At 41.6% G+C, this 57,671-nt stretch carries 49 protein-coding genes and 1 tRNA gene (1 of these 50 running past the window's edge); 26 read left to right on the top strand and 24 right to left on the bottom strand.

Going from position 1 to position 57,671, the window contains the following annotated elements; genetic code table 11:
• From ACTB00_RS14295 to ACTB00_RS14270, 6 genes are all read right to left on the bottom strand, one after another.
• Window positions 1–1,148, bottom strand: the 5' portion of a protein-coding gene (locus tag ACTB00_RS14295) for a hypothetical protein (protein ID WP_463300597.1). 97 nt of this gene lie to the left of the window's left edge; the window shows 1,148 of its 1,245 coding nt (coding positions 1–1,148); it begins with the start codon at window positions 1,146–1,148; its stop codon lies off the left edge, out of view.
• A 19-nt stretch (window positions 1,149–1,167) separates the two neighbouring features.
• Complete coding sequence (gene dnaB / locus ACTB00_RS14290) at window positions 1,168–2,721, bottom strand: replicative DNA helicase (protein WP_463300596.1); 1,554 nt, start codon at window positions 2,719–2,721, stop codon at window positions 1,168–1,170.
• A 127-nt stretch (window positions 2,722–2,848) separates the two neighbouring features.
• Window positions 2,849–3,826, bottom strand: coding sequence for a D-alanine--D-alanine ligase (locus ACTB00_RS14285; RefSeq protein WP_463300595.1), 978 nt, complete (start codon window positions 3,824–3,826; stop codon window positions 2,849–2,851).
• A 97-nt stretch (window positions 3,827–3,923) separates the two neighbouring features.
• A complete protein-coding gene (locus ACTB00_RS14280) occupies window positions 3,924–4,982 on the bottom strand; it encodes an RluA family pseudouridine synthase (protein WP_463300594.1) in 1,059 nt (352 codons plus the stop codon).
• Window positions 4,983–4,984: 2 nt separating this feature from the next.
• Window positions 4,985–5,791, bottom strand: coding sequence for a PASTA domain-containing protein (locus tag ACTB00_RS14275; RefSeq protein WP_463300593.1), 807 nt, complete (start codon window positions 5,789–5,791; stop codon window positions 4,985–4,987).
• Between the two features lie 273 nt (window positions 5,792–6,064).
• The gene (locus ACTB00_RS14270; protein ID WP_463300592.1) at window positions 6,065–6,823 is read right to left on the bottom strand and encodes a 30S ribosomal protein S16; all 759 of its coding nucleotides are present in this window, start codon (window positions 6,821–6,823) and stop codon (window positions 6,065–6,067) included.
• Window positions 6,824–7,009: 186 nt separating this feature from the next.
• Here ACTB00_RS14270 and ACTB00_RS14265 point away from each other — a divergent pair, with 186 nt between their 5' ends.
• The 4 genes from ACTB00_RS14265 to ppk1 all read left to right on the top strand — a co-directional run bounded on the left by ACTB00_RS14265 (window position 7,010) and on the right by ppk1 (window position 11,987).
• Window positions 7,010–7,726 (top strand): hypothetical protein, encoded by a 717-nt coding sequence (locus tag ACTB00_RS14265; RefSeq protein WP_463300591.1) that lies wholly within the window; start codon window positions 7,010–7,012, stop codon window positions 7,724–7,726.
• Between the two features lie 112 nt (window positions 7,727–7,838).
• Window positions 7,839–8,931 (top strand): peptide chain release factor 2 gene (gene prfB, locus ACTB00_RS14260; RefSeq protein WP_463300590.1). Its coding sequence is split into 2 segments (ribosomal slippage): window positions 7,839–7,901 and window positions 7,903–8,931, totalling 1,092 coding nucleotides; the frame shifts between segments, so codons are not numbered across the junction.
• Entirely contained in the window at window positions 8,918–9,529 is a 612-nt protein-coding gene (locus ACTB00_RS14255; RefSeq protein ID WP_463300589.1) for an N-acetyltransferase family protein, read from the top strand. The genes prfB and ACTB00_RS14255 overlap by 14 nt, the downstream gene beginning before the upstream one ends.
• Window positions 9,530–9,590: 61 nt before the next feature.
• Window positions 9,591–11,987 (top strand): polyphosphate kinase 1, encoded by a 2,397-nt coding sequence (ppk1, locus tag ACTB00_RS14250; RefSeq protein ID WP_463300588.1) that lies wholly within the window; start codon window positions 9,591–9,593, stop codon window positions 11,985–11,987.
• Between the two features lie 4 nt (window positions 11,988–11,991).
• Here the strand turns inward: ppk1 and ACTB00_RS14245 are convergent, their stop codons facing one another.
• Window positions 11,992–12,774, bottom strand: a complete 783-nt coding sequence (locus ACTB00_RS14245) for a hypothetical protein (RefSeq protein ID WP_463300587.1) — start codon at window positions 12,772–12,774, stop codon at window positions 11,992–11,994.
• A 71-nt stretch (window positions 12,775–12,845) separates the two neighbouring features.
• Here ACTB00_RS14245 and ACTB00_RS14240 point away from each other — a divergent pair, with 71 nt between their 5' ends.
• The 15 genes from ACTB00_RS14240 to ACTB00_RS14170 all read left to right on the top strand — a co-directional run bounded on the left by ACTB00_RS14240 (window position 12,846) and on the right by ACTB00_RS14170 (window position 26,362).
• Window positions 12,846–13,364, top strand: coding sequence for a TrmH family RNA methyltransferase (locus tag ACTB00_RS14240; protein WP_463300586.1), 519 nt, complete (start codon window positions 12,846–12,848; stop codon window positions 13,362–13,364).
• Window positions 13,365–13,411: 47 nt separating this feature from the next.
• A complete protein-coding gene (locus tag ACTB00_RS14235; protein ID WP_463300585.1) occupies window positions 13,412–14,353 on the top strand; it encodes a hydrogen peroxide-inducible genes activator in 942 nt (313 codons plus the stop codon).
• A 178-nt stretch (window positions 14,354–14,531) separates the two neighbouring features.
• Window positions 14,532–14,603, top strand: a tRNA-Glu gene (locus tag ACTB00_RS14230).
• 28 nt (window positions 14,604–14,631) lie between these two features.
• On the top strand, window positions 14,632–14,883 hold the full coding sequence (gene rpsT / locus ACTB00_RS14225; RefSeq protein ID WP_159517549.1) for a 30S ribosomal protein S20: 252 nt from the start codon (window positions 14,632–14,634) through the stop codon (window positions 14,881–14,883).
• Between the two features lie 135 nt (window positions 14,884–15,018).
• Complete coding sequence (gene radC / locus ACTB00_RS14220; protein ID WP_159517548.1) at window positions 15,019–15,708, top strand: RadC family protein; 690 nt, start codon at window positions 15,019–15,021, stop codon at window positions 15,706–15,708.
• 9 nt (window positions 15,709–15,717) lie between these two features.
• Window positions 15,718–17,046: a polysaccharide deacetylase family protein gene (locus ACTB00_RS14215; RefSeq protein ID WP_463300584.1), complete on the top strand. Its 1,329-nt coding sequence runs from the start codon at window positions 15,718–15,720 to the stop codon at window positions 17,044–17,046.
• On the top strand, window positions 17,027–17,938 hold the full coding sequence (locus ACTB00_RS14210) for a hypothetical protein (protein WP_463300583.1): 912 nt from the start codon (window positions 17,027–17,029) through the stop codon (window positions 17,936–17,938). The genes ACTB00_RS14215 and ACTB00_RS14210 overlap by 20 nt, the downstream gene beginning before the upstream one ends.
• Window positions 17,935–18,873, top strand: a complete 939-nt coding sequence (locus ACTB00_RS14205) for a polysaccharide deacetylase family protein (RefSeq protein ID WP_463300582.1) — start codon at window positions 17,935–17,937, stop codon at window positions 18,871–18,873. The genes ACTB00_RS14210 and ACTB00_RS14205 overlap by 4 nt, the downstream gene beginning before the upstream one ends.
• Before the next feature lie 3 nt (window positions 18,874–18,876).
• Complete coding sequence (locus ACTB00_RS14200) at window positions 18,877–19,944, top strand: GNAT family N-acetyltransferase (RefSeq protein ID WP_463300581.1); 1,068 nt, start codon at window positions 18,877–18,879, stop codon at window positions 19,942–19,944.
• Between the two features lie 47 nt (window positions 19,945–19,991).
• Window positions 19,992–20,654 carry a uracil phosphoribosyltransferase gene (upp, locus tag ACTB00_RS14195; protein WP_463300580.1) on the top strand — a complete coding sequence of 221 codons (663 nt, stop codon included), beginning with the start codon at window positions 19,992–19,994 and terminating at the stop codon, window positions 20,652–20,654.
• 570 nt (window positions 20,655–21,224) lie between these two features.
• Window positions 21,225–21,917: a Crp/Fnr family transcriptional regulator gene (locus tag ACTB00_RS14190; protein WP_463300579.1), complete on the top strand. Its 693-nt coding sequence runs from the start codon at window positions 21,225–21,227 to the stop codon at window positions 21,915–21,917.
• Window positions 21,918–22,086: 169 nt separating this feature from the next.
• Window positions 22,087–22,380: a hypothetical protein gene (locus ACTB00_RS14185; RefSeq protein WP_463300578.1), complete on the top strand. Its 294-nt coding sequence runs from the start codon at window positions 22,087–22,089 to the stop codon at window positions 22,378–22,380.
• A gap of 117 nt (window positions 22,381–22,497) precedes the next feature.
• Window positions 22,498–24,882: a TonB-dependent receptor gene (locus ACTB00_RS14180; protein WP_463300577.1), complete on the top strand. Its 2,385-nt coding sequence runs from the start codon at window positions 22,498–22,500 to the stop codon at window positions 24,880–24,882.
• Between the two features lie 369 nt (window positions 24,883–25,251).
• Window positions 25,252–25,746 carry a DUF4625 domain-containing protein gene (locus ACTB00_RS14175; protein WP_463300576.1) on the top strand — a complete coding sequence of 165 codons (495 nt, stop codon included), beginning with the start codon at window positions 25,252–25,254 and terminating at the stop codon, window positions 25,744–25,746.
• Between the two features lie 160 nt (window positions 25,747–25,906).
• Window positions 25,907–26,362 carry an acyl-CoA thioesterase gene (locus tag ACTB00_RS14170; protein ID WP_463300574.1) on the top strand — a complete coding sequence of 152 codons (456 nt, stop codon included), beginning with the start codon at window positions 25,907–25,909 and terminating at the stop codon, window positions 26,360–26,362.
• Between the two features lie 109 nt (window positions 26,363–26,471).
• Here ACTB00_RS14170 and ACTB00_RS14165 read toward each other — a convergent pair whose 3' ends face one another.
• The 10 genes from ACTB00_RS14165 to ACTB00_RS14120 all read right to left on the bottom strand — a co-directional run bounded on the left by ACTB00_RS14165 (window position 26,472) and on the right by ACTB00_RS14120 (window position 38,788).
• On the bottom strand, window positions 26,472–28,769 hold the full coding sequence (locus ACTB00_RS14165; RefSeq protein WP_463300573.1) for a multiheme c-type cytochrome: 2,298 nt from the start codon (window positions 28,767–28,769) through the stop codon (window positions 26,472–26,474).
• Between the two features lie 79 nt (window positions 28,770–28,848).
• A complete protein-coding gene (locus ACTB00_RS14160; RefSeq protein WP_463300572.1) occupies window positions 28,849–29,310 on the bottom strand; it encodes a QcrA and Rieske domain-containing protein in 462 nt (153 codons plus the stop codon).
• Between the two features lie 9 nt (window positions 29,311–29,319).
• Entirely contained in the window at window positions 29,320–30,606 is a 1,287-nt protein-coding gene (locus tag ACTB00_RS14155; RefSeq protein ID WP_463300571.1) for a cytochrome b N-terminal domain-containing protein, read from the bottom strand.
• Window positions 30,607–30,922: 316 nt separating this feature from the next.
• Window positions 30,923–31,912, bottom strand: coding sequence for a beta galactosidase jelly roll domain-containing protein (locus ACTB00_RS14150; RefSeq protein ID WP_463300570.1), 990 nt, complete (start codon window positions 31,910–31,912; stop codon window positions 30,923–30,925).
• Window positions 31,913–31,914: 2 nt separating this feature from the next.
• Window positions 31,915–32,979: a beta galactosidase jelly roll domain-containing protein gene (locus tag ACTB00_RS14145; protein WP_463300569.1), complete on the bottom strand. Its 1,065-nt coding sequence runs from the start codon at window positions 32,977–32,979 to the stop codon at window positions 31,915–31,917.
• 68 nt (window positions 32,980–33,047) lie between these two features.
• Window positions 33,048–33,425, bottom strand: a complete 378-nt coding sequence (locus ACTB00_RS14140; RefSeq protein WP_463300568.1) for a hypothetical protein — start codon at window positions 33,423–33,425, stop codon at window positions 33,048–33,050.
• A gap of 243 nt (window positions 33,426–33,668) precedes the next feature.
• On the bottom strand, window positions 33,669–34,349 hold the full coding sequence (locus ACTB00_RS14135) for a response regulator transcription factor (protein ID WP_463300567.1): 681 nt from the start codon (window positions 34,347–34,349) through the stop codon (window positions 33,669–33,671).
• Between the two features lie 4 nt (window positions 34,350–34,353).
• Window positions 34,354–35,880: a sensor histidine kinase gene (locus tag ACTB00_RS14130; protein WP_463300566.1), complete on the bottom strand. Its 1,527-nt coding sequence runs from the start codon at window positions 35,878–35,880 to the stop codon at window positions 34,354–34,356.
• Window positions 35,881–36,030: 150 nt separating this feature from the next.
• Complete coding sequence (hcp, locus tag ACTB00_RS14125) at window positions 36,031–37,689, bottom strand: hydroxylamine reductase (protein ID WP_463300565.1); 1,659 nt, start codon at window positions 37,687–37,689, stop codon at window positions 36,031–36,033.
• Between the two features lie 208 nt (window positions 37,690–37,897).
• Window positions 37,898–38,788: an ATP-binding protein gene (locus tag ACTB00_RS14120; protein WP_463300564.1), complete on the bottom strand. Its 891-nt coding sequence runs from the start codon at window positions 38,786–38,788 to the stop codon at window positions 37,898–37,900.
• Window positions 38,789–38,869: 81 nt separating this feature from the next.
• Here ACTB00_RS14120 and ACTB00_RS14115 point away from each other — a divergent pair, with 81 nt between their 5' ends.
• The 3 genes from ACTB00_RS14115 (at window position 38,870) to ACTB00_RS14105 (ending at window position 41,399) form a co-directional block, all read left to right on the top strand.
• Window positions 38,870–39,544 (top strand): Crp/Fnr family transcriptional regulator, encoded by a 675-nt coding sequence (locus ACTB00_RS14115; protein WP_463300563.1) that lies wholly within the window; start codon window positions 38,870–38,872, stop codon window positions 39,542–39,544.
• Between the two features lie 166 nt (window positions 39,545–39,710).
• Window positions 39,711–40,478, top strand: a complete 768-nt coding sequence (gene pgeF / locus ACTB00_RS14110; protein ID WP_463300562.1) for a peptidoglycan editing factor PgeF — start codon at window positions 39,711–39,713, stop codon at window positions 40,476–40,478.
• A 216-nt stretch (window positions 40,479–40,694) separates the two neighbouring features.
• Window positions 40,695–41,399: a queuosine precursor transporter gene (locus ACTB00_RS14105; RefSeq protein WP_463300561.1), complete on the top strand. Its 705-nt coding sequence runs from the start codon at window positions 40,695–40,697 to the stop codon at window positions 41,397–41,399.
• A gap of 1 nt (window position 41,400) precedes the next feature.
• Here ACTB00_RS14105 and ACTB00_RS14100 read toward each other — a convergent pair whose 3' ends face one another.
• Window positions 41,401–42,870, bottom strand: coding sequence for a TrkH family potassium uptake protein (locus tag ACTB00_RS14100; RefSeq protein ID WP_463300560.1), 1,470 nt, complete (start codon window positions 42,868–42,870; stop codon window positions 41,401–41,403).
• 18 nt (window positions 42,871–42,888) lie between these two features.
• Between ACTB00_RS14100 and ACTB00_RS14095 the strand changes: the two genes are divergently transcribed.
• From ACTB00_RS14095 to ACTB00_RS14085, 3 genes are all read left to right on the top strand, one after another.
• Window positions 42,889–43,047 (top strand): hypothetical protein, encoded by a 159-nt coding sequence (locus tag ACTB00_RS14095; RefSeq protein WP_463300559.1) that lies wholly within the window; start codon window positions 42,889–42,891, stop codon window positions 43,045–43,047.
• A gap of 666 nt (window positions 43,048–43,713) precedes the next feature.
• The gene (locus ACTB00_RS14090; protein WP_463300558.1) at window positions 43,714–44,961 is read left to right on the top strand and encodes an aspartate kinase; all 1,248 of its coding nucleotides are present in this window, start codon (window positions 43,714–43,716) and stop codon (window positions 44,959–44,961) included.
• Between the two features lie 138 nt (window positions 44,962–45,099).
• Window positions 45,100–46,380, top strand: coding sequence for an efflux RND transporter periplasmic adaptor subunit (locus ACTB00_RS14085; RefSeq protein ID WP_463300557.1), 1,281 nt, complete (start codon window positions 45,100–45,102; stop codon window positions 46,378–46,380).
• Between the two features lie 258 nt (window positions 46,381–46,638).
• On the opposite strand, the gene ACTB00_RS14080 is transcribed toward ACTB00_RS14085, so the two are convergent.
• From ACTB00_RS14080 to ACTB00_RS14065, 4 genes are all read right to left on the bottom strand, one after another.
• Entirely contained in the window at window positions 46,639–49,200 is a 2,562-nt protein-coding gene (locus ACTB00_RS14080; RefSeq protein ID WP_463300556.1) for an adenosylcobalamin-dependent ribonucleoside-diphosphate reductase, read from the bottom strand.
• 318 nt (window positions 49,201–49,518) lie between these two features.
• The gene (locus ACTB00_RS14075) at window positions 49,519–50,757 is read right to left on the bottom strand and encodes a 3-deoxy-D-manno-octulosonic acid transferase (protein WP_463300555.1); all 1,239 of its coding nucleotides are present in this window, start codon (window positions 50,755–50,757) and stop codon (window positions 49,519–49,521) included.
• Between the two features lie 57 nt (window positions 50,758–50,814).
• Window positions 50,815–51,285: a ribonuclease HI gene (gene rnhA, locus ACTB00_RS14070; RefSeq protein ID WP_463300554.1), complete on the bottom strand. Its 471-nt coding sequence runs from the start codon at window positions 51,283–51,285 to the stop codon at window positions 50,815–50,817.
• Window positions 51,286–51,370: 85 nt separating this feature from the next.
• Window positions 51,371–53,521 (bottom strand): S46 family peptidase, encoded by a 2,151-nt coding sequence (locus tag ACTB00_RS14065; protein WP_463300553.1) that lies wholly within the window; start codon window positions 53,519–53,521, stop codon window positions 51,371–51,373.
• Between the two features lie 340 nt (window positions 53,522–53,861).
• Between ACTB00_RS14065 and gltX the strand changes: the two genes are divergently transcribed.
• Entirely contained in the window at window positions 53,862–55,385 is a 1,524-nt protein-coding gene (gene gltX / locus ACTB00_RS14060) for a glutamate--tRNA ligase (protein ID WP_463300552.1), read from the top strand.
• A 75-nt stretch (window positions 55,386–55,460) separates the two neighbouring features.
• Here gltX and ACTB00_RS14055 read toward each other — a convergent pair whose 3' ends face one another.
• Complete coding sequence (locus ACTB00_RS14055; RefSeq protein ID WP_463300551.1) at window positions 55,461–55,670, bottom strand: CCE_0567 family metalloprotein; 210 nt, start codon at window positions 55,668–55,670, stop codon at window positions 55,461–55,463.
• Window positions 55,671–55,681: 11 nt separating this feature from the next.
• Window positions 55,682–55,933 carry a hypothetical protein gene (locus ACTB00_RS14050; RefSeq protein ID WP_159517513.1) on the bottom strand — a complete coding sequence of 84 codons (252 nt, stop codon included), beginning with the start codon at window positions 55,931–55,933 and terminating at the stop codon, window positions 55,682–55,684.
• Window positions 55,934–57,671: the final 1,738 nt, after the last annotated feature.

The following is a 57,671-nucleotide window of genomic DNA, read 5'->3' as shown; positions in this document are numbered from 1 at the left end:
GGCGGATCGCCAACCAGGTGGCGGTAATCTTCGGGGTCGTGCCCACCATAAAAGGTCCAGAAACCTTTGCCTAATTCGCCATGAACGTAGCGAGCCTCTCCGGCTGCTTTGTTTTCCCCCATCACCAGCACGTTGGGCTTAATCAGCGATTGTCTAAAAGCAGTTGTTTGCCCCATAAAACCTTTAATAATTCGCTGATGATTTTGGGTTAGCATGGTTGGTACCGGATCCCATTTGGCCGAAAAATCAAACAAGGTAAAATAATCCTGACTTGGTGTTACCCGCCTGGTTGTTGACACGTCAATGTCAGAAAACTCGTATTGAAAGGGATCTTTTACAACTTCAAAATCACGAAAAGCCAGCGTGTGCGAAAAATCCAGCTTCTCATTCATGTGCGGGTCGGCGGGGTCGCCATCGAACATCGACTCGCAAATATCCACTCCATCGGCAGCCATGGCAATATCGTAAGTATCGGTCGCTGCACACATCGCAAACAAGAATCCACCCCGCGCAATGTAGCCCTGGATTTCCGTGGTAACCGCCCGCTTCATTTCCGACACCTTGGAAAATCCCATCCGCCCGGCCAGTGCTTTGTTGGTTTCAACTTCCTGCTGATACCAGGGCATATGCTGATACGAACGGAAAAACTTCCCAAACTGACCGGTAAAATCTTCGTGGTGTAAATGCAGCCAATCGTAGTCTTTTAGCTGATCGGTTAAAATTTCTTCGTCGTAAATTACATCATACGGAATTTCGGCGTAGGTTAACACCATTGTTACCGCATCGTCCCAGGGCTGTTTATTGGGTGGTGAGTACACTGCAATTTTGGGTGCTTTTTGCATGGCAATGGCATCCTGGTTGACCTCGGGGCGGGCGATCTCAGCCAGAATTGCACTGGACTGCACATCGGCCATTTTCTCAACACTTACCCCGCGCACTAAACATTCATCTTCGATTTCCTGGTAATACGGAATAAGGAAACTTCCGCCGCGGTAGTTCAGCAACCACTTCACCTCAATGCCTTGCTCAAGAGTCCAGTAGGCCATTCCATAGGCTTTCAGGTGATTTTTTTGCTGATCATCCATCGGAATCATCAGGTAAATCGCCCAACTACTTTGCACGGCAAGAAAAAAAAGTGCCAGTAGCAAAAAAATTCTTTTTAAAAGATTAAAACGGAACATCATCTGACTTTGGTGTTTCATAAGAACCATTCCCTTCCGATTCGAAGCCACTGTTTACCGGCATTCCAAGGCTTCCCCGGTCATCATTCATTTTCGATCCAAATGTCTGCCCCACAACGCCGCCGCCGATTTCCTCCGGAATAACAGTTTCCAGATCGCAGAATTTAACCTGCTGTTTCTTGAAGGCTAGTGGCACATCACCCACTGAACCATTCCGGTGCTTGGCGATAATAATCTCGGCAACACCAATCAACGAATTTCCGTTTTCATCCTCGGTGATACCATAATATTCGGGCCGATGAATAAACATGACCATATCGGCATCCTGCTCAATGGCACCCGATTCACGAAGGTCGGAAAGCTGTGGTCGTTTGCCTTCGCGCGACTCAACCGAACGGTTCAGCTGCGAAAGGGCTAGAATTGGTATGTTCAACTCCTTGGCAATCGCTTTCAGCGAACGGGAAATCATACTCACCTCCTGCTCACGACTACCGCGTCCGGCATCACCGGCAGTCATCAGCTGCAAGTAATCGACAATCACCACACCAATGTCGTGCTGCATTTTCAGTCGCCGGCATTTGGCTCGGAATTCAAAAATAGAAAGTGCAGGCGTATCGTCGACGAATAAGGGGGCATCTTCCAACACGTTCAGTTTTCGGTTAAAATGTTCCCACTCCCAATCTGCCAAATGCCCATTCTTAATTTTTTCTGATCCCAGTTCGGTTTCAGCTGCCAGCAAACGATTGACCAGCTGCACCCCTGACATCTCCAGCGAAAATACAGCAACAGGTGCTTTGTGCTCCACCGCCATATTCCGGGCCATAGAAAGTACAAAAGCAGTTTTACCCATCGCCGGACGGGCAGCAATAATGATCAAGTCGGTTTTTTGCCAGCCGGAAGTCATGCGGTCGAGTGCGGTAAATCCACTGGGCACCCCACTCAGTCCGTCTTCCCGCTTCGAAGCTTCTTCAATTAAACGAGCAGCTTCTTTCAAAATGGGTTTAATCGGAAGGGTTTCTTTCTTGATGTTTCCCTCGGCCACTTTAAAAAGCGCTGTTTCCGAAAAGTCAATCAAATCATCCACATCCATGTTGTCATCGTAAGCGCTGGTCTGAATTTCAGAAGACACCCGAATCAACTCACGCTGAATATATTTTTGTGCGATAATACGCGCGTGAAATTCGATGTGGGCAGCCGAGGCTACGCGACTTGTCAACTGCGTAATATAAAGTGGCCCGCCCACGGCATCCAGTGTATCATTATCTTTCAATTGCTGAGTGACCATCAACAGATCCACCGGCTTTTCATGGGTTGACAAATACTTGATCGCTTCAAAAATCTTCTGGTGCTCTTCTTTATAAAAACTGGGAGTATCAATAACATCGGCCACAGTAACATAGGCATCACGTTCCAGCATCAACGCTCCCAAAACAGCTTCCTCAACATCAATTGCCTGTGGTGGCAATTTACCGTACTGCGCATTAATCTGTTCTATTGAGTTGTTCTGTTTCTTCCGCGAATTATTCCGATCTGTAGCCATGTCTGAAAATAAACTTATTGATTTGCAGAACCTTCTGGTTCTATTTTTTTAGTGGTAACGAATTTTAAAGTTATAAAAAAAGGAAACCACTTTAGTCTCCTTTGCTAATTTAGAACAGGTATTTTTTTCAACAAATCTGATCCTGAATAATTTTCGTAATAATATCTTTCAACTCCATGTTCATCGCTTCAATTTGCTGAGGAATAAAACTTGTTGCGGTCATTCCGGGAGTGGTATTCACCTCAAGAAAATACAAGGTATTCCCTTTTAAAATATAATCAACCCTGACAATGCCACGGCAATTGCACAAATCATAAATTTTTGAAGAAAGCTGCTGACACCTTTGGGTTAACTCTTCTGAAATGCGTGCGGGAGTAATTTCCAGAGTCGCTCCTTTTGTATATTTCGATTCAAAATCGAAAAACTCATTTTTAGGAAGCACCTCCGTTATCGGAAAAATAAATTCCTCATGCTGCATTTTCACCAGTCCGCCGGTAAGCTCCAATCCATCTATAAACTCCTCAACCAATGCCTCCGGACTCTCTTCCCACGCTTTCTCAATAGCCGCTTTCAGATTTTCTTTCAACTTTACTTTTGTGATGCCAAAGCTGGAACCTCCAACATTGGGCTTCACAAAAACCGGCAGTCCTAAATCAGCAACCAACTGGTCAACATCAACACCATCGCCCCGGGTTAAGCGAACCGACTTTGCCATGGTAATATCGAAATTGCGCAAGTAATTGCTACAATAGTATTTATTAAACGTTAAGGCTGAAGATTGCACACCACAGGTGGAATACGGGATTTTCATCAAATCGAAATAGCCCTGCAAAATGCCATCCTCTCCGGGAGTTCCATGAATGGTGATGTAAGCATAATCAAAATGCAGCTTTTTTCCCTGATACTGAGCTGAAAAGTCCTGCTTGTCGATAGCAGCAACAGGCTCGCCATCAACAACCAACTTCCAGTCCTTCCCTTTCATCTCAACGGCCCAAGGCTGAAATAAATCGGGATCCACCGCCTGCAACACATTCTTACTGCTCATCACCGAAACAACATATTCGGAGGAGTCGCCGCCATAAACGACTGCAATATTTTTCTTCATGTGCTCTTCGTTATTTAGTTTTTATGGTAACACCTGAAACTCACTTTAACTAATCATACGCCTGCTTAGGGGACAATTATATGCTCGTTTCATTGTACTATTCAATATTTCGATTGGAGATATAACCACGCCATTTTTCAACAACCTCACTCATGTCGTTTGGTAATTCCGAATCGAAGAGCATTTCCTCGCCGGTCGTTGGATGCACAAAGCCAAGTGTTTTAGCATGAAGCGCTTGTCGTGGTAAAATCTTAAAACAGTTATTTACAAATTGCTTGTATTTCGAAAAAGTGGTTCCTCTTAAAATATGATCGCCACCATAAGTGTCATCATTAAAAAGCGGATGCCCAATGTATTTCATATGAACCCGTATTTGGTGTGTGCGTCCGGTTTCCAGTTGACATTGAACCAGATTAACATAGCCCAATTCCTCCAGCACCTTGTAATGCGTAACAGCAGTTTTTCCATACTCCCCATCGGGATACACCGTAAACACCTGCCGGTTGCTGTGGCTCCGGCCTATATTGCCTTCAACTGTTCCGGTTGGCTCTTTCAGGTTCCCCCAAACCAACGCAATATACTGGCGTTTGGTCGTTTTCTCAAAAAACTGCAACGACAATTTGGTTTTGGCCGTTTCCGTTTTAGCGATGACCATCAGCCCCGACGTATTTTTATCAATCCGATGCACCAGCCCCGGTCGAGGATCGGCACTTTTAAACATCGGTAAATCCTTGTAGTAATAAGCCAGTGCATTAACCAACGTACCGGAATAGTTGCCATGCCCGGGGTGAACCACCAAGCCCGGTGGTTTATTAATTACAATCAGCTGATCGTCCTCATATACAATATTTAGCGGAATATCTTCAGGGATAATCTTCAGCTCACGCCGCGGAAAATCCATTACAATGGCCACCTCATCGCCAGGCTTTACCTTGTAGTTTGATTTTACCGACTGTCCGTTAACCAAAATACTACCGGCATCGGCAGCAGCCTGTATGCGGCTTCGCGAGGCATTATCAATCCGATTGACTAAATACTTGTCTACGCGTAGCATTTTCTGCCCGGGATCGACCTCCAGCTTGTAATGCTCATACATGACCCCTTCTTCGGACTCATTCAACTCATCATCAAAGTCGGTATTTTTTTCTTCAACCATTATTAAAATTCAAGTTCGCTGGCCTCTTCTATTTTCTCTTCATCAACAGTTAGCCAAATATCAATTGATGTTCCCTGTTCTATTTCTGCTCCAGGCTCAGGTTCCGGCCGTTGTTGCCAGATCCGTGCGGCAATGCTATCCTCCAGCGTTTCAAAGGTATCATCATAAATCACTGCTCCCACATTTAAGTATGAAGCGGCCAACAACTGATTGGCCTGTTCGAGCCTGACCCCCAACAAATTTGGTATCTCCGTTTTCTCGCCAAATCGGTTTTGTCCCACTGTTAAATCAATATTAGATCCTTTATTCACCAAAGTTCCTTCGTCAACGGATTCACCATTTTGTTCTTGTCGGAGTACCAAATTGGGGAATTCTGAAGGTACATAATCCACATTCCCAACGTTCAGTCCCATACTCATCATCAAATTCAAAGCTTGGCGATACGAGATGTCTGTGAGTTTTGGCATCGCTACCTGTTCCGGTTTGCTTGCACAAATCGTCAGAAAAACGGTGCGTCCCTGCTTCACATCGAAGCCCGCCACCGGAACCTGATCAATCACCGTCCCCGGCTGCGCATCGCGAAGATATAAAGAGTCTGTAATCTGATATTGAAGTTCCTTCTCATCCAACACCTTTTTCACATCGTCAATCTGCATTCCCATTAAATCAGGAACAGCAAATGAGTCGCCATGATTGGTGTAAACTCGCAACACAAACATCGTTACTAACAATAGCATTACAGTAATTACTACCGCTAATAAAATGCTAATCCAAAAACTTTTACTTATCAGGTATGCCTTGAAACTCATAGTTTACACATTATAGTTTTTACCCTTTTTTGAACTGATCCGGATCGATCTAAACTAAATTTAAATTGCTTAGAAACGAGTTCGCTCCCGCTCCGTTCTTCTTAAGAAACAAAAATAGCTTAAATATTAGTATGTAAAAATCAGAATAAATATAATTCATCTGTAAACACGAACAGCAGATATACCTTACATCAAACACAAAACAGGCTGACTCAATTGAGTCAGCCTGTTTTTATCTTATCTAGCTTACTGTCTTAACAAGAAGAAGATTGCTTATTCAGCTTTCTTTTCTTCTTTATCAGCAGCAGGTTTTTCCTCTTTTGCTGGTTCTTCAGCAGGAGCTTCTTCTTTAGCTGGTTCTTCAGCTGGAGCCTCTTCTTTAGCTGGTTCTTCAGCTGGAGCCTCTTCCTTGGCTGGAGCCTCTTCCTTGGCTGGTTCCTCAGCAGGAGTTTCTTCCTTTACTGGTTCTTCAGCTGGAGCTTCTTCTTTTGCTGGTTCTTCAACAACAACTTCTTCCTCTGCAACTTCCTCAGTTACTTCAGGAGCATTTGCTGCTTGAGCTTCGGCTGCTAATTCCGCGTTGCGTTTTGCAATTGCTTCTGCACGGTCGGTATTTACTTTTGCCTCTGCTTCAAGTTGTTTTGCTTTGGTTGATTCTTCATCTTTCGATAAGCGATCTTTTTTCGCTTGAATCTTAGCTTCTTTATCAGCGACCCAAGCTTCGAAACGACGATCTGCTTCGGCCTCATCAAAAGCTCCTTTGGCAACTCCACCAATGAGGTGTTTTTTGTACAATACTCCTTTGTAAGATAAAATAGCTCTTACAGTGTCGGTTGGCTGTGCACCTTTTGTAAGCCAGTCTAAAGCTTTATCAAAATCAAGATCGATCGTAGCAGGATTTGTGTTTGGATTATAAGCTCCAATCCTTTCAATATAACGACCATCTCGTGGTGCCCTGCCATCAGCTACCACAATGTGGTAAAAAGCGTAACGTCTGCGACCTTGTCGCTGCAATCTGATTTTTGCTGGCATTTGAATTTAATTTAAATTGATAAACATTTTTTAAATGTGGCGCAAAGATAATCTTTTATTTCTGAAATAAAACCATATCATTATGAGTTTTAGCATTGAAGAAAAAAATGGAAGCTGCCCGCAACCTTTTTCTCATTAATTCATCTAGTTTTAACAATTGAAAAAATGCTAAAAGATATTAGAACCATGAAAAAAATTATTCTCTACATTATTCCAATACTAGCTATCTCGCTCGTCGCTTGCGAACCCGAGGAGATCCCCTTTCGCCCTCAAGCTGATGTGTTCATGATTACCAAAACAATTGAAAACAACAATCAAATTGACACGTTATATGGCTTTGCGCTGCATGTATTTGCCAATAAACCAATGACCAACGTTAGCGTAAGCCCTGACAATGCAACGGATGTAGCCTACTCACTGGAGGCTATTGAGGGAAATCCGTACAACTACTACTACCAAACGGAAGACAATAACTTCACCCAACAACTACCGACCATCGGGAGGTACGATTTCGATATCCTTGCAGAAACAGGCGAATCTGAATCGATGAGTGATAATCTGTCAGACGATTTCATTTATCCAACCGATACGATAAACTACGAATATGACACAGAAAAGAAACAACATGTATTGAGCTGGAATAAAATTGATGATGCCAGCTATATTATAATCAAACTGTATGATACTGACGATGAATTAGTCTTCAACAGCCCCAATTCAATTGATGGAAAAAAAACCAGCTACACACTCTCAACTTCATCAGGCTGGTTAAATAGCAGGATTCCCGAAACTGGAGATCAATTTATTCTGGAGCTGGATGCATACTCATTTGAAGCAGGACAAGAGGGCGTAAACTTACAAGCCAAATCGATTAGTAAAGACACAATTGTTTGGACAGAATAATCCTCAACCTATCTTTACAAAACGGGCAGTCTGCATTTTCGCAACTGTCCGTTTTTTTGTTGATTAATCTCGAGTGTTTTTCTATTTTTGTGTTCAACTAAAAACAAAAGACATGATTCAGAATGAGCAGCTCAAAGAGCTTGCAGAGCGCCGGGATGCGCTGAGGAGGCATCTTTGACTACGATGCAAAAATAATTCAACTCAAAGAAGAAGAACTTAAAACCCAGGATCCAGACTTCTGGACCAACCCCAAAGAAGCTGAGCAACAGATGAAAACCATCCGATCCATTAAAGCATGGACTGATGGTTATGAAAAAATCCACCAGGCACTAGAGGATTTGCAGGTGATATACGAATTTTTCGAAGCTGAAGAAGCCAGCGAAGAAGAAACAGATGCTCAATACAACAAAACACTGACCTACATTGAAGAGCTGGAAACGCGGAACATGCTCCGTAAAGAAGAGGATCGACTTGGTGCCATTCTTCGAATAAATGCAGGAGCAGGTGGAACCGAAAGCAACGACTGGGCCGAAATGCTAATGCGCATGTACATGCGCTGGGGCGAAAAAGAAGGCTACAAAGTTAAAGTAGCAGAATATAATGCCGGCGATGAAGTGGGTTTGAAAAGCTGTACCATTGAGTTTGAAGGCGATTATGCTTACGGCTACCTGAAAAGTGAAAATGGTGTTCACCGGTTGGTTCGGCTATCACCGTTCAATGCTCAAAATAAACGAATGACTTCGTTCACTTCGGTTTTTATCGCTCCTTTGGTTGATGATTCGATTGAAATTGAGATCAATCCATCTGATATTACCTGGGACACCTTTCGATCGGGAGGTGCCGGCGGACAAAATGTGAATAAAGTTGAAACCGGAGTTCGGTTGCGACATGCTCCTACAGGTATCATCATTGAAAACACCGAAAGTAGATCTCAATTGGGCAACAAGGAAAACGCGATGCGTCTGCTAAAATCGCAGCTCTATGAACTGGAACTGCGAAAATTACGGGAGGCAGAAATGCAAATCGAATCGCAAAAGAAAAAAATTGAATGGGGCTCTCAAATTCGCTCCTACGTTTTGCAACCCTATAAAATGGTTAAGGACGTGCGAACAAGTTACGAAACCGGCAATGTACAAGCCGTTTTAGATGGCGAAATAGACGGCTTTATGAAAGCCTACTTAATGGAGTTCAGTGAAAAGCAATAAGTATATTCGCATTGCCAGGCCAGACGATTCGAAACAAATACTGGAAATTTACAAGCCATTTATCCTGAACTCGGCAACTACCTTTGAGGAAGAAGTTCCGGGTCTGGAAGATTTCAAAAACCGAATAACCACTACATTGGAAGAGTGTCCCTATCTGGTTTGCGAAATCGATGGAGAGATAGCCGGTTACGCTTATGCTTCAGCCTATCGAAGTCGGGCTGCCTATCGTTGGGATCGGGAAGTATCAGTTTATGTGCACCCCAATTTCCGAAGACAAAACATCGCCAAAGCACTTTATGGAGCACTCATTCCCATACTCAACTTGCAAGGGTTTGTCAAGCTTTTTGGCGTCATCACCTTGCCCAACCAAGGGAGCATTGCTTTGCACGAATCCATGGGATTTCAGAAAATGACCGAATACCGGGATGTGGGCTATAAAATGAATCAGTGGCACCATGTTGGATGGTGGGAACTCACAATCACTGAAAATTTGCAGAATCCTCCTGGCGAAATTATCCCATTTTCAACATTAAAATTAAATAACAAAGTAGCTGAACTGATGGAAAACGCTCGAACTTTGTTATTTTTAGAGGGATAAATTTAAAAGCCTTAAACATTTTAAATGCTTTGGGGCTTCTACTTATTAGAACTTATTGAACATGAAAAATATCGAACCATTCATAAATCGCGAAATTAGTTGGCTCTCTTTTAATGCGCGAGTCTTGCAGGAAGCAGAAGATCCCTCAGTGCCTTTATTTGAACGAATCCGCTTTGTCGGTATTTTCTCCAACAACCTTGATGAATTTTTCCGGGTCCGCGTAGCATCAGTACGAAGAATGGTTGATTTTGGAAATGATGAATCTTTAATTGGAAACATTAAGCCAGAAGAACTCCATGAAAAAATCATGGAAACAGTGGTCGGGCATCAAAAACGATCTCAGGAAGTATTTCGTAAAATCATCAAGGAATTAAACCAGGAAAACATTTTCATGATTGATGAAACGGATCTGGAGCCGGAACAAATCGTTTTCATCAAAAACTTCTTCAAGGAAAAACTGCTTCCCAACTTAATTCCGATCATGTTGAGCAAGGAAAGTAAATTTCCATACCTGCGCGATCGTTCGGTTTACCTGGCCATTAAACTGTCGATGAAGGAACGACCCGAGAAATTTGCTTATGCACTGGTACGCGTACCCGACCTTTCCATGTCTCGTTTTGTAGTTTTACCTGAAAAGGACGGGAAAAAATTTGTTATGCTATTGGACGACGTGATTCGATACAGCATGCCCGACATTTTCCCTCTGTTCAACTACAACCACTTTGAAGCCTACACCATAAAAGTAACCCGTGATGCGGAGCTCGACATTGATGACGACATCTCCAAAAGCTTTGTTGAGAAAATGGAAGCAGGTTTGAAGAAGAGAAAAGTTGGGACACCGGTGCGCTTACTATACGACAAAGAAATACCCGATGATTTACTCAGTTTCATCAACAAAAAGATGAAATTGGATCCCGACAACCAGATTCCGGGTGGAAAATACCATAATCACAAAGATTTTATGAACTTCCCTGAAATCGGACAGGCTGATCATTATTATAAAAAGCTCACTCCGATTCGGCACAAGGAATTGAAACAGCATGAAAGCATCCTAAAAAAACTACGCAAGAAGGATATCATGCTTCATTATCCCTATCAAAGTTTCAGCCACTTTTTAGATTTGCTTCGCGAAGCGGCAATCGACCCAAAGGTTAAAGAAATAGGAATCACCATTTACCGGGTCGCCGGTAATTCCCGGGTCGTCAATGCCCTGCTGAATGCAATCAGAAATGGCAAAAAAGTAACGGTGGTCATTGAATTACAAGCTCGTTTTGACGAGGAAGCCAATATTTTTTGGTCTAACAAGCTTCAGGATGAAGGAGCTCATGTTGTGAACGGTGTGCCCGGACTGAAAGTACACAGTAAGCTAGCTTGGGTCAAACGCAAAGAAAAAAATGTCTACCGCAATTATGCCTATGTTGGAACAGGAAATTTCCACGAAGGAACCGCCAGAGTTTATGGCGACGACGGACTGTTGACAGCAGATCCTCGAATTGCCGACGAAGTAGCACAGCTTTTCAGCTTTTTCAAACACAATTACCGAATCAGCAGCTACAATCACCTCGTTATTAGTCCGTTTGCCATGCGCAATTTTTTCGAGGACATGATTGATAATGAAATTGCCATAACCAAAGCAGGGAAGCGCGGTTTCATGGTTTTGAAAATGAATAGCCTGATCGATCCGGACATGATGAACAAGCTTTATAAAGCAGCTAAAGCAGGCGTAAAAATCAGGTTAATTGTTCGCGGTATTTTTGGCTTGAAAACGGAACTGGAAGGAGTCAGTGAAAATATCGAGGCCATCAGCATCGTGGATAAATACCTGGAACATTCTCGAATTTTCCTGTTCGGAAATGGTGGCGACGAGAAAATATTTATCTCTTCGGCGGATTGGATGCCACGTAATCTCAACCGGCGAATTGAAGTAGCGTGCCCCATTTATAATGAAGACTTGAAAAATGAACTGCGTGAAATGTTAAAAATACAATTGCGCGACAACACCAAATCACGGATTCTCGACAACGAACTTTCAAACAACTACAGCAGGCAGCATATGGAAGGACGTATCAGGTCACAGGAAGATTATTATCAATACATTAAGGAAAAACACTTAGTTGCTATGAAAATTTATCACAATCCCCGTTGTTCAAAAAGTCGTGCCGGCTTAAAATACCTGGAGGAGAACGGCTACAAAGCAGACGTACGAACCTATATGAAAGACGGAATCACACCTGACGAAATTCGAAGAATAACTCAGAAGTCCGGGATGGCTCCTATCGACTTGGTTCGTAAGCAGGAAGAGCTATACAAGACAGAGTACAAAGGCAAAGAAATCAGCGATGAGGAATGGATGAAAATCCTGTCGGAAAACCCTCGCCTGCTGCAACGCCCAATCGTTATTAACGGTAAAAAAGCGATTTTGGCACAGCCACCAGAGCAAATCGAGCGAATCCGGTAGGCTCTTACCCAACTTTTGATTGAAGCGACTGGATTTTCTGCTCTAGCTTTGCTTTACTTTTCAGGGCTTTTGAAAGTGCCAGCGCATCTTTTATTGCTTGTTTATCATACGTTTCAAGTATAATGTAGTAATAGCGGGTTCCAAGGAAAACAGCCTTCAAATTTCGATCGGCATGTTGGGCAATAAACTCAATAACGCCATTATCGGCACCATTACGATAGCTTACTTTTTCCCATTTTGTATCTAAAAAATCGCTGTGGTGATTCAGTACGTTCTCCAAGGGAACAGTATCGGTTTTAGCCTGAAGGTCGTTGTCGTAAACCCGCAACGCTACATGGTTTAACCACTTGTCGCCATAATAGTTGCTTGAGATGTATAAGTCGCCACGCTCATCTAAATGAATCTGGATAAAGGATTTATCCCATCGACCTTTAAATTGCTGCCGTTTGTGAATGTATTGTGTATAGCGATCAAATTCTGTTTTTTCGGTAACAAACCTACCTTCTAATTTTTCTAATTTAACGTTCAGCGAGTCCATTTCATCTTGTGCCCGATAAAGCAAATCGGCATAAATTTTCTTCTCAAATTGGCTCGCATCAACAACCGTCTGAATGGCTCCCTTGTAAAACTGCTGAATCGTATCCAGCTGCATCAAAGCATCTGTTGTATCGCCTGACTCATACAAACTTTGGGCAAGTTGCAATTTTTCGGCAGCTAATTCCTTCTCCGATTTTCCGCAGGAAAACAACAGACTGGAAAGCAGAATGACAAAAAAAACTCGGTTCATAATCATGGACAAATGCGTTAAAATAATTTCCTTCGTAAATTCAACATCAAAGAAAATTAATAATTATCAGGATGGAAACAAATTCAGTCGCTTTTTTCAGGTCACAGCATTACCCTGATTTAGTTAACAAACCGATTGTTGCTGCTTGGAAAGTTAAAAACCCGCAAAACGTAGGAAGCTTAATGCGACTGGTTGATAATATTGGCGGTGATAGCCTGGTTATCTTAGATGACGAAAACCCAAAACGCGAAAGTTCGATCAAGAAAACAGCCGGGATGAGCTACAAAAACATCCAACTAAAATGGATGAGTTCAAAAGAATTTATCACTAGTCTTCCACTAAAATACCGACTAGTTGCCATTGAAACCGACGAGCAGTCTACCAACCTATTCGCAACCAAATTACCTGACCATGTTGCTTTTATTTTGGGAAGTGAGATACACGGTCTGCCAACAGAGCTGATTAAACAATGTGCACAGAGCGTCCACATACCAATGACCGGCAAATGCAAATCAATGAATATTTCGCATGCGCTGGCCGTAGGACTTTTCGAATGGCAACGCCAACAACTTTTCAGACCCCACGATTAGTTTTCATCTATTTTTTTTACTTTTAACCAGATTAAATACAAAAAACCATGATCACGCTAACACAGTTGGAATATATTGTTGCTGTTGATACGTTTAGACATTTTGGCCGGGCTGCCGAACACTGCTTCATCACACAGCCAACACTAAGCATGCAAATTAAAAAGCTGGAAGAAGATTTAGAAATTATCATCTTCGACCGCAGTAAGCAACCGCTAATCCCAACCGATGTTGGCAAACGCATTATCGAACAATCGCGTATTGTCCTGCAAGAAACCGAAAAGGTAAACGACATCGTCAAAGATCACAAAAACCTAATCTCCGGAGAACTCAAAATTGGTATTATCCCAACACTAGCTCCATACCTACTTCCTTTGTTTATTGGCAATTACAAAAGAAAATATCCAAACATACAAATCACGGTGCAGGAGTTAACCACCGAAAATATTGTTGATCATTTGCAACGAGACCTGCTTGATGTTGGCATATTGGTGACGCCGCTTAAGGAAGAAAGAATCAATGAACGACCAATATTTTACGAAGAAATGCTGCTTTATTCTCACCAAAACCATCCTCTTCACGACAAGCAAAACATCAAAGTTAAAGAAATTGCGACCCCTGAAATTTGGCTATTGAGCGATGGTCATTGCTTTCGCCACCAGGTCATTAATCTTTGCTCTTTTAAAGGGGCATCCAATGTAGCACTCCCATTTTATTTTGAAGCCGGTTCTTTGGAAACCCTGATGAACATTATCGACAAAGAAGGCGGAATTACACTGATTCCCGAATTGGCATCGGTAGAAATGGGCGAAAACCGGAAAAGTCATGTTCGGCATTTTAGCGACGTAACTCCGATTCGAGAGGTGAGCTTAGTTTACTCACGCCATTTTGCAAAAAACAAGCTTGTAGATCTGCTATGGAGAGAGATTCATGCAGCCATGCCCAGCGAACTTCTGGATGGAAAAAGAGGAACGATTGTCGAATGGAAATAATTTTTCAACTTTTTATTTGATTTTAGAAAAAACTTCCATTTCTTTGCATCGCTGAAATCAAAAACGGCACTTCTAAAAGTAGAGGATGCAAAGTTTCAGTAAAAATCCTGACAAAATATTTGGCGGCTTCAAAATTTGATTTATTTTTGCAGTCCCAATTTCAGGGAAAGAAAATGATGGCCCGTTCGTCTAGGGGTTAGGACGCCAGGTTTTCATCCTGGTAGCAGGGGTTCGAATCCCCTACGGGCTACTTAATTTATTTATCAGAAGAAACAAAAATGGCACATCATCAATCTGCTAAGAAAAGAATTCGTCAAGACGAAAAAAAGAAAGTACACAACAAGTACTTTACGAAAACGATGCGTAATGCAGTTCGCGATTTGCGTGCAATAAGCGAAAAAGACGCTGCGGCCGTAGAGTACCCTAAAGTTGTTTCGATGATCGACCGATTGGCTAAAAAGAACTTGATTCATAAGAATAAAGCTGCCAATTTGAAATCAAAATTAGCTGCTCACGTTAGCAAGTTATAGTAACATACAAGATATAATTAAAAACCTCTTCAGCAATTGAAGAGGTTTTTTTTTGCTCTAAACTCAAGCTACTGCTTTCGGATTTGCTTCATTCTTCATAACTTAGTTTAGTACCAATGAAACAGATGAGCAATCATGTATAAGAAACCGAGCATTAAAGAGTGGGCTGTTGAAGACCGTCCTCGTGAAAAGCTTCTAACCAATGGCACACGCTCACTCTCCGAGGCTGAACTAATCGCCATTTTAATCGGATCCGGAAACTCGAAGGAATCGGCTGTTGAACTCTCCCGCCGCATTCTTTTAACGGTTAACAACGATCTTTCTTTACTCAGTAAAAAGGATGCTTCCTATTTACTGAAGTTTAACGGAATAGGCGAAGCTAAAGCGGTAAACATTATGGCTGCCCTGGAGCTCGGCCGACGAAGAAAGGAAAATGGCGCATCGGCAAAAACAATCATCACAAACAGCAGCGATGCGGCCAGTTATTTTCGCCCACTGCTTGAAGATCTTCCCCACGAAGAATTTTGGATCTTGCTGCTCAACCGATCCAATACGGTGATCGATAAATTCATGGTGAGCCAGGGTGGCATTACCGGAACGGTGATCGATGTCAAACTAATCTTAAAAACAGCACTTGAAAAATTAGCGTGCTCCATGATTTTATGCCACAACCACCCTTCGGGCAACATCATGGCCAGTGATGCCGATAAAAAAGTGACTCAGAAAATAAAATCAGCAGCCGAAATAATGGAAATTACAGTACTCGACCATGTAATTATTGCGCACGATCAGTATCTTAGCTTCACGGATGAAGGTTTACTTTAATCAAAAACGATGCTTTTAGTTTATACTCAGGAAATAACCAATCGGCTAGAATATGCTTTCGAATTTATTTTCGAAGAAATTCTGGACATTGAATTGAAATTAACAACTGATTTGCAGAAATTTGATGAGAGTGATCAGCCCAAGCTAAACTACTCCGGTCTCAAACTGGACTGCCCACTAAAAATCAATCCTCACCCGATCTTATTTCAACGTAAAATATGCTATCAAACCCTTGCCCCCATTTCGTTTAACAATGAAGTGTATTTCTTTGAATCATCAGCCAGTTCATTTTTACCTTTCGATCCTTTCGCAGCCAGCTTTTTCATCATCAGCAGATACGAGGAATACCTGATGCGCCAACTCGATAAACATCGCCGATATCCGTCTCATCACAGCATCTTATATCGCAATCATCTGCTAGATAAACCAATTGTTAATCAATGGGCACAGCTAATCGCACAAAAAATTAAGGCGCGCTATCCCAAATTTGACTACCATCCTCCCCGATTTGATTTTCTTTCGACTATTGATATTGACAATGCATGGGCATATAAAAACAAAAGCTGGAGGCGCACACTTGGAGCACTTGCCAAGGGAGTTATAAAAGGCGATCGGCAGCAAATCCAGGAACGGCTAAAAGTTATCCAGGGCGAAAAAGAAGATCCGTACGACACCTACAACTATGTTTGCAATCGATACAAAGAGCATAAAGACCTGTTGCATTTTTTTGTTTTACTTGGCAAGCCTAGTAAATACGACCGAAACATATCTCCCAACAATGAACAATTAAAACAGTTGGTGCGCGATTTAAATTCATTCTGCAAGGTATCCATTCACCCCTCCTACCGCTCAACCGGAAACCGAAGAGAACTCACCAAAGAAATTCAAACTCTGGAGCAAATCACCCACAACGATGTCAAATCATCACGCCAACATTTTCTTCGACTCGAACTCCCTAAAACATACCGCCGTTTAATCAATGCCGGAATAACCAACGACTACACCATGGGATACGCCGACCAAGTGGGTTTCCGGGCGGGAACCTCAAACTCGTTTTGGTTTTACGACTTAAAAAAAGATGTGCCGACTCAGTTGCGAATTCATCCGTTCCAGATGATGGATGTTACTTTAAAAGACTATCTGAAACTTAATCCGGATGAGGCCTCAACGATAATTGAGAAATTAATGGACGAAATTCGAAATTATGGTGGAACTTTTATAAGTTTATGGCATAATGAAAGCCTCAGTGATCAAGGAGAATGGGCGGGCTGGCGCACCGTATTCGAAAGGATGACCGAACAGGCATTTAAATACAAGGATGAATCACCAAAAAATTAAGTACTTAAAATATGAGGAGGTCGATACGGATCAATGGGATCGGTGTATCGAAAATTCACCCAACTCCCTAATTTATGCCCAGTCGTGGTATCTCGACAAAATCTGTGATCGGTGGGATGCGTTGGTCCTAGGTAATTATCAATACGTTATGCCTCTAACTTATCGTAAGAAGTTTGGCGTAGCATACCTTTACCAACCGCTTTTTTGCCAACAGCTTGGTATTTTCCCAACCCCAACCAAGGAAATCATCCAGCTTTTCCTTTCTGAAGTTACCAGTCGGTTTCAATTTGCTGAAATTAACTTTAATGCCATGCAATTGCCGGTAGGTGAAATTGGCAGGTATTCGGAACGAACCAACCTGCTGCTATCAATAGCTGACAGTTATGAAGCAATCGCCGGAAACTATTCGAAACATACACTTCGAAAATTAAAAAAAGCCGGGAAGAATAAACTGAGCTTGGCTCGAAGTATTTCCGCAGAGGAATTCATTCAATTTAAACAAGAAAACTTAAAAGTACGTTTGCATAAAAAAGACATAAGGAAGTTGCGCAATGTAATGGCTTTTTCATTAACCCGAAGTTTAGGGCAAATCTATGGTGTTTACTCTGCTCAAAACCAACTCTGCGCTGCAGCATTTTTTATTCGCAGCAAGCACCGGGTCACATATTTAAATGCAGCCAACAGTTCGGAGGGGAAAAAGTATCAGGCCATGTATTTTCTAATTGACCAATTCATAAAGGAAAATGCAGGGAAAGACTATTTGCTCGATTTTGAAGGTTCAATGGTTCCGGGAGTAGCACGACTATATGAAGGCTTTGGAGCAACACCGGAAAAATACTACCAATACCGGTTTAATAGTTTACCCTGGTGGATTAAATGGTTGAAAAAATGAAAATTTTATCAGAACTAATAAAAAAAATAGCGCCGAACTTTTCTATTCATCAGCTAAGTAAAGGTCATGAAGTTCCGGTTTTATTACCCTATTACCATTTGGTGAGTGATAAGGAGCATCCATTTCATTACAACTACAATTTTCCGTCGACAAAACGATTCCGGAAAGATTTGGATTATTTGCTGGATCATTTTGACCCCATTTCGTTGGAAGAATTGCACTCGGGGATGAATCTTCGAAATACTTTTCACTTGACTTTTGATGATGGTTTGCGCGAGTGCTACGAAATTGTGGCTCCAATTTTAAAAGAAAAGGGAGTATCGGCCACTTTTTTTATCAATCCGGCTTTTGTCGACAACCACGACCTTTTTCATCGCTACAAAGCGGCTGTTTTGAATCGCTTTTTTGCAAAGAAAGGTGTCAAAACTGAGCTTAAGAAAACCTATGCTGACTTGCTTTCGCTAGATCAAATTGCTGAAGATATCGGGCTTAAATGGGAAGAATATTTAGATGAAGAGAAGCCTTATATGAGCATGGAGCAACTAAAACAAATGGATGAAGATGGCTTTACAATTGGAGCTCACAGTTGGGATCATCCCGAGTTCTGGTTGCTGGATGAAGAACGTCAGCTTGAAGAAGTGAAGGAGAGTATGGAGTGGCTAGTTGCTAATTTCAATCCGAAAATAAAAGCATTTGCCTTTCCATTTACCGACTTTGGAGTCTCTGATTCAGTCTTCGATGCCATCCATCGAAAACGATTATGTGATATCACATTCGGCACAGCGGGAATAAAAACTGAAAAACTACCAACCCACTTCCAACGATTACAAATGGAGCAAGTCGGGTCAAAAAATGCCGGTCAATTGCTGAAAACCGAATATTTGTCTTTTCAGATTAAGCGGTTACTGGATCAACACGTTGCTAAAAGAGATTAGCACATGCAACTTAAAAAAATCAGCATATCTGAATTGGATGACTTACTGAGCAGTGAGCTTTTTCAGCAACTGAAAGACAAACCAATCAGTTCATTTAGAGCGATTTCTTATCAACAAAACCCACATGCAAAAACGAATGATACTGTTCTCTATTTTCTGTACGACGATGACATCTTGATTGCCTATCGAACTATTTTGCCGGCGAAACTGACAACTTCTCCCGATCGATTCGCCTGGCTCAGTGGAAACTGGGTAAATCCGAACTATCGCAGACAAGGATTTTCGGAGCAGCTTCTAGGTGAAATTCTAAACGACTGGAAGCACCGCTTGATGTTTACAAACTATGCTCCCGCCTCATTACAATTATACCTGAAATCGAATAAGTTTAATCCCATTTATTTAGAGCAGGGGCGTCGGTTTTATTTATACGTAAAAACAAAGCAGCTTTTGGGACACCGGATTAAAGCAATAGGCTATTTTTCTCCGGCGCTTGATTTCACGATTAAGCTCGCTTCACAAATAAAAAGTAGATGCCACCATTCAAAAGCGACCAGTGCAGTAAAAATAGTTGAATTAAACAGCCCCGACGCCGATTGTCTCGCTATGGCCGAAGCAAGCAAAGAGGATTATTTGTTTGAACGTGGACAATTGGAATTGAAATGGATCTTTCAGTATCCCTGGATTTCAACTACCGATGACAGTTTTCTGAAGAATTATTCCTTTTCATCTTACTCCAAACAATTTGAGTATAAAACAATCAAGTTCATCTGTGAAGATAAACTCAGTGGTTTTATGATTGTCTTGATTACAAATGGCAATATGAAATTGGTGTATTTAAAACTTCCAAAAGAACTAACCCAATATGCCACAAAACACCTGATTGACTTGTCGATACAGTACAAAATAAAAACACTAACCATATTAAATCCAGATTTGGCAGAGCTAATTGCAGGAGCAGCTAATCCGTTCATCTATTCCAAAAAGATTGACCACGGAATTTATGCTTCGTTTCCAGTTTCTGTTAATGGAAAGCGAATTCAGGATGGCGACGGTGATTTTATCTTTACTTAGCTTCATGCAAAAGAATAAATTCACTATTTTCGGCAAAAATATGCACCATGGAAGTTATCAACCTTAGCGAGTCTAATTCTATCTTTAATCAATATCTCGCAGAAATTCGTGATCACGAAATCCAAAAAGATCCACTTCGATTTAGGAAAAACCTACAGCGTTTTGGAGAACTATTTGCTTACGAAATAAGCAAGACATTGGATTTCAAAGTGTGTGAGGTGAAAACTCCTCTAGGCGTTGCTAAGGTTCCAAAACTAGAACAACAGCCGGTATTGGCAACTATTCTTCGTGCCGGATTGCCTTTACAACAGGGTTTACTTGAAATTTTTGACAGAGCCGAGAATGCCTTTATTTCTGCCTACCGAAAATACGACGACAAAGGCGAGTTTCACATCGAATTTGAATATTTGGCCTCTCCTGACCTGAATGAAAAAGTTGCCATTTTATCTGATCCTATGCTGGCTTCCGGCTCTTCCATGGAAATTGGGTACAAAGCTTTGCTTCAAAAAGGAGAACCAAGTCACGTGCATTTGGTAGCAATTATTGCCAGTAAAAAAGGGGTTGAATACGTTCAGGAAAATATACAGGCTGATAATGTTACACTTTGGGTGGGAGCCATTGATGATGAGATGACCGTAAAATCATACATCGTTCCGGGATTAGGTGATGCTGGAGATCTGGCGTTTGGTCCCAAGGTAGATTCGCACTAAAACAAGCCCTTTTAGGTTGCATAGGCTACACACCAGGAAACAATATCACCACGGTATTGCAAAACGTTGTTTTCCCGATAGATTTAAACGACTGCTCCACCCCTAAATGTCCTGTGCTTATTCAGCAACAAATTTTAAATCTTGTGGAGCGATAGCTAAACTATTTAGTCTTCGATAAAAGCTTCACGCAAAACCACTCAAGACATATTTTAGCACTTAACGGATTGCAATTTGCAGTCATATCTCCTAACAATCAAAGAGTCGGTTCTTTGTAGACCATACCAGATACAGCGTGAATGCAATTGCACCTATAGCGTATAGAATTAATGCTCCATAAAAAACAATGGGAGCCAAATCTAAGCAGCAAGAGAAAAAACCCAATAATAGGGTGATGATAAAACCGATAAAACCCCAAATCCCCAAATAAAAACAACTTAAGACCGCAGCTTTTTTAATCATAACCTTTTTTTCTCAAAAATAAAATCTTAATTTAAACTTTTGTTCTTTTTAAGTGTGATATAAATCTCATTCAGTTGTGATATCTTTGTGCCTATAGCCAACAATCAGAAAATGAAATCATCAAATATAAAGTGCCGGAATTGCCGAATAAAATCAACCTCAGTCTCATTGCTTGATCCGCATGAACTAGACTTACTGGAAAAAGGATGCTTGCAAGTTAGCTTTTCGAAGGGGGAACTTCTATTTAAGGAAAATGGCCCTGCCAAGTACATCACCTACATTAGAGATGGATTTGTAAAACTGAGTAAAAAGGGAGCGGGGAACAAAGAATACATTTTAGGAGTCTACAAACAAGGAGCCTATATCGGTTTACACAATCTTAATCTTTCATATAACTCAAATTATTTTTCAGCCTATGCCATAACTCAATCCGAGGTCTGCTTTATTGAAATCAAGCCGTTTAAAAAATTACTCGAGAATAATGGGATGTTTGCTACTGAGATAATCTCCTATATTTTCGATGATGAAATGAATTACTTTGAACGGCTAATCCACAATGTTCAGCAGCAACTACCCGGAAGACTGGCCAATGCGTTATTGTATTTTAGGCAGAAGGTGTACAACCAAAATCCATTTTCATTAAACCTAACCATGTCAGAGTTCGCTTCATTGATTGGAACAACCCGTGAGAGTGCAACTCGAGCCATAAAAGAATTTCAGGATAGTGGAATAATAAAAACCGGTAAAAATAGCATCCAAATTATTGACGCAACCAAGTTGGAGGAAATCAAAAGAAAAGGATAAAAAAAATACCCAAATTGTATAAACATCTTTTTTAAAACGATGTTTATATTTATCACCAATAAAGTAAACCGGTTAAATTCCTATTTTATCTGATAGCTTTGCAGCAATGATCTTTTTGCGTAAACATATTGCGGGTGTACTTGCCCTGGTTTTTGCATTCCCAGTTTTAATGCAATCAGTTCATATCGTGCTTCATCATGCGCTAGAAGAAAAAGAAGAAGATCATGTCTGCCTGCATTCTGAAGGATTCCACGACGAAAATGATCATGCAACTTACGATTCGTCGGCAGAGAAGTGTATAATCTGCGACTATGTGTTCACAACCTTCAGCCCAGCTAAAATATATCACTTCAATTTTGCCCGACCACTCCATTTTGGACTAATCAATACACCAGCTATTCTCCAACCCGAGATTGCCATATCCAAGGGAGTCACTCTTCGGGCACCTCCGGCTATTTCCTAAAATAGCCAGACTCTTTTTATCAATAATTATACAACTCATTAAATTTTGGTTAGTGGAGGTGTGACAATCATAGGCACACCTTATTTTGCTATCCTTAATTCAACTTTTTTTCATTGCATGAAAAAATCTATTGCGATGGCTATGCTTACTTTAAGCATGCCTGTTCTTGTGTTTTCGCAAGAATACAACCTAAAGGGCCGGGTGATTGATGAAAATCAACTGGCCTTACCAGGATGTCATATCCATTATAAAAATCATTTTACAACCACCGACAATCATGGTAGTTTCTCGTTGAAACATATTATAGAAAAAGAGGCCAAACTACAGGTTTCGTTTATCGGCTATAATCAGCTTGATACAATTATTAAGCTTCCGTCGCCCACTAGTATTGTTATTCAGCTGAAACCCGAGAATAAGCTTATTCAGCAAATTTTAATACAGGGGAAAGGAGTAACAAAGGCCGGAGCTTTAAAACAAGAAACTTTAAGTAAGCAATTCCTGACCAAAACTCAATCAGGCACTTTCATTCGGTCGTTAAATCAGCTACCGGGGGTTAACTCAATGGATATCGGCTCCAATATTTCGAAACCTGTCATTCGTGGATTGAGCTTAAACCGAGTGGTGGTAAGTGAAAATGGCATCAAACAAGAAGGACAACAATGGGGAGCTGATCATGGTCTTGAGATTGATCCATTTGCCGTTGAGACTGCCGAAGTTGTAAAAGGTCCGTCAGCCATTGAATATGGTAGCGATGCCATTGGTGGTTATATCAATATCAATAACAACCTCACTCCTGCTCCTGATCAAACATCAGGAGAAATTAATTTACTGGGGAAATCAGTAAATAACCTCGTAGGCATATCCGCCAATATTGAGACTCGAAGCAACCATATTTACCTCAAAGCACGAGGTACTGTTTTAGATTTTTCCGACTATCACGTACCAACAGATACAATTATCTATTTATCGCGGAAAATTCCCATTTTCAATCAATACCTGAAAAATACGGCTGGTAAAGAATATGACGTTTCAGGACAGCTGGGGTTCATCTCAAACCAAGTTAAAAGCTCAATCGCATTTAGCCGGGTTTCCCAGAAAACCGGATTTTTCCCCGGTTCGCATGGAATCCCCAATTTAGCGAGAGTACAAGACGACCATGACAAGAGAAACATCGGCTTCCCGTTTCAGGAAACAACCCATTACAAAGTGATTAGCAATACCAATCTTCACTTCATTCATTTTTCACTTCAAGCTGACTTGGCCTTTCAGGATAACAAGCGGACTGAATGGAGTCAGTTCCACACTCATTATTCCGGACAAACTGCTCCAACCGTGAATCCGGATCTGGAACTAAATTTCAGACTTAAAACCTATCAGGCAAACTTTAAAATGAACATTTACAATTTAAATGGAAATTCTCTCTCGGCAGGAATACAAAATCAGTGGAAATTAAATACCATTGATGGTTATAACTTTTTCTTACCTGAATACAAGAGCCACTCATCCGGTCTTTTCATAAAGGATGAATATCAGGTAAATCCGAAACTGAACATTCATTTAGGTTTACGTTATGATTTGAGTCATGTTAGAACTGAAGAATTCTATGATCGGTTTCTGGAAGATTACCTCATCAGTTCAGGTTCCGAAGAAAAAGAGGCACGCCAATATGCAACAAGAAGCACTAAAATAAGCAAACAATTTCAGAACTTCAGTTGGCTCTTTGGCATTGTGTTGAAACCTTCCAAAATGATTTCGACAAGACTGAACCTGGGGAAAGCATTTCGAACCCCATCCCCTATTGAACTATCGGCCAACGGAATCCATCATGGATCGTTCAGACATGAGCAAGGCAACAATCAACTATCAGCAGAAAAAGGGTATTATGCCGACGCTGGCATAGAGTTGAAAACCGAGAATTTTCAGCTGGAAGTTAATCCATATATTTACTACTTTTCTAACTACCTATACTTAAATCCGACGGGAGAATGGTCAAAGCTTCCACATGCCGGACAAATCTACCGTTACTCCCAAACAAAGGCAGTTTTATCTGGGATTGAGATTCGATTTATGAAAAGCTTTTGGCAGCGATGGAACATTCAGTTCAATGGTGAATACATCAGAAACGAACAACTGTCGGAAAATACCAAACAGCGTTATCCTTTACCATTCACGCCTCCGGCAAATGTTTTTATCGAACTTCAATACCAAGTTAAATCAAGAAGCAAAAGATTTCAGAACACCAGCGTTTTTATCAACCATAAATCAGCTCTCAACCAAAATCGAATTGCTCAAAACGAACTAAGTACGTCAGCTTATCAGATCGTTGGAATAGGACTAAACACAATAATAAAATGGGATGAAATGCCAATTGAACTGGTTCTTCAATCCAACAATATTTTCAATGCAAAGTATTTTAACCACCTTAGTTTTTACCGCAAACTGGAGATTCCCGAGCCGGGTCGAAACATTCAACTTTTAATTAAAATCCCTCTAACGTTCTGAGAAAGTTAACTCAACATATCGCCCTGTTTATTTGCTTAGTTTTCTTATTCAATGGAATTTCGCGAAATCTTCACTTTCTGTTTTTTCACCAACATAAAACAGAAGAATCATCAAACACGCCATTTTTAAAGACCGGAACTTCAAACATTAACTGTCCATATCGCCATTCTCCAATAATCAATCTCAGCCCATTTGAGGTCAAACACTTAAAATTACTTATCGCCTTTATTGGCTTTTTATACCTTTTAAAAGAAAGAAAAGATCCGGAAGCGGAACTTAAACTTGGCTATACCCAACGTGGTCCACCTCTGTTTATACGCTATAATAGCAAATAGAAATCCATATAATAACTTGTAAAAACAATACAACATGAAAACATATTACAACATACATACAATCCTAATCATCAGCGCATTTACTATTGCCACTTTATCGTCATGCAACAAAGATGAGGTTGACAATACCCAGCCAATAATTACCATTGATGAACCCATGGGAAACGATACACTTTATATTGGCAGTGATGCTCATTTTGAGTGCAATTTCTCTGATGATACTGAATTGTCTTCCTATAAAATTGAAATACACAATGATTTTGATGGGCATTCTCACGTCAAGTCAACCAGTATTGAAGAAGACTCCGTTGCCTTCAGTTATCAAAATTCGTGGTCGTTTGACGAGGGATTGAAGAATACTCATATCCATCATCATGAAATTGTGATTCCTGAAACAATTGGTGGCGTTCGAACTGCTCAGGGAAATTATCATTTCGGCGTCTATTGTACCGATATTGCTGGAAACGAATCGCATCAGTTTATCGATGTTATTCTAGTGAATGGTGAAAACCCACACGAAGAAGATTAGAAATGAGTTGAATTACTCACCTCAATCTTATTCACATTAAACCCGTGAAAGCTGTGACTATTGCCAGTCACAGCTTTTTTCACTCCAATCAGTCAACATTAAGGAAAACCTCGAACAATTAAAGAACATATGTTTTATATATTTGCAAAAATTTTGAATCATGATGAACTTAGAGAAAAGTAAAATATCGGCTTCCATAAAGCTGCGTCCGCGTTATGGTGAGGTTGACCAGATGGGCTATGTTTATCATGCCAACTATGTGAGCTATTGTCATCAAGCCCGAACTGAGTTACTTCGGGAAATAGGTATTAATGACAAGGTTCTTGAAGAACAAAACATCATGCTCCCGGTCATCAGCATGAATCTTCGTTACTTAAAGCCAGTTCGGTACGATGAGCTAATCATGGTAAAAACATACATCGAAGAAGAACCTTGCACTCGCTTTTCCTTTCGATTTGAAATTATAAACGAAAAGAACGAATTGGTTTGCACCGCAACTTCCGAAACAGCATTTGTAAACAGCATGAGCCGAAAGCCAATGAGAGCTCCGGCAATTGTTATTAATGCTATCGCAAAAAAAACCGCATCGGATTTCCACGGGCAAACACAGAGCTGAAGCTTCAACCGGTATTTTTGTCGGGCAATCCGAGAGGGGTAACAGCCGGCAACTTATTGGAAAGGGAAACTAAGCCAGCAAAAATGCTTATCGTCTGAATTTCCGTTATCTACCTTTGAATGATCGCTTCGATTTGCTCTTTGTTCTGAATATCGGGGAATTGATCCAATATCGTTCCGGCAACGTCCTTCGCTTTTTTGTTCTGCTGATACTTGACGTGCAGATTAAGCAGCGCCATGTAGTAATTTGAATCCTTCGGACTAATATCAATTGCTCTATTTAAGTAGTTTTCAGCACGGGAATAGTCTTCTTTAAAATCAAACATCATCGCGGTATTATAAATGACCCTGGCATTATTTGGAGAATATTTAGTTGCTCTCACCAGATAGTCCAACGACTCATCATATCGCTGTTGTTCCGACAGAAATAAGGCATACGTGAATAAGGTATTTCCATCTTCCGGGTTGTAGCCCAGGTAGTTTTTGAATAATCGTTCCGCCTTGTCATACTCCTTTTTATTGTGATACAAAAGTGCCAGGTTCACTTTGACCGGATGAAGCAAACTGTCTTGCTCTAAAGCTCTTGTAAAGAATTCTTCAGCTTTGTTGATCTCGTTATTGTTATAGTAGAAGTTCGCCAGGTTAAATTTGCCTGTCGGGAAGTCAGAATTATACTCTAAATAGGACAAGTGCTCCGCTTTGGCCTTTTTATAGGCTGCCTTGTATTTTGCCGAAATTTGTCCCTGGTCAAGGGTGCCAAGCAATATTACACTTTCAATGCGAATCGCTTTTGTCTGGTCATTTAATAGATTTAAAACCACACCCAACGTTTTCTCATCGGTAATGGATAAATTATGCAACGCCTGATATCTGATATGGTTATTGGCATTGCCTAAGGCTTCAATTAATAGCTCTTTCCCCCGGGCAGGATAATATAAGCCCAAAAGCTGTAAGGCAGTTGCCCGGACTATTTCAGGATATACGTTGTCCCTGTAGATATTCACCAAAGCTTCATATCCCTTATCACTTCCCGTTAGTGCTTCCTGGAAGGCAATTCCATATTGGTATGGGCGACCAATGCCGTGCCATTCGTTTACATATTCAATGGCCCAATCAACCGACTTTTCATCATGGCACTGGTTGCATGCATTTGGGGTCCCCAATTCTTTGGTCAAGTCCGGACGTGGGATGCGAATACTGTGGTCGCTGCGATAATCAACACTCATATAGAATTGAGCCGGCATGTGACAGTTCACACAGCGGGTACCTTCTCCGACTTCAAACTTTACACCATCGTCTGCAACAACGGCCTCCCCTTGTTCTCCCTGATACTTATGAAAATGATGGCTGTACGTGTCATAGTCGTCAGCACGATGACATTGCGTACACAGTCTGTTATCCTCAAACAGAAGTTTGGTACTGTGCACATTATGACAATCGTTGCAGCTGACATCGCGCATGTACATCTTGCTTTGAGTGAATGATCCATAAACGTAGTCCTCGTCCAGTATTTGACCATCAATATGATAAGGTTCGCCGGTAGGTAAAACCGGAATACTGTGATTGTAGATGTCCTCGCTGTGGTTAAAATCTTCCAGCGTTGATCTGCGGGAATGACACCGGACACATAAGTCGACATAGGCCTTGTTATCAATATTACTGGTTTGGACCACCAGGCCGTAGTTGCTATCTGTATCCCTGGCATATTCTGTCTTCGCCGCCCAGCTCAAATGCTCCGAGGCCGGCCCATGACAAGCTTCACAACTCACATCAATTTCGCTCCAGGTGGTCTGATAGCTGTCACTTTCGACATCATAACCCTTTTCAAGGTTGGTCGAATGGCAATCTGCACACATGGAGTTCCAGTTTTGAGCCTGATTTGTCCAATGAAGCCAATTCCCGTGGTCGATTACCTCATCACGATATATCGCCCCGGCCATGTGGTACCATTTGCTATTTTGAGTATCCCATGTAATTGGCAGGACTTGCAGCCGGCCTCGGTCAAACTCAACCATGTATTGTTGCAGCGGATCGTAACCGAATACATATTTAACTTCAAACTCCTCTAAGCTGCCATGCTCGCCATCAGTTAACACATAAAACCGCCCATCCCGTTTATACATTTTATGCGTCATGCCATTGTAGTCGATGCTTTGGTTGTTGAAATCACCCAAAACCGTCGAGTCATTGGCATGGTCCATGGCCCGGTCATGATCCGAACCCACCCAATCGTTGTGCTCGTTCAGGTGACATTCAATACAGGTTTCGCGCCCAACAAATTGTGGTCCTCCAGGCGACTTTTGATCAGCTCTAAAAAATACATTCACAAACACGTACAATGGCATCGAAGCCAACAAAACAATAATGGCTGTGAAACTGATTCTTTCAAATATCTGTCGATTCTTCATGTCAGCTAACTTGTATTTGAATCCACGCATTAAGGCCCTAAATTATACTTCATCCTATTCCTTTGCCTGTCGTCATTCATCAAACGTAGGTTAACTGCGATTTCAGAAATGATTTTCGCCTTTTAACAACACTGGTATCAACATACAGCTCACCGTTTTTGACGGTAATCGGATAGTAATCCAGCGGACGTGATGCCGGTGAAGCAACAACTTCACCATTAGGACTAAATTGTGATGCATGGCAAGGACAATTAAAGCCCCCGGTTGTATTGTTATAATTGATTACACATCCCAAATGCGTGCATTTGATGGATAAAGCTAAAAATCCACCATCCTCAAATCGCTTTAAATAAAAATGATGATTCAAAAAAGGGTATACATGATTCTTTTCATACGAATCGGATTTCCCCACAGGTATCAGCTTTTTATCTTCGGATAATTTGGCTTTATTGGTAATGCCCCCTTTTATTAAAACGATTGCTTCAATCGCAGCAATCCCCACAATCAATCGATTAATAAACCTTCTTCTGTCAAATTTCATAGCGCTACGTTAAAAAAGTAACAACATCCCTTCGCCTCGCAGTAAAAGCGATATCAACAGCATGGTCAGGTACGATACGATGATTACCGTTATCGTGGCCATGATCACTTCTGTATTGCGCACTCTGTATCGTTCAAATCCGTAGAAAAGAAATGATCCAACAGGAATTGTATACAATAGGAAAGGAATGACACCAATACTGATCCATGAAGGAGAACTGCTTAACCACACATCAAAATGCAAAAAATGATCCAGCAGATAGATTAATCCAAAGGTGAATAAAAACGAAAATATGGCTGAATGGATCACGAGTTTTTTCCCTTCCGGCGAATTGAACCAAACTCCGATGTTTAAGTTCTTGTAGTTCAAATAAGGAACCGCGATAAAAAATAAAAGCAGATAAACAGGTAGAATGACCGCACTAAAAGCCGGATGCACATGTAATAAAAGTTCCTGCGCTCCTAAAAAATACCAGGGTGCTTTACTCGGATTTGGACTCAGATTTGGATTGGCCTGCTCTAAAAGTGGCGCGGAATAAAAAGCGGAAGCGAAAAACAAGGCAGCAATAAGCAGCAAAGCGACCATAATCTCTTTAACCACCAGATTCGGGATCACCGGGACTTTTTGTGTTTCTTTCTGCTCTGGCAGGGCCACCCCTCCTGCTTTACGGACCAACCAAAAGTGAAGACTTACAAAAAACACGAACAAAAGAGGCAGAACTCCGGTGTGTAAATTATAGAAGTTCAGCAAGGTATTCGAATTCAGGGTTTCACCACTACGAATGAAGTTCGCCAAAGAATGCCCAAAAAGTGGGATGTATTCGAAAATCTGAGTGAAAATAGTTATTGCCCAGTAAGCAAGTTGGTCCCAGGGTAATAAATAGCCGGTAAAACTTGACGCCAAAACCAAAAACATCATCACAAGCCCGTAAATCCAGTTTTCGGCTCTTTCCTTGAATATCGCCTGAGAATAATACACCCGCAACAAATGCAGAAACGATACGATCACCAAAAAATTTGCTGACAAATGATGCAGATTGCGTATAAAACCACCAAAGATCGTGTGGCTGTTTAAATTCACGATCGAATCGTAGGCTTGCTCAACCGTTGGTATGTATGAAAAACGCAGGATAATCCCGGTTAGGGCCAAAATAACAAACAAAAGTGCGCAAATACCGCCTAAGCCAAAAGTTCGATTAAAGGCAACCGCACGTTCATCGATCATTTTTGGATGTAAATGCAGCGCAAATTTCTCCAGGGAAGAATAGTTTCGTTTAGTTGGGTGCTTTGTGTTCATTATAAACTGTTCAAGAAAAAATGACAGGTACCAAAACAACTTGAGATTTTAAATATTACTGAGGAGTGTTTTATTCCATCAAACGAATAATTTTGTCTAAGTGTCAAACCAAATCATACAAAGAAAAGGATTTTAAAGAATTATTCCTCTCGCAAAGAAAAGATAATCTGTTGCTTGAATTAAATCGCATGTATTAAAATGCTGAGCTGGGAAAAAAACCAATAGCACCAAGCACAAAAAAATAGCAGACTGATCTCAGCCTGCTATTCAGAGTAAACATTAAATCTAATCTTAAAAAAAAACTATTCGCAAAAAACTAATTTTGTCGTTTTGATTTCCAGTACTTTCTGAAATCATCCTGTGTCATAATTCCTATTGGACCTTCATAAATTCCACCATCGTTTCCGCTATCAAAAACCCTGACTTCAATGAGATTTTCTATCCCTGCTTTGAAGGTTTCAGGGGCAATAAAGTAATTTCTAAATTCATTATAAAATTCACTACTACGCCAACCGGAAAAATCGCCCGTTTTGGCTATTAACTCGCCATTTATAAACAACATATCAGCATCGTCAATTTTACCAGCTAATAAAACCAATCGTTGCGATGCCAGATCGCCGGCAACCTTTATTTTTTTTGTGTAAACAGCATGACCATCTAAATTCTTGTATCCTTGGTTTTCCCAGATCCCCGGAACTTGAATTTTCCTATGATCAGCCGGATCGAATTTCTTCCCTTTGTTGAACAACCACGAACCGGTCATATTTATTTGAAAAGGAGGTACCACTCCTGCTGAGAAAAGACGAACATTCCCTGAAACAATGCCACCTTCCAAATGACTATCGTAAACTCGCACAGCAATGAGGTTTTCTTCTCCAAAATGAAGCATATCTGAAGGTATTTGGTACTTTCTCAAGGCATTGTAGGCTGTTGAGAAATTAGGAGGAAATGATCCTGTTTGTCCAACTTTCACTCCATTGACAAACACTTCATCGACATCATCGATATAGCCAAGTTCAAGCACCACCACTTTATCTTTCAGTTCATCGCCGATCCTCACGTTGGTTCGATACCACGCATAACCATCATAGCCACGAAAACCTTCATCTTCCCATCGTGCAGGCACCCGAATGTCATCCCAATCCGAATCATCATATCCGGTAGTCGCCCATTCGTAGCGGTCTCCAATCCGGAACTTCCACTGACCGCTCAAGTCCTTTTCGTCCGCGTTAAAAGCAAAACTTGCCGTTGCTATTAATAGCACCAAGATGCTTCCGACTCCCTTTATGGCATCATAACTCCTCATAATTAATCTAATAAACGGATCAACTCCTTAAAAAATGAATTCCACCCACTATCCTGATTCTGCCATCTTATTTTTTCTCGAAAAGGCTGGACATCTTTCTCTTTCATAATTCCGATGGGACCCTCATAGATGCCACCCTCTCCGTGACTATCCAGCACTTCTACTGAAATCATATTTTTACTTCTCAGTAAATGAGATGGTATTTTATAAATCCGATAGAGCTGCCAAGCCTGGTCACGTTGAAATCGGGAATAATTATCTAAATCATGAACTTCGCCAATTAGTTCACCATTGAAATATACTTCATCAAAATCGTCAATCTTCCCAAGCACTAAATAGAGATCTTGTCCTTTCAGGCTTTCGGGCATTGAGAAACGTTTTCGATACCAAGCCCGTCCGTCGTACCCCTCATACCCCTGGCTCTCCCAGGTCATGGGCACGTATATATCATGCCAACGCTCCTCTCGACTTCGTGGATTGTGCATATCTCCAAAGTCCTCAGTCGTAAACTTCCATGTACCTCTCAAATTAATGGCCATTCGAGCCTGATCACGATCATCGTAAAAGCCAAATTTATCGGCTCTTACCAGGCCTCCCTCAAGTCCTTCATCGTACACCCGAACTGCAATCAAATTCTTACTATTATTCAATATTTTTGTTGGAACCAGATAGTGACGTTCCTGGTCATAAGCAGTTTTGTAGTTCGGAGGAAAATCTCCGCTTTGTCCTACTTTATGACCATTGACAAAGACTTCATCCACATCATCGATAAACCCCAGGAACAGATCGATGAATTCAGTTTCGGGCAAGTTGGATATGCTGAAGTTTTTACGGTACCAGGCATATCCATTGTAGCCTTCATAATAGTGCTCCCATTCGCGAGGAGCATCAATGGCATCCCAATCACTAACGTCGGCTCCGGGCTTAGCCCATTCAGGATCATCACCCACGGTAAAAGACCAACGTCCCCTCAAACCAACCAACGATTCCCAATCTGAAGCTTTTAGTTCGATAGAATGAATGAATGTCAGAAAAAATATACTTGCTATTATTACCTTACTGGGCATGATCGAGTGAGCTTTTTTAGTACTTTAAAGTTAATAAACAAAATCAATCCGAAAACGCTGCTTTCAAATTACTGAGCAATATATCGCAAGCTTAAATTAAAGCGATAAGCCGTCCCCACAAGAGCTTTATCAGCTTTCATCTTTTCACTCCCGAAAATATGCTTCACATATCCGGTAGCATCAGGATTTTCGCATACAACACGAATCAATTTCAACGATTGATCCTTGTTAACGACGATATACACTCTAACTTTTTCATCGACCTTATTAATGTCGTTTTGATAGAAATAATTGTTCCAATCTTTAATTCCATCATTCAAGCTACTGGTGATTTCATGAAGTAGTTCTTTTTTTGCCATGCTTGTTGTAGTCTCCCCTGCAAATGCCAGGCCGGTCATCATTACAAATGCAATAATCAATGTGAATGTTGTTTTTCTTGTTTTCATTGTTTTGAGCTTTTAAATGTTTCTGTTTTCTATTGTTTTCAGATACAAAGTAAAAGCAGAGATGTAACCCCGATGTCAGACCAATATCATATGTTGCCACAAGATGTCACAGAATTGTCATCGAGCTAGAAATTGCAAGAGGGAAGAAACAGGATCAAACAGACCAACATTCTCATCAAGAGAACTTTAAACAGCCATTCAATATCAAATATTAACTTGGAATTTAAAATTTAGACTACGGAATTAAAGCACCAGTTTATAGCCAACCCCGTGTACGGTGATGATATGCTGGTTTTCAGGAGTATCAATTTTATTGCGAAGACGAACAATGAAATTATCGACGGTACGAGACGTAGGCTGATAATCCATTCCCCAAACCTGGTCTAAAATATCATCGCGAGTAACTATTTTTCCGTGGTGACTACATAGATAGTGGAGAATCTCAAACTCTTTGTGTGACATTTTCACCGGCTCGTCGCTGGCATCAAAAGCTTCGTATGACTCAAAAGAAACACGAATATTGCCAATTGTAATCAAATCAGCATCTTTTTGTACTCTACCTCCGACGCGACGCAAAATTACTTTTATTCGGGCTAGTAGTTCCCGCAAACTGAATGGTTTGGTGACATAATCATCTGCACCGAGCTCCAAACCAAGCACTTTATCAAGCTCTTCACCGCGTGCAGTTAATAAAATAATTGGCGTTTCAATATCGGCGGCCCGGGTCTTTTTACACACGTCAAATCCTGACATTCCGGGAAGCATCACATCCAACAGAACCAAATTATAATTACCTGATAAGATTTTTTTCAGGCCATCATCTCCCCGATCAGCGGTATCGACCTCGTAACCTTCAAACTCCAGATTATCGCGTAGGCCGATCATCATAGCCTGTTCATCTTCAACAATTAATATTTTTGACATGGTACTACTTTTTTTCTGGAAATTTTAAAATGAATGTACTTCCCTCACCCGGTTTACTGCGCACAGCCACACCTCCACCATGAGCTTTCATAATCCGTTTTACAAGATTTAAACCCAAACCAGAACCTTTCGCTTTATGTGCTAAATCGCCTTCAGTAACCCTATAAAACTGCTCGAATATGTGTTTCTGATTTTTGGCTGAGATACCAATTCCATTATCCTCAACCTCAAGCCAAATCTGCTTTGCCTTCTTTTGGATTCGTACACGCACAGTTTTATTCTCAGCATCACTGTATTTAATCGCATTGTCCAACAAATTACCAACCAGTGTTTTTAACGATTCCCAATCGGCCTGCACCCATGCGGGATCGTTGAAAGATTTCAGGGAACAATAAATGTTCGCGGTTTCAAAATGCGAATCAAAAGAGTGCACAATCTCAGGAATGGCCTGTTTTAGATCAATATTCTCAAAATGGTACTTGACCCGGTTTTTTTCAATCCTTGAGAAATTCAAAATACGATTGACAATATCTGTTAATCTGACACTTTCCTGCTGAATGGTTTTCAGGTATTCTTCTTTTTTTTCCTCGGTTTTGATTCGCTTTAGCAATAAGGTTTCAGCATACATGCTAATGAGTGCCAATGGCGTTCGAATTTCGTGAGACACATTTGCCACAAATTCAGATTTCAATTCCGCCAACTTCATCTCCTTCCGAATGTTAGCCAGCACGAAAATAAAACCCAGAGCAACAAAAAGGCCCATTCCTAATAGCATATAATTGTCACGCTGTGTGCGCTCCGAGGCCAGCTGTTCAATTGTTTTTGTTTTTAACTGAATGCCCAGTTTGTAAGTCGGCAAATACCACATTGTGGCTTTTTCAACTGAATGCGACAACTCATTCTCCCGATCAGTTTCGAATAACATATCACCTGAAATGGAATCGGAAATACTGATGTAGAATAAATCCTGAGCAACTTTCTGGATTGTTGGTCTCAGGTTTTGCTGAATAAATAAATCCGGATCGATTACCAGCTGGCAAATTTGTTCGCCGTTTTTACTTTTTGGCAAGAAGTAAAAAATAAGATATTCTCCCGAAGGCTCTATCTCAACCCGTTGGTAGTTTTCCTCCAGAAAACCTTGTAACACCTCTATTTTCTTTTTAGGTATTTGTGTATCGATTACAAAAATTGAATCATTAAAATATTGTGCTTGTTCATCTGACGTAGTTGTGTCGGAGAAACGAACGGCAAGAATCGCTTGATTATTTTGAAACAGGTTTTCAACCAGCCCTTTCATGATTCCACTTTCAGGCTCAATCGGCTGATCCAAACTCTGTTTCCAATGTTGCACCACATTTTCAGAATACTGATTGATGGAATATAGAATTGATTCGAGCTGAGTGCTGAAAACCCGCTCAACCATTTGTTCATTTTTGCTCAGTGCCGAAAGCTCCCGAACAAAGAAGAACCCAATGGGTACGGCTACAATAATTAGTAATATGAGACTTATTTTCGCGAGTGTTCGAACCATTGGTTCCATTTTTGAATCCAGGTAAAGGTATTAAATCAAGTTCAGATTTCCGATCTGTCAAAAATGTAACATCAGAATAGCAAAAGGGCACCCAAACGGATGCCCTTTTATTCTTCCCAAATCAAGCAGTTCTATGGTATGTCTTCTTAATTATGCAACAGCATCTTCTAAAAACAGTTTGATATCTTCATCAGCGGTTGTAATTCCGGCAATGCCAAAGTTCTCTACCAATACGTTCACGACGTTTGGCGACAGGAATGCCGGCAATGTTGGTCCGAGGTGAATATTTTTTACTCCCAGAGAAAGTAGCGCCAATAAAACAATTACTGCTTTTTGTTCGTACCAGGCAATGTTGTAAGCAATTGGAAGCTCGTTCACATCTTCCAGCTCAAAAATTTCTTTCAGTTTCAAGGCAATTACAGCCAATGAGTACGAGTCGTTACACTGTCCGGCATCAATTACACGTGGAATACCGTTGATGTCGCCCAGCGGCAATTTGTTGTAACGGTATTTGGCGCATCCTGCTGTTAGTATCACGGTGTCGTTCGGCAATTTGGCAGCAAACTCTTCGTAGTAGTCGCGGCTCATCATACGTCCGTCACAACCGGCCATTACAAAGAATTTACGGATAGCACCGGTTTTTACGGCTTCAACAATTGGCCCGGCCAATTCGAATACCTGGTTGTGAGCAAATCCTCCAACAATCTCTCCGGTTTCAATTTCGGTTGGAGTCGCACATTTTTTGGCATGCTCAATGATCGCTGAGAAATCTTTCATTTCGCCTTCTTTGCGATCCGGAATATGGATAGATCCAGTCAATCCACTAGCGCCGGTTGTGTAGATGCGATCTTTATAAGTTGCTTTTTCCAATGGTGGCACAATACAGTTGGTGGTAAACAGGATTGGTCCGTTGAACGACTCAAACTCCTCTTTTTGTTTCCACCAGGCATTTCCGTAATTCCCGGCTAGTTGTTTGTATTTTTTGAATTCAGGGTAATAGTTGGCTGGCAGCATTTCGCTGTGGGTATACACATCCACTCCCGTACCTTCGGTTTGTTTCAGCAGGTCTTCCATGTCGCGCATGTCGTGTCCTGAAATTAGAATAGCCGGATTTTTACGCACGCCAATGTTTACTTTTGTCACCTCAGGGTTTCCATAAGTGCTGGTGTTGGCCGCATCCAACAGAGCCATAACATCAACCCCAAATTTACCGGTTTCCAAAGTCAATCCAACGAGTTCGTCAACCGACAAGTCTTTCGTTGTTTTAGCCAGTGCTTCCATCATGAAGTCGAAAATCTCTTGTTTTTCATGAGCCAGATTGTATGCATGTTCTGCATAAGCGGCCAAACCTTTCAATCCATAAATGATTAGCTCTTTCAACGAACGAACATCTTCATTCTGCTCGCTTAAAATACCAACTTCATTGGCTTTGGCTTCAAATTCTTCTCCGGTTTTCGCAGTCCAATGAACTGATTCATGATCGCTAATCGTTAAGCCGGCATCTGCAACCTTGGCTTTCAGTTCGTCGCGGAACTTCAATGATTTTTTAATGCGGATAACGAATGCCGTATGATCGAAGTTGGCATTGGTAATAGTGCTGAATAATCCGTCAAACACGACTTTGTTTGCTTTTTTATCAGCTTTACCAACGGTTTTTAAATCGGTATTTAAAATGGAGATTCCCTTCAACACAAAAAGAAGTGTGTCTTGTAGGTTTGCTACATCACTTGGTTTTCCACAAACTCCTTTAATTGTACACCCAACTCCTTTTGCTGCCTCCTGGCACTGAAAACAAAACATATTTTCCATAACTAAATTCTATTATATTTTTGAATTACTTTTTTTGCGTTACTGCTCAAAACCCATGACTAGGTCATTCCGAATTTATTTCGGAATCTTTTGCCATCCAAGTCTATCCTTCTTTCTGGCAGATCCTAAAACAGGTTCTTGTGTTTTTTGATTTTCGGGGTGGTAAAAGGAACCGGGGACAAGGTTTGTCCCCGGCTATCACTCTTCATTAAACCCACTCTTCAGCCAATACATCCCCTCGTATTCCAACAACAATTTCTTTTACCGGAACTTTTCTGCTCGCACGTTCAGTAGCCATCTTTACCAACTGCGATAATCCTCCACAGCATGGAACTTCCATAATAACTACCGTCACGGTGTTCACTTTTGACTCATCAATCAATCGAATCAATTTTTCCAGGTAAATCGATTTTCCTTCATCCAATTTGGGGCATGCTATAACTAGTTTCTTTCCTTTTATAAATGTTTGGTGAAAACTACCGTGTGCAAAGGCGGCGCAATCGGCAGCAACCAGTAGGTCAGCTCCCTGAAAGTACCCGGCAGCCGGATTGATCAGGTGCATCTGTACCGGCCATTGCTGTAGTTCAGATTCGCCCGAATGGGTAGCCGTAGCTTCAGGAGCCATCATGAAAGCCGGTTTCTCAAAGCTTACCGAAGCCGATCCGGGACATCCGCCGCCACATCCACCACTTTGCTCTTGGCCCTCGGGCTTGCTGTTATGCACCTCGCTGATAATCGCTGACACATCCACGTCCAGGTCATCTTCGTTGGCTTTCAGGTAACGAACGGCGTCCTGCAAGAATCCGGTTTCGCCATGATCTTTTAAATGCTTCAAGTGGGCGATCAACAAGTTTTCACCTTTTGGAATCATTTGTTTGATTACAGTCACCTCGTCATATTCTTCAGCTTCACGTTTTTCAATTTCAATAGCTCCCTGAGGGCAATGGCCAAGGCAAGCTCCCAATCCGTCACACATCAATTCACTTATCAACCTTGCCTTTCCATCAATCACTTGCAGTGCTCCCTCGTGACAGTTTGGAATGCATTCTCCACATCCGTCACATAGTTCTTCGTCTATTTTAACTATTTCGCGTATCATTGTTTTCGTTTTAATTTCTGAAACAAAAATAGGGTTCAGGTGGTTTCTGACTTGTATCAAATGTTACAAACTCGTTTTTTTATGCTGAATTTTGAATTGTTAAGCCGTTCTCCGGTTTTTAAAGGGCTTACCCCCGACCAACTTTCGTCCTTGATGTCGAATGTGCATTATCAGGTTCGAAGTTTTGAAAAAGATGATTTGGTTGTGCAGGCTGGCGACGAATGCAATCGTTTATTCATTGTATTGAAGGGGAGTGTGAAAGGTGAAATGGCCGATTATTCGGGAAAGACAATTAAAATTGAAGATATTGAAGCACCTCGACCACTGGCTGCCGCTTTTTTGTTTGGGCAAAAAAACCGATTTCCGGTAACGGTTATCGCTAATGGAGAAGTAAACTTGTTGAGTATTGAACGGTCCGAATTTCTGAAAATGCTTCAGAATGATCAACAAATTCTAACCAATTACCTGAACTCCATTTCGTCGCGAGCACAATTTCTTTCTCAGCGAATTAAGTTTTTATCATTTAAAACCATTAGGCAAAAGATTGGGCACTACTTGCTTGATTTGGCCGGTGATCGATTAGCGGTAGTTGAGTTGCCGATGGGACAAGTTCAATTGGCCGAGTACTTTGGTGTTACCAGGCCTTCGCTGGCCCGTGCTTTGGGGGAGCTGGTGCAGGAAGGTTACATTGAAGTGCAACGACGCACCATTCGTATTCTGGACAAACAACAGATGAGCGAATTGTTGAAGGGCTAATTTTCCTAAAAATACAGGTACAGGCATGAAACGAACATGTGAAAATTAATGCACTCAGGAGGATCATTATTTGGGAGTTCCATCGAAATCAGCTTGCGAATTCTATTGAATACCCTTAAAATAAACGATAGAATGAGATGAATGCCATTGAAAATTTCAAATTATAATGAAAAAACTAAAACTCCGAGAAAAGCTATTCTACCAGTTTGATCAATTTCAGCAGCCGAAGTTGTTTCATTTTACTTCAACGAAAAAGTGCTGGGGGAGCGATAGAAAATCACGTTTTACCGGCGATGCTGTTGAAACCTATCTTCCGTTTCGCAAAGAATTAGCCAATGCACTTGATTTGGATTTGCCGCAGTTGGTGTTTCCTCTGCAAAATCATGGTACGCAGGTTCAAATCATACAAGAGCCAACCAACTCACCTGATATTTCTGAAACTGATGCCTTGATCACAAGCCAGCCGGGAATCTGCATTTGTGTACAAACAGCTGATTGTGTTCCGATCTTATTGTACGACCCGATTAAAGCAGTAGTCGCTGCTGTTCATGCGGGTTGGCGAGGAACGGTTAGTCAGATTCTGGTGAAAACGATTCAAACAATGCAAGCCAATTTCAACACAAACCCCAGTGATATTTTGATAGGAATTGGGCCATCCATCTCTCAGGATAATTACGAAGTGGGAGCAGATGTGATTGCTCAGGTGAAAGGGCAGTTTGTGAATCATTCTGATTTATTGAAGACAAGCAAGCAAGGCAAAGCAAAACTTGATTTGTGGGAAGCCAATAAAACCCTGGCGTTAAAAGCCGATGTTCTTGAGTCTCAAATTGAAATTATGGGACTGTGCTCGTATCAGGAACAATCACTGTTCTACTCTGCCCGACGCGATGGTGCAGATACCGGACGAATGGTTAGTGGAATCATGTTATCTTGACATCTACGTATGTTGACACATGTCGAATCAGTTGGAATTAGAATTAGGTTTTTCGTTCTAACACAATCTTGGCTGGAGGACTATTCCGGAGGTCTTGCGTTTGCAAGGCCTCCTTTTTTTGCGACCTGTTGAACCGATTTGATTTATTACCTTTGTTCCCATTATTGAATTAAACCATGCAGGTGGCATCACCCTGCACTTAAAAAAAACAAAAAAATGCAAAACGAAATACTTTGGGTAGTCATGTTGTTGGCCAATTTCCTTCTGATTATTGGAGCCTACAAATTGTTTGGCAAAGGAGGTTTGGTCATGTGGATTCCAATCTCGGTAATCGTTGCAAATATTCAGGTGATCCAAACGGTAGAATTATTTGGCTTAGTCGCCACCTTGGGAAATATTGTTTATGCCAGCTCTTTTTTAGTAACCGATATTTTATCCGAAAACTACGGAAAGTCCGATGCGAAAAAAGCGGTTTGGATTGGCTTTTTCAGTCTGATTTCGATGACGCTGCTGATGAATCTGGCGCTTTACTTTTTACCCTTGGAAGGTGACGAATTTGCATCATCCACTCATGAATCGTTGAGCACCATTTTTAAATTGATGCCACGAATTGCCATTGCCAGCCTGGCCGCTTACCTGGTTTCGCAACAGCATGATATCTGGGCTTTTCATTTTTGGAAGAAACGGTTTTCATCGGATCGGCAATTGTGGTTGCGAAACAATTTGAGTACCATGGTTTCGCAATTGCTCGATAGCGTTGTTTTTACGTTCATCGCCTTTTATGGGGTTTTCGAACTTTCTTTGCTTTATGAAATTCTACTTACCACTTACCTGTTAAAGTGGGCTGTTGCCGCTGCCGACACCCCCTTTGTTTATTGGGCAAAGCATATCCATAAAAACAATCGGTTTGTGGTGAAATAAACTAGGTACGCCAAAACCAGTGTGTAAATAAGGTGAGCACCGGAAAGATTTCAAGCCGCCCAATCAACATGGTAAATGTGAGCAAATATTTGGATGGCTCAGTGAGCATACTGAAGTTCGATGCCGGCCCTACGTTACCAAATCCGGGGCCAATGCCCCCCATCGTCGTTACAATTGAACCAAACGAGGTTTCCCAGTCGTTCCCGATACCAATCATGACTATTGTGCCTATTACAACGATACCGTAATACAGCAGGATGAAGTTTGATACTGCGCCAACTTGCTTGGGAGAAAGAGTGCGGTTGTTGTATTTGACATGGTATACCGCATTGGGCGAGATGGTCTGCTTGATGCTTTTTTTAATAACCTGCCAATTGATGTAATGGCGGATGACTTTTACTCCACCTCCGGTTGATCCTGCGCAAGCACCAACCAACATCAGTAAAACAATCATCATGATGCCGTGTGTCGGCCAAAGCAAATAGTCGTCAGTGGCAAATCCGGTTGCTGTAATTACCGATATCACTTGGAAATAGGAATTGCGGAATGCTTTTTCGAACGAAATTTCACTTGAGAAAAACAAGATGAGTGTTAATACCGCTCCCACCAAAAACACAATTTTTAAATAAAACCACAGCTCATTGTTTTGAAGAGCCTTTTTATATTTACCACTGGCAATTAAAACATGCAGCACAAAATTAATTCCCGATAAAAGCATGAAGACCGTAATGACATACTGAATGTAAGGCGAGTAGTCGGCTATTGATGTGTTCTTAGTTGAGAATCCTCCTGTGGCAACCGTGGCAAACGAATGACAAATACTGTCGAAAAGATTCATGCCTCCCAAGGTTAATAAAACAGTCTCAAGAGCAGTAAGTCCGACATAAATCATCCAGATGCTCCGGGCAACATACCTGATTTTAGTTGAAAATTTTTCTTCTACTACGACAGATGCTTCGAGATTAAAAAGCTGGCCTCCATACATTTTCAGCAAAGGCATAATGGCAACTACCAGCACGATAATCCCCATTCCTCCTATCCAGTGTGTTTCGCTGCGCCAAAAGAGCATGCTTCGTGGCAGCGATTCAATATCGCTTAAAATAGACGAACCTGTAGTTGTAAAACCTGACATGCTCTCAAACCAGGCATCAGCAAAGGCCGGAATCGTTTGAGTGTACAGATAGGGTAAACTGCCAAAAAAAGCTAAGAAGATCCATCCGGCTGAAACAATGATCAGACCCTCTCGCACACCCGGTTCTCCATATCTGCTATTCCAGCTAACTAAATAAAGGAAACCGCCAGTCCCCAATGTTGTTAACACCGCAAAAAATACTCGTTTAAGTTCCGGTTCGTGATCGTACCATGAAATGAGCAACGAAAGGATCATAAATAGCCCTTCGAAAAGAATAATAATTGAAATGATATGAATAACAAGAAGTATATTGATGTTACTTCTCTTTTGAAAATTCATGATAAGTTACAATTGAAAATGAATAATAAAACACGAGCAGGAGAAGCTGTTGATTTTATCCGTTTATTGGAGGAGATAAGTTGCCGGTTTCGTGAAGCCACCTGGAGTAGCGTAGAAAAATGCGGATTGTGTAACTTGTATTTCGAATGTTGTGGATCGAACAGGATTGTAGAATAACTTAACTTCCCCTGAAAACAAGTTTGAATGTCCCCGCTCAGCATATCATCCAGACAAATTGATTGGTCTTTCGAGTCCAGCGAATATGCGTTCAATAGTTCTCCTGCCGATGAGAACAGCGCACGAAATAAGACAAATACTGAAAATATTGTTACAAGTAATTTCAAACCACTCTGCATTTTTCTAATAAATCACGAAGCAAAGCTACCGATAAAACAAAGATGATGATCAACCCGGTGTGCAATTATTCATCTATCATTTGAAAATTAAGGCTTGATTAATACTCCGGGGCTCAATTTCAGAAATTCACTGAATTGATTAATTTATCCATACATTATTTGCCATGTTATAATAAATATGTTAGTTTGAAACGAACATGAACTTTTTTAATCAAAAACTCACACCCAAGGATGATTAAAAAAGTTTATGTGAGAGCGGAGCGGTTCCATCCGTTCTCAAATTTTAAAGTAATTTTTAAAAACTTGAAAATTTTAAACGGATGAAAAAAGAATGGTTTTTGATTCAGAAAACTAGTTATTTTTACAGCGTTAAGCTTTAGAATAAAACAGTTATTTATGAAACGAACATGTAAAAACTCAGCCAAACAGAAGGTTGACTATATGCGAGTTCTATATGATGTCATAAAAAATAAACAAGTATAACCGTATGAAGATATTTAAATTTGGTGGAGCCTCAGTCAGCTCAACTGATGCTATAAAAAACGCCACTTCAATCATCGAATTATTTCCTGATAAAAAAGTTATTGTTGTTTCAGCAATGGGCAAAACAACCAATGAACTAGAGGAGTTGGTTAAAAGCTATTTCAACAGAGCGAGTAACATGGAGTTAATTTTGGAGCGCATCAGGAATTATCATGCCGGTATTACCGCCGGACTTGGATTGACTGCTGCTGACTTGGTTCAGGTTGAAGTGTTGTTTGCGGATCTGAAAAAGCGCCTGAGCATGAATCCATCGTTAAACTTCGACTACGAGTATGATCAGGTGGTCTGCTATGGCGAGCTGATTTCAACGGCCATCATCTCTGCCTACTTAAACAAGCAGGGATTGAAAAACCGATGGATGGATATCCGCCAAAGTTTGCGAACAGATGAAACGCATCGCGAGGCAATTGTTGATTGGAAATGGTCGGAGATGTTGATCAATAACAGCTTTAATTTTCGTGATACCGATTTGTATGTAACGCAGGGGTTTATTGGCTCAACCAATACCAATCAAACGACCACACTGGGTCGTGAGGGGTCTGATTTTACAGCTGCAATTTTGGGTAACCTGCTAAATGCAGAGAGTGTCACCATCTGGAAAAATGTCCCCGGTGTATTGAATGGTGATCCGGTTGATTTTGAAGACACGGTAAAACTCGAAGAGCTTTCGTACCGGGAAGCAATTGAGCTGGCCTATTCCGGAGCCAAAGTGATTCATCCGAAAACGATCAAACCCTTGCGCAACAAAAAAATTCCGCTCTTGGTTCGACCATTCGATTTTCCCGATCAGGCTGGAACCATGATCCATGATGTGGGGCACCAGCTGGATTTGGTCCCGATTTTTATATTGAAGAAAAATCAGGCACTGGTTACCATTTCTCCGTCCGACTTTTCATTTATTGGTATTGACGAACTGTCGGGGGTTTTTAGCCTGTTTAAGAAGCGCCGCATCAAGGTCAACCTGATACAGCAATCGGCAATCGACCTTTCGTTGTGTATTGATGAGCCTGAGGTTGGTTTGGAAACCTTGGTTGTTGAACTACGAAAAAAGTTTGACGTTCTATACAATACCGGCTTGATTTTGGCAACCATCCGGTTTTATGATGAAGATGCGCTGATTAAAATGAAAAATAACCGTCAATTGTTTTTGGAACAAAAAAGCCGCCGAACAGCCCGTTTGGTTCTGAAATAAAGAATCGGGTCGCCCTTCGAAACGGTATTTTCCAATAAGGGTTGTTGCAATAATATTATTTTGTTTGTCGCAAACATGTATTTTATTGTAAATTTAAACATCCTAAAAAACGATCGGGTTCGGGCAAAAATCAACAACATGGTAAAAAGTAAAAAAAACAAACGACTTCCATTTCTGATCATCTTATTTGTAGTCTTGATCATTATAATATTAATTGTTGCTAAAAATAAAGGCTGGATTGGTAAAGACTTTGAGATAAAGGTAACTACAGAGCAAGTTGAAAGCAAAACCATTGTTGAGCTGATTACGGCAAACGGAAAAGTTCAGCCGGAAACGGAAGTGAAAATTAGTCCTGACGTTTCGGGTGAAATTATTCAGATGGATGTTGAGGAGGGTGATGAAATCCGGAAAGGGCAGTTATTGGTCATCATTAAGCCCGATATGTATATTCAGGCGTTGAATCGTGCCGAAGCCAGCCTGAATTCATCAAAGGCACGCTTAGCTCAGGCAGAAGCTCAGCTCATTGAAAAGGAACTTTCTTTTGATCGATCCAAAACCTTATTCGGACAAGAGGCTATTCCAAAGTCGGAATTTGAGTCGGCCCAGGCAGCTCACAAAATTGCGCTGGCTGAAGTTCGTGCGGCTGAATTTTCAGTAAAATCAGCGGAGGCATCGGTAGCCGAGGCTCAAGAGCAGTTGGTGAAGACCAAAATATATTCGCCGATGGATGGAACTATTTCCCGGTTAAACGTTGAGCAGGGCGAACGGGTCGTTGGAACCAACATGTACGCCGGAACCGAAATGATGGTGATTGCCAACCTCAATAAAATGGAAGTAAAGGTAGAGGTTAACGAAAATGATATTGTGAAGGTGGTAAAGGGAGATACGGCCTTGGTTGAGGTTGACGCTTATTTAAACCGGAAATTTAAAGGCGTTGTTACTGAAATTGCAAATTCTGCCAACACGGTCGGGGCGTCTAACGATCAGGTGACCAATTTCAACGTGAAGGTGCTTTTGTTGCAAGAGTCGTATGCTGATTTAATCGACAGCACGTCAATGAATGTTTATCCCTTTCGCCCCGGTATGTCAGCTACCGTCGATATTCAGACAGAGACCCGCAGAGGGGTAATCGCCATCCCCATTCAGGCTGTAACAACCCGGGTTGTTGAAGGTGAGAAGTCATCAGAAAAATCGGAGGCTGAAAAGGAGGAAATTGTTTTTCTTTTAAAGGATGGTTTTGCCCGCAGACAAGCCGTTGAAACCGGTATTCAGGATAATATGGATATTGAAATTTTAAATGGGATTCGTGATGGCGACGAAGTAATTACCGGGCCTTATAATATTGTCAGCCGAACGTTGAAAGATAGCGTGAAAGTGCAATCGGTTGATGAAAAGGAACTGTTTGAAACAAAAGAATAATTCCGGACTAAAAAACTCAGTTCGATTTTAAGAGCAGCAAGGACGTGTTGTATTTTTAGTTGACCTCAGCCCCTTTCTGTAACAGGATGCGGTTGAATACGATTATCTCCGATCACTTTCGACTTCCATTGGGAGCAACGGAATTTTTATAAAATGAAGAAACTTTTCAGAAGAGTTTGAATAGCAATACCAGATAAAAAAAGGAAGGCTTTCTCATTGTGAGAAAGCCTTCCTTTTTTTATTGATTGATTGAATCGGTTATCCACATTTGGAAGAACCGCAGTCAGGGCAGGTTAAGCAACCTTCCTGATAAATAACGTTATTTGATCCACATTCGCCACAAACAGTCCCTTCAGCAACCGTTCCGTCTGGAATGTATTTTTTCAGCGCGCGGGCAACGCCGGCTTTCCAGCTATTTATGGTGTCGTTGTCGAGTTGTAGGCTCGTTACCGTATCCACAACTTTATGAATTGACATGCCATGACGTAGAATTCCGGAAATCAATTTTGCATAGTTCCAGAACACCGGATTGAATTTGTACGACAAGCCTTCAATGGTGGTTTTATATCCACGTTTGTTGGTGTATTGGAAATCGTAACGTGAGTTTCCTGCATCATCGCGGCTTTTGATGATTTTGCCTTTGGTCACGGAGCGAGGTAATAAAATACCGTCCTCATCATCCTGCAGCCCGGTAAAAATTTCGTAAGGAAGATCGCCTACCAAACCAATAAATGCAACCCACTTGTCTTTGTTGTTTTGAAAGCGCACCACATCAGCTTCAAGTTCGTCAGGCCGATTGGTTGGGAAAGAGGAGAATTTTGCCTTTTTCTTATCTTCTTTCTTATTTGAAATCAGAACGCCTGAACGAGACCCGTCACGATAAACGGTAACTCCTTTGCATCCGCTTTTCCATGCTTCGAAGTAGAGTTTTCCGACCAACTCTTCTTCAGCATCCGCAGGTAAATTGATGGTTACACTAATCGAATGGTCAACCCATTTTTGAATACGGCCTTGCATGTGCACTTTACGCATCCAGTCAACATCGTTTGACGTGGCTTTGTAATAAGGCGATTTAGCGACCAATTCGTCCAGCTCTTCTTGTTCATATTGCTTGGTTGTATCGTAGCCATTAGCTTTCATCCAAGTCACAAATTTGTGATGAAAAACAATGTACTCTTCCCAGCTGTCACCTACTTCATCAACAAAGTCTACACGTACTTCCTTATCATTTGGATTAACTTTACGACGACGTTTGTATACAGGCATAAAAACCGGCTCAATTCCAGAAGTTGTTTGCGTCATCAAGCTGGTTGTTCCTGTTGGAGCAATCGTTAGCAAGGCAATGTTGCGTCGGCCATATTTTACCATGTCCGCGTAAAGCGCTTCGTCTTGTTCCCGAATGCGCTGAATCATAGGATTGTTCTTTTCACGCTCACTATCGTATATTGCAAACGATCCTCTTTCCTTCGCAATATTAACTGACGAACGATAAGCTTCAACAGCCAGCGTCTTGTGAATTTCCTCACTAAAATCAGTGGCGTCTTCGGTTCCATAACGCAACCCTAATGAGGCAAGCATGTCGCCCTCTGCTGTAATGCCAACTCCTGTTCGACGTCCTTCTTTGGCTTTTTTCTGAATTTTCTCCCAAAGTTTGAGCTCAATGTATTTGATTTCTTCGGCTTCAGGATCGGCTTTGATTTTTTCAATAATACCGTCAATTTTCTCCAGCTCCAAATCAATAATGTCATCCATCATTCGCTGAGCATAGCCAACATGTTCTTTAAACTTTTCGAAGTTGAATTTCGACTCTGGAGTAAATGGGTTTTCTACATAAGAATAAAGATTGATTGCCAATAAACGACAGCTGTCGTAGGGGCAAAGAGGTATTTCGCCACATGGATTTGTCGAAACCGTTTTGTAGCCTAAATCTGCATAGCAATCAGGAACTGATTCGCGCGTAATAGTATCCCAGAAAAGAATACCCGGCTCGGCAGATTTCCAGGCGTTGTGTACAATCTTTTTCCAGATTTGGTTCGCATTGGTTTCTTTTACAAACACCGGATTTTCAGACTCGATTGGGTATTGCTGGCTGTAAAGTTCTCCACTTTCGATCGACTGCATAAAGTCGTCGTGAATTTTTACCGATACATTTGCGCCGGTAACTTTCCCTTGTTCCAACTTGGCATCAATAAAACTTTCAGAGTCGGGATGTTTAACAGAAACAGAAAGCATCAACGCTCCACGACGACCATCCTGAGCGACCTCTCGGGTTGAGTTTGAATAGCGCTCCATAAACGGAACGATGCCCGTTGAAGTTAAGGCTGAGTTTTTAACTGGTGAACCCTTGGGCCGAATATGTGATAAATCATGCCCAACGCCCCCACGTCGTTTCATCAGCTGTACTTGTTCCTGATCGATTTTCAGGATACCACCATAAGAGTCTGAGTCGCCCTCGTTTCCAACAACAAAGCAATTGGAAAGAGACGCAATCTGATAGTCGTTACCGATTCCCGTCATTGGACCACCTTGGGGAACGATATGTTTAAAATCTTTCAGAAGCTCGTAAACCTGTTTTTCAGACATCGGGTTTTCATACTTCTTTTCGATTCTGGCAATTTCTTTTGCCAGGCGCATATGCATTTCGTCTGGATTCTTTTCATAGATATTACCGAAAGAATCTTTCAACGCATATTTGTTAATCCATACCCGGGCTGCTAAATCATCTCCGTTGAAATAATTCAATGTTGCCTGGTATGCTTCCTCTTGGGAAAAAATTTTCTTGCCCGTTTTGGGCTCAACTGCCACATTTTTGAAAGCCATACACCAAAAATTAAAATACTGTTTTTGTTAACTGATTGTAAACTTGGTTACAAGTTAAATCCCTTTACGCTGTTTTTGCTCCATGCAATATAACATTGAAATGAAGAAAATGGAAGACTTTTTATTTAATGAGGCTTTAAAGTTATCAACCAAAATGTGTTAGTTGACTAATAATCAACATTTAATGTTTTTGATAATTAAGAAAAGTTTACCAAAACGGAAGACAAATGTAAAAAGGGGAGCTAAAAGTTATCCAAATGTAAACGATTGGCATTCAAAACAACATGGTACGATTTGACTTGAAAATAGTTTCAAAAATTAAAATATGTTGAAAACTTTTTCCAGAACCACTTGTGTTGCTCCCAGGTTTTTATTCATAAACTCCTGGGACTTTTTTGCAATTTCCTGACGCAATTTTTCATCTTTTAGTAGCTGATTTAAAAGCTGGGTCAGCTCGTCCGATTCGCTTATTGAGAATGCTGCTCCAACCTTCCTCAGGTTGACGGCTTCCTGAAACTTCAGGTAATTGGGCCCAAAAATTACGGGGATGTTGTAAATGGCGGCTTCAAGCGTATTGTGAATGCCCACTCCAAATCCTCCGCCAATGTACGCAATGTCAGCATAGCGATAAATGCTGGACAGGATGCCAATAGTGTCGATTATTAGAATGCGTACGTTGCTCAGATCCTGTTCGCCGGCTTGTGTGTATCGGATAGCTTCTTCCGGGCACAGCTCCAATAGTCTTTTAATGTTACTTTCTTTGACTTCGTGGGGGGCAAAAATAATCTTTGTATTGTCGTCTTGTTTGACGAATTCCATTAGCCGTTCTTCATCGGGTGCCCAGCTGCTCCCGGCAACAATTAGTTTCTGTTGGTTTTTGAATTTCTCGATTAGTGGAAGCGTTTTACTGTTCGATGCGATTTCGGAAACCCGGTCGAATCGGGTATCTCCGGTAATCGTGTAATTTTCTATCCCAACACCGGCAAGCAGCTTTGCCGAGGCTTCGGTTTGCACAAAGAAATGACTGATCTTGTTCAGTGTTTTCCGATACCACTTCGCCCCGATACCATTTTTAAAGAAAAGCTGTTCTTTGCGAAAGATAGCCGAAACCAAATAAAGTGGAATGTTTTGTTGGTGGAGGAGCCGAATGTAGTTGTACCAAAATTCATATTTAATAAAGAATACCTTTTCGGGCTTCACCATCTGAATGAACCTGCGGGCATTTTTGGGTGTGTCTATCGGGAGGTAGCAGATGTAGTCAGCCTGCTCATAATTCTTTCTTATTTCGTATCCGCTGGGCGAAAAAAAGCTCAGTAGTATCTGGTAGCCGGGATGCTGTTTTTTGATTTGCTCAATTAGTGGCCGTCCCTGTTCAAACTCCCCCAGTGAAGCACAGTGAACCCAAATGATGGGTTTGCTGTGATCAAGCTCTTCGTTTAGGTATGGAAAAGTCGTTTTCTGACCGTTAAGGAGCAGGCGGGCCTTTTCGTTGAACAAGGCTGAAACCCTCACGGCCAGTATATAAAAACGAATACCAAGATGATACAGAAAATCCATAGTTTGACTGACTTAATTCGGTAGTAAAAGTAGTGAAATGTTTATGTATTGAATTGCTTATGTCTGGTTTTGCAGATACCCTACATCTTTTTTCAGGTTTGGCTCAAACGAGGCTTCAACCGCAAGTTCGTCGCACCGTTCATTTTCGGGAATATTGGCATGTCCTTTCACCCACTTGAAGCTGACTTGGTGTAGCTGATAAACTTTCAGGAAGCGAGTCCACAAATCGACATTCTTCTTGCCCTTGAAACGCTTCTTCACCCAGCTCCACAGCCATTTTTTTTCAACTGCATCCACCACATATTTGGAGTCGGAGTAAATGGTCACCTGACAATTGGAAAACTTCAAAGCTTCAAGAGCTACAATGACGGCAAGTAGCTCCATCCGGTTGTTGGTTGTCAGCTCAAAGCCTTCCGAAATTTCTTTGCGATGCTGTCCGGCCAGCATCACAACTCCGTAACCGCCCGGCCCGGGATTACCTCTGGCCGCACCATCAGTGTATATTGTAACGCGTGGTGAGTTTGTCATGATTCAGTTATTTGGGGCAAATATACAAATAGAAAAGGGTGACCCTACTTTCTGGTCACCCTCAATTTATATGGTACTACAATTTTTATTGAATGATGGTCATTTCTTCGATCAGGTTGGTGGCACCGGCGAACTTGTCGATTGTCCAAAGAACAAAGCGAATGTCAACATTAATACACTTCTGGAGCTCCGGTTCAAAAGCCAGATCGCCACTCATGGCTTCCCAGTTTCCATCAAAGGCGACACCAATCAACTCTCCACGGGCATTCATCACCGGGCTTCCTGAGTTACCTCCGGTGATGTCGTTGTTCGTGATAAAGCAGGTATGGAGTGTGCCATCCTCATCGGCATAACGCCCATAATCTTTTGCATAATACAGTTCCTTCAGCTTCTCGGGAACATCGAACTCATCATCACCGGGGATTTCCTTTTCAATATATCCCTTCAAAGTGGTGTAGTAACTGTATTGAACTCCGTCGCGAGGAACATAATCGCCAACAGTTCCATAGCTTAAACGCAGGGTTGAATTGGCATCCGGATAAAACTTTTTGTCCTTGTACATCTCCATTAATCCGGCAACAAACAAGCGTCTTCCGGTTAACAGGTCATCTGCTGTCATGTTCATCTTTGCCCCGATAATGGACATCATGTCAAACACTTCCAACGAAGCCTGAAAGGCGTTGTCTTTTTTCAATGTTCTGAGCTTCGGGTTGTCCAGAAATTCTTCCAGCTGGCTTCTGTCGGCAAAAATGGTTTTGTCGAACATCTCAGAAACAAATTCCTGATAATCGCCTTTATATTTCGAATGAATTTTATCGAGGAACGGAGGTCGGTAGGCCTGAGTCACATTGTTATTGTAGACCTTTAGTAATTTAGCCGTAATTTTCTCATCGGTTCTGGCATCATAATCCTTGTAAAACTCATCGAGCTCCGAGCGGATTTGTTGTACATTTGCTTCGATCCGGTTTGTATTATCGCTCTTAAGAGCTTGGTAAAGCCCTTTGGCTCCATAGCTGAAGAAAAAGATCTCCGGACCTCTCACCATGGTTTCCACCAGGTACTCATAGGCTTTTTCATCTTGTGTATCTTCATAACTGCGTTCAATCAAGTCCAAGGCTTTGCCGTATTTTTCTTTACGTTCGTCGTTGGCATTTACCCAGTTTGTGAATTCCTTTTCAATCGCCTGTTTATTTTCAATAACATCTAATGCTTTCAATCCTTTGTTTTGCCCAATGCTGTATTTGTAGTAGTTCGAGCTGCGGGCATATTTTGATGCATATTGAATATTTGCTTTCTGACTGGTGTTCATGTAACCATTCAAAATCTCCAGCTTTTCGCCACGGGCATCAATGCGAGCCTGGTTGGTTCCGTTCATGGTGTATTGAATACCAAATGAAGATTTGTAACGGTTAGTGCTTCCCGGATAGCCCATCACCATGGCGAAATCGCCTTCTTCATATCCTTTCAATGAGATTTTCAGGTGGTATTTTGGTTGATAGGGAATATTATCTTCCGAATAGCTGGCCGGCTTTCCATCCGGTCCGCAGTACACTCTAAACATGCTAAAGTCGCCCGTATGGCGAGGCCACATCCAGTTGTCGGTGTCGCCACCAAACTTACCGATCGATTTTGGTGGAGCTCCTACCAGGCGGACGTCGCGAAAAGTTTCGTATACAAATAAATAGTATCGGTTTCCTTTAAATAGGGCCTGAACTTTTGCATCATAGTGGGTATCTTCAATGGCATCTTTCTGGATGATGAACGAATTCTTCTGGATTTGTGCATTGCGCTCATCAAAGTCCATATCGTCGGTTACATTAACAAGAACCGAATCGGTTACATCTTCAACCCGAACTAAAAAAGAAGCTGTTTTACCCGGGTTCGGCAGCTCCTCTTCCTTGGTTTTTGCCCAAAAGCCATCGCGCAGGTAATCGTGTTCAACAGAGCTGTGCTCCTGAATTTCTCCAAATCCGCAATGATGATTGGTCAGCAACAGCCCCTCTGACGAGATAATCTCTCCGGTGCAGGAACCATGATCCAATGCAACTACGGCATCTTTTAAACTTGATTTATTGATTGAATAAATATCTTCAGCGCTTAACTCCAATCCCAACTTGTGCATATCGCCAATATTCAGTTTCTGAATAAGCGATGGCAACCACATTCCTTCGTCGGCTATTGCTGCATGCTGAAAAAGCAGGCAAAGACCAAGAAGTACAACATTAATCCTCTTCATTCGATATCAGTTAATTCAAAATTATAAGTCCACAAATAAAAAGCCACAAATATACTGATCTGTTGTTTACAGCAAATGATTTTTTCAGCCGATGTGATTTTTATTCAAGCAATAGGTTGGCGAACGGCCGTTTTCATTACATAAACGCGCCTACTTTTATTGAATTGAAATTAGCTTGACCACAAGCCGCCGAATTGTGTTGTTTCCGATGGCTCCTAATTTTCAGGTGGTCGCTTGATTTTCGCCGGGTGTAAATTTCTCTATCTTTGCAGTGATTTTTTTTGAACTGAATATTCGAAGCAATCGGAATATTGCTTGACAACATTGAAATAATAAACGAATGAATGCCAAAAAAGTAAGGGTGCGCTTTGCCCCAAGTCCAACCGGCCCGCTTCATATGGGCGGTGTCCGAACTGCTTTATTTAATTACTTATTTGCGAAAAAGCATGGTGGCGATTTTTTGCTGCGGATTGAAGATACCGATCAAACCCGTTATGTGCCGGGAGCCGAAGATTACATTTTAGAAGCCCTGCAATGGTGTGGGTTAAATCCGGTGGAAGGCCCTGGAATTGGAGGCGAGTTTGGCCCCTATCGCCAGAGCGAGCGAAAAGCCATGTACCGTCAGTATGCAGAACAATTGGTAGAAAGCGGACATGCTTACTATGCCTTTGATACGTCGGAGGATTTAAGCCGGCTGAGGACCGAAGCAGAAGCTAAAAAGGAGGTTTTTTCGTACGACTTGCATACGCGTGGTCAGTTGAACAATTCCCTGACTTTATCAGCCGAAAAAGTACAGCAACAGATTGCTTCGGGAGAACCGTACATCATTCGGTTTAAAATGCCTGAAAATACCGATGTTGTTGAAAAAGACCTGATTCGTGGTGAGGTTAAATTCAATACCAATCAGCTGGACGACAAAGTATTGTTTAAAGCCGATGGTATGCCGACTTATCATTTGGCTAACGTGGTCGACGACCATTTGATGCAGATTACTCATGTGATTCGTGGTGAGGAGTGGTTGCCTTCAATGCCCCTACACATTTTGTTGTACGAAGCATTTGGCTGGGGCGAAAACCGTCCGCAGTTTGCGCACTTGCCATTAATTCTGAAACCTACCGGAAAAGGGAAATTGAGCAAGCGCGACGGCGACAAGATGGGGTTCCCGGTATTTCCTTTGCAATGGACCGATCCGAAGTCGGGTGATGTTGCACGTGGTTACCGTGAGGATGGTTATTTCCCTGAAGCCTTTGTGAATTTGCTGGCCTTGCTGGGTTGGAATGCCGGAACGGAGCAGGAATTTTTCAGCATGGATGAATTGATTCAGGAATTTAGCCTGGAGCGGGTGGTAAAAGCCGGCGCTCGTTTTGATCCGGAGAAAGCCAAATGGTTCAACCGACACTATTTTCAGCAAAAAGATGATGCGGAATTGGCTGAAGCATTCAAACCTATGTTGAAAGAAAAAGGCGTTGAAGTGTCCAATGAAACTATTTTAAAAGTGGTTGGCTTGGTGAAAGAGCGTTGTGAATTTGTTGCCGACCTGTGGGAGCAGGGAAACTACTTTTTTGTAGCTCCGGAAAGCTATGACGAGAAAACAGTAAAGAAAAAATGGAAAGCCGACACACCCGGGAAGTTGCAGGAAATTATTCAGCTTTTTAAAGACGTTGAAGTATGGGAAGCCGATTCAATTAAAGAGCAGTTCTCTGACTTTATGAACGATAAAGGCTGGGGATTTGGCATGGTGATGGTACCTGTTCGGTTGGCTTTAGTGGGCACCAGTGCCGGAGCCGACCTGTTTGATATTTGCGAAATTATTGGAAAAAACGAAACCATCCAGCGAATTGAACGAGCTATTGAAACGCTCTAACGCAAGCTAGCTGACGATAAAAGAAAAGTAAAACCCGGGATGGCGATCCCGGGTTTTGATTATCGAAAAGTTCAGTTATGCACTTTTCACTTTTAGCAACTCTTTACGCTTTTCACTCCATTTATGACAAGCAGCATAGGTTGCTTCGGCATAAGCCGGGATCTCTTCAAAATCAGTTAGCAAACGGTCTTCAATTAAGTCGTGAAGATCGCTGGCTTTTTGGCTGGCCCGAAACTTCAGTTTATTGACCAGCCTTTCCAGTTCGGCAATTTCCTCGGGACTCATAGGCATTGGTTTTATTTTTCGTCGGAACTAATTGTTTTTATCGAAGCAATTTTATTCCAGTCGTAGTAGGTGTTGCATATTTTTCCGTCGGTCGATTCCGACACCCAAACCACAGACTCTTCCAGAAAAATGGTCGCGTTCTCATAAATCACGCCTTCATTAATCTGCAGTTTGACTCCTTTTCGTTGCTTGCGCGACAATGTTCCGTGTAAAGGCATGGTGGCATATTCCAATACTTTTTCCCAAGTTTGTTTCAATTCCATATCAATCATTTTTGGCAGTTTACAATCGCGCATTGCATACCAAAAATGATGCAAAAAGAGTAAGTTACTGAAAACGAGTTAGCCGATTTCGATAATCGCACGAAAATGTAGGATTCAAAATACAAAATCGACAAAAATGTGGGAATCGATAAACCGACTTGCAGGACAAAATGGATAAAGGAAGTGTCCTGTATTTGTTCTGACTCCCCCTTCAGCTGATTACTGCTATCTCACCCTTTTGGCTCTTGGTTCTTTATTCTTGGATCTAAAATCTACTAGCTAACGTCTTGTTCTCTTTGCTTATGTTGGGGCGTTGCCCCAAACCCCAATTACTTTTTTGTCTCTTAAGAAACATCACTTTCTGTTTCTTTCTCATATAGCATTTTTTTAATGTGGTAACTTGATACCAAAAAGTATTCAAAAAAAATCTAGTCAAAGTTATCCTTCTCCGCGCGTCAGGATTTTTTCTTTCCGGCGCACTGCCCGGGATACCCGCCAAAAATCCTTCCCTCCACCGCTGGCCCGGGCTACTTTGACAGGCCATCACCTTTTCACCTGTCGGTGAAGCGGGGGACTTGGCTGACCCAAGCTATAAGCTCGTCTTCCTGAACTCGTTTCAGGATTTGCTGGCGACTTGCTCCATGCGATTTCTATTCCTCTTTTCTTTACCCTGAAAGGGTTATACAACAATAGCCCCAGGCAACGCCTGGGGGAAAATGCATTCGCATTTGAAATGGCGCAATCAAGCGGTGTTGAATGGTGGTAAACCTTTCATCCGCCATAATGGAAAATGTTTTTGAAATGTGTTAATGGGTTGTTTTGTTTTTTACCCCTAAATCCCCTGGAGGAGACTTTATGGCCTGCTGGAATCCAATTGCATGGGGCTTTATAGCTATCGGAATTTATGCAAATTGGTTGGGGCGTTGCCCCAAACCCCAGTTCCTTTTCTCCTTCGATGAGAAAAGTAACCAAAAGAATCAAGGCTGACGATGCTTTTGAACGAAAACTACGGGTCAGTCACTGCCCGAAAACCAAACTCCTCCTTTCAGTCGTCAAACAGGGTTTTCTTAGCGAGTGCCTTCGCTGTTTCCTTTCCTTGTTTTCTAGTTCAAAACCCTCGTAGGCCAAACGTTTCACCTATCGGTGAAGTTGGGGACTTGATTGTCCCATGCTATAGCTCGCCATCCTGAACGTGTTTCAGGATCTGTTAGCGAATTGCTCCAATACAAGCTAAAAGCTCCGAACCATTTCTCCTCCTTTTGAAGGAGGAGTCTCCAAGCATAGCGCGGGGGAGGTGGTTATTGATGAGGCAGACTCAGGGAAAAGTGCGAATTGCAGCACACCACCAACCACGAAGTACCAAAAAACCAACAGTCGGGGCTTCCGCAGAAGTGAAATCCGCAATGCTTATGATTGAATAACAGCAGGGTCATATCTGTGGCCAGTCAGGTCAAGCAGTTCGTTAACTATTCATTACAAATACTGAAATCGACCTTTTGCTCATTTATTTTATGCAATACTATTGTTTATTTAGTTCAATAGCGTTATCTTGGTTCACGATTCAGGTTCAGCACCCCATAATCAACAGTACAGGAGAGGAATACCAGTAACAACCGAAGAACCGGGACAGGGCTGTGCAGAATCACCGGTTAACAGCTACCGGAAAAGAGAAAGCTATCGACAAACAAGTCGGCACTGCCGGGCAAAAAATAAAAACAGATCTACTCAACCATTACTG

Source organism: Sunxiuqinia sp. (assembly GCF_055140945.1).
This window is presented reverse-complemented; position numbering and strand designations above follow the sequence as displayed.

Excerpts from the sequence above, each read along its gene's own strand:
- ACTB00_RS14170 (WP_463300574.1), top strand. The coding sequence starts at position 25,907 with ATGATGAACTTAGAGAAAAGTAAAATATCGGCTTCCATAAAGCTGCGT.
- rnhA (WP_463300554.1), bottom strand. The coding sequence starts at position 51,285 with ATGACAAACTCACCACGCGTTACAATATACACTGATGGTGCGGCCAGA.
- ACTB00_RS14150 (WP_463300570.1), bottom strand. The coding sequence starts at position 31,912 with ATGAGGAGTTATGATGCCATAAAGGGAGTCGGAAGCATCTTGGTGCTA.
- ACTB00_RS14285 (WP_463300595.1), bottom strand. The coding sequence starts at position 3,826 with ATGAAGAAAAATATTGCAGTCGTTTATGGCGGCGACTCCTCCGAATAT.
- ACTB00_RS14120 (WP_463300564.1), bottom strand. The coding sequence starts at position 38,788 with ATGATACGCGAAATAGTTAAAATAGACGAAGAACTATGTGACGGATGT.
- ACTB00_RS14210 (WP_463300583.1), top strand. The coding sequence starts at position 17,027 with ATGAATCACCAAAAAATTAAGTACTTAAAATATGAGGAGGTCGATACG.
- ACTB00_RS14160 (WP_463300572.1), bottom strand. The coding sequence starts at position 29,310 with ATGAAATTTGACAGAAGAAGGTTTATTAATCGATTGATTGTGGGGATT.
- ACTB00_RS14265 (WP_463300591.1), top strand. The coding sequence starts at position 7,010 with ATGAAAAAAATTATTCTCTACATTATTCCAATACTAGCTATCTCGCTC.
- ACTB00_RS14155 (WP_463300571.1), bottom strand. The coding sequence starts at position 30,606 with ATGAACACAAAGCACCCAACTAAACGAAACTATTCTTCCCTGGAGAAA.
- ACTB00_RS14245 (WP_463300587.1), bottom strand. The coding sequence starts at position 12,774 with ATGAACCGAGTTTTTTTTGTCATTCTGCTTTCCAGTCTGTTGTTTTCC.
- ACTB00_RS14185 (WP_463300578.1), top strand. The coding sequence starts at position 22,087 with ATGCAATCAGTTCATATCGTGCTTCATCATGCGCTAGAAGAAAAAGAA.
- ACTB00_RS14145 (WP_463300569.1), bottom strand. The coding sequence starts at position 32,979 with ATGCCCAGTAAGGTAATAATAGCAAGTATATTTTTTCTGACATTCATT.
- ACTB00_RS14165 (WP_463300573.1), bottom strand. The coding sequence starts at position 28,769 with ATGAAGAATCGACAGATATTTGAAAGAATCAGTTTCACAGCCATTATT.
- ACTB00_RS14085 (WP_463300557.1), top strand. The coding sequence starts at position 45,100 with ATGGTAAAAAGTAAAAAAAACAAACGACTTCCATTTCTGATCATCTTA.
- rpsT (WP_159517549.1), top strand. The coding sequence starts at position 14,632 with ATGGCACATCATCAATCTGCTAAGAAAAGAATTCGTCAAGACGAAAAA.
- hcp (WP_463300565.1), bottom strand. The coding sequence starts at position 37,689 with ATGGAAAATATGTTTTGTTTTCAGTGCCAGGAGGCAGCAAAAGGAGTT.
- ACTB00_RS14065 (WP_463300553.1), bottom strand. The coding sequence starts at position 53,521 with ATGAAGAGGATTAATGTTGTACTTCTTGGTCTTTGCCTGCTTTTTCAG.
- dnaB (WP_463300596.1), bottom strand. The coding sequence starts at position 2,721 with ATGGCTACAGATCGGAATAATTCGCGGAAGAAACAGAACAACTCAATA.
- ACTB00_RS14105 (WP_463300561.1), top strand. The coding sequence starts at position 40,695 with ATGCAAAACGAAATACTTTGGGTAGTCATGTTGTTGGCCAATTTCCTT.
- gltX (WP_463300552.1), top strand. The coding sequence starts at position 53,862 with ATGAATGCCAAAAAAGTAAGGGTGCGCTTTGCCCCAAGTCCAACCGGC.
- upp (WP_463300580.1), top strand. The coding sequence starts at position 19,992 with ATGGAAGTTATCAACCTTAGCGAGTCTAATTCTATCTTTAATCAATAT.
- radC (WP_159517548.1), top strand. The coding sequence starts at position 15,019 with ATGTATAAGAAACCGAGCATTAAAGAGTGGGCTGTTGAAGACCGTCCT.
- ACTB00_RS14090 (WP_463300558.1), top strand. The coding sequence starts at position 43,714 with ATGAAGATATTTAAATTTGGTGGAGCCTCAGTCAGCTCAACTGATGCT.
- ACTB00_RS14050 (WP_159517513.1), bottom strand. The coding sequence starts at position 55,933 with ATGGAATTGAAACAAACTTGGGAAAAAGTATTGGAATATGCCACCATG.
- ACTB00_RS14130 (WP_463300566.1), bottom strand. The coding sequence starts at position 35,880 with ATGGTTCGAACACTCGCGAAAATAAGTCTCATATTACTAATTATTGTA.
- ACTB00_RS14140 (WP_463300568.1), bottom strand. The coding sequence starts at position 33,425 with ATGAAAACAAGAAAAACAACATTCACATTGATTATTGCATTTGTAATG.
- ACTB00_RS14080 (WP_463300556.1), bottom strand. The coding sequence starts at position 49,200 with ATGGCTTTCAAAAATGTGGCAGTTGAGCCCAAAACGGGCAAGAAAATT.
- ACTB00_RS14240 (WP_463300586.1), top strand. The coding sequence starts at position 12,846 with ATGGAAACAAATTCAGTCGCTTTTTTCAGGTCACAGCATTACCCTGAT.
- ACTB00_RS14180 (WP_463300577.1), top strand. The coding sequence starts at position 22,498 with ATGAAAAAATCTATTGCGATGGCTATGCTTACTTTAAGCATGCCTGTT.
- ACTB00_RS14200 (WP_463300581.1), top strand. The coding sequence starts at position 18,877 with ATGCAACTTAAAAAAATCAGCATATCTGAATTGGATGACTTACTGAGC.
- ACTB00_RS14095 (WP_463300559.1), top strand. The coding sequence starts at position 42,889 with ATGAATAATAAAACACGAGCAGGAGAAGCTGTTGATTTTATCCGTTTA.
- pgeF (WP_463300562.1), top strand. The coding sequence starts at position 39,711 with ATGAAAAAACTAAAACTCCGAGAAAAGCTATTCTACCAGTTTGATCAA.
- ACTB00_RS14275 (WP_463300593.1), bottom strand. The coding sequence starts at position 5,791 with ATGAGTTTCAAGGCATACCTGATAAGTAAAAGTTTTTGGATTAGCATT.
- ACTB00_RS14280 (WP_463300594.1), bottom strand. The coding sequence starts at position 4,982 with ATGGTTGAAGAAAAAAATACCGACTTTGATGATGAGTTGAATGAGTCC.
- ACTB00_RS14075 (WP_463300555.1), bottom strand. The coding sequence starts at position 50,757 with ATGGATTTTCTGTATCATCTTGGTATTCGTTTTTATATACTGGCCGTG.
- ACTB00_RS14115 (WP_463300563.1), top strand. The coding sequence starts at position 38,870 with ATGCTGAATTTTGAATTGTTAAGCCGTTCTCCGGTTTTTAAAGGGCTT.
- ppk1 (WP_463300588.1), top strand. The coding sequence starts at position 9,591 with ATGAAAAATATCGAACCATTCATAAATCGCGAAATTAGTTGGCTCTCT.
- ACTB00_RS14215 (WP_463300584.1), top strand. The coding sequence starts at position 15,718 with ATGCTTTTAGTTTATACTCAGGAAATAACCAATCGGCTAGAATATGCT.
- ACTB00_RS14270 (WP_463300592.1), bottom strand. The coding sequence starts at position 6,823 with ATGCCAGCAAAAATCAGATTGCAGCGACAAGGTCGCAGACGTTACGCT.
- ACTB00_RS14205 (WP_463300582.1), top strand. The coding sequence starts at position 17,935 with ATGAAAATTTTATCAGAACTAATAAAAAAAATAGCGCCGAACTTTTCT.
- ACTB00_RS14235 (WP_463300585.1), top strand. The coding sequence starts at position 13,412 with ATGATCACGCTAACACAGTTGGAATATATTGTTGCTGTTGATACGTTT.
- ACTB00_RS14100 (WP_463300560.1), bottom strand. The coding sequence starts at position 42,870 with ATGAATTTTCAAAAGAGAAGTAACATCAATATACTTCTTGTTATTCAT.
- ACTB00_RS14055 (WP_463300551.1), bottom strand. The coding sequence starts at position 55,670 with ATGAGTCCCGAGGAAATTGCCGAACTGGAAAGGCTGGTCAATAAACTG.
- ACTB00_RS14190 (WP_463300579.1), top strand. The coding sequence starts at position 21,225 with ATGAAATCATCAAATATAAAGTGCCGGAATTGCCGAATAAAATCAACC.
- ACTB00_RS14135 (WP_463300567.1), bottom strand. The coding sequence starts at position 34,349 with ATGTCAAAAATATTAATTGTTGAAGATGAACAGGCTATGATGATCGGC.
- ACTB00_RS14175 (WP_463300576.1), top strand. The coding sequence starts at position 25,252 with ATGAAAACATATTACAACATACATACAATCCTAATCATCAGCGCATTT.